The sequence below is a fragment of the Acinetobacter sp. YH12142 genome (assembly GCF_013418435.1).
Lineage (GTDB): Bacteria > Pseudomonadota > Gammaproteobacteria > Pseudomonadales > Moraxellaceae > Acinetobacter > Acinetobacter amyesii.
On sequence record NZ_VPCB01000019.1, the window covers coordinates 1 to 57671 of the forward strand.

The 57671-nt window shown below is 39.8% G+C and carries 53 protein-coding genes and 1 tRNA gene; 26 read left to right on the plus strand and 28 right to left on the minus strand.

Going from position 1 to position 57671, the window contains the following annotated elements; genetic code table 11:
* Positions 1-301 precede the first annotated feature (301 nt).
* Together FTU77_RS13385 and FTU77_RS13390 are read left to right on the plus strand one after the other, a co-directional pair.
* A complete protein-coding gene (locus FTU77_RS13385) occupies positions 302-544 on the plus strand; it encodes a hypothetical protein (RefSeq protein ID WP_078192893.1) in 243 nt (80 codons plus the stop codon).
* A 235-nt stretch (positions 545-779) separates the two neighbouring features.
* The gene (locus tag FTU77_RS13390; RefSeq protein WP_168379657.1) at positions 780-974 is read left to right on the plus strand and encodes a hypothetical protein; all 195 of its coding nucleotides are present in this window, start codon (positions 780-782) and stop codon (positions 972-974) included.
* Between the two features lie 69 nt (positions 975-1043).
* On the opposite strand, the gene FTU77_RS13395 is transcribed toward FTU77_RS13390, so the two are convergent.
* Positions 1044-1691: a LysE family transporter gene (locus FTU77_RS13395; protein ID WP_180007363.1), complete on the minus strand. Its 648-nt coding sequence runs from the start codon at positions 1689-1691 to the stop codon at positions 1044-1046.
* Between the two features lie 146 nt (positions 1692-1837).
* Positions 1838-2410, minus strand: a complete 573-nt coding sequence (locus FTU77_RS13400) for an FxsA family protein (protein WP_078192890.1) — start codon at positions 2408-2410, stop codon at positions 1838-1840.
* A gap of 131 nt (positions 2411-2541) precedes the next feature.
* Between FTU77_RS13400 and ruvC the strand changes: the two genes are divergently transcribed.
* Positions 2542-3087, plus strand: coding sequence for a crossover junction endodeoxyribonuclease RuvC (gene ruvC / locus FTU77_RS13405; protein ID WP_078189034.1), 546 nt, complete (start codon positions 2542-2544; stop codon positions 3085-3087).
* A gap of 71 nt (positions 3088-3158) precedes the next feature.
* Here the strand turns inward: ruvC and FTU77_RS13410 are convergent, their stop codons facing one another.
* Both FTU77_RS13410 and FTU77_RS13415 read right to left on the minus strand, forming a co-directional pair.
* On the minus strand, positions 3159-3434 hold the full coding sequence (locus FTU77_RS13410) for an acylphosphatase (RefSeq protein ID WP_180056024.1): 276 nt from the start codon (positions 3432-3434) through the stop codon (positions 3159-3161).
* 1 nt (position 3435) lies between these two features.
* Positions 3436-4923 carry an NAD(P)H-hydrate dehydratase gene (locus tag FTU77_RS13415; RefSeq protein ID WP_180056003.1) on the minus strand — a complete coding sequence of 496 codons (1488 nt, stop codon included), beginning with the start codon at positions 4921-4923 and terminating at the stop codon, positions 3436-3438.
* Between the two features lie 20 nt (positions 4924-4943).
* Between FTU77_RS13415 and queG the strand changes: the two genes are divergently transcribed.
* The gene (queG, locus tag FTU77_RS13420; protein WP_180056004.1) at positions 4944-6038 is read left to right on the plus strand and encodes a tRNA epoxyqueuosine(34) reductase QueG; all 1095 of its coding nucleotides are present in this window, start codon (positions 4944-4946) and stop codon (positions 6036-6038) included.
* A 277-nt stretch (positions 6039-6315) separates the two neighbouring features.
* Positions 6316-7308: a biotin synthase BioB gene (gene bioB / locus FTU77_RS13425; protein ID WP_168379635.1), complete on the plus strand. Its 993-nt coding sequence runs from the start codon at positions 6316-6318 to the stop codon at positions 7306-7308.
* 125 nt (positions 7309-7433) lie between these two features.
* Here bioB and FTU77_RS13430 read toward each other — a convergent pair whose 3' ends face one another.
* Together FTU77_RS13430 and FTU77_RS13435 are read right to left on the minus strand one after the other, a co-directional pair.
* Positions 7434-7658 (minus strand): hypothetical protein, encoded by a 225-nt coding sequence (locus FTU77_RS13430; RefSeq protein ID WP_180007368.1) that lies wholly within the window; start codon positions 7656-7658, stop codon positions 7434-7436.
* A 536-nt stretch (positions 7659-8194) separates the two neighbouring features.
* Complete coding sequence (locus FTU77_RS13435) at positions 8195-10399, minus strand: OsmC domain/YcaO domain-containing protein (protein WP_180056005.1); 2205 nt, start codon at positions 10397-10399, stop codon at positions 8195-8197.
* A gap of 368 nt (positions 10400-10767) precedes the next feature.
* On the opposite strand from FTU77_RS13435, the gene FTU77_RS13440 reads away from it, so the two are divergent.
* The 3 genes from FTU77_RS13440 to FTU77_RS13450 all read left to right on the plus strand — a co-directional run bounded on the left by FTU77_RS13440 (position 10768) and on the right by FTU77_RS13450 (position 13232).
* Positions 10768-10844 (plus strand) — tRNA-Ile (locus tag FTU77_RS13440).
* 763 nt (positions 10845-11607) lie between these two features.
* A complete protein-coding gene (locus FTU77_RS13445) occupies positions 11608-12177 on the plus strand; it encodes a 1-acyl-sn-glycerol-3-phosphate acyltransferase (protein WP_078189041.1) in 570 nt (189 codons plus the stop codon).
* A 302-nt stretch (positions 12178-12479) separates the two neighbouring features.
* A complete protein-coding gene (locus tag FTU77_RS13450) occupies positions 12480-13232 on the plus strand; it encodes a YebC/PmpR family DNA-binding transcriptional regulator (protein WP_078189042.1) in 753 nt (250 codons plus the stop codon).
* Positions 13233-13323: 91 nt separating this feature from the next.
* Here FTU77_RS13450 and FTU77_RS13455 read toward each other — a convergent pair whose 3' ends face one another.
* Complete coding sequence (locus tag FTU77_RS13455; protein WP_180050071.1) at positions 13324-13794, minus strand: Lrp/AsnC family transcriptional regulator; 471 nt, start codon at positions 13792-13794, stop codon at positions 13324-13326.
* Between the two features lie 321 nt (positions 13795-14115).
* Positions 14116-14880: a glutathione S-transferase family protein gene (locus FTU77_RS13460; protein WP_168379640.1), complete on the minus strand. Its 765-nt coding sequence runs from the start codon at positions 14878-14880 to the stop codon at positions 14116-14118.
* Between the two features lie 269 nt (positions 14881-15149).
* On the opposite strand from FTU77_RS13460, the gene ychF reads away from it, so the two are divergent.
* A complete protein-coding gene (ychF, locus tag FTU77_RS13465; protein ID WP_078189045.1) occupies positions 15150-16241 on the plus strand; it encodes a redox-regulated ATPase YchF in 1092 nt (363 codons plus the stop codon).
* Between the two features lie 273 nt (positions 16242-16514).
* On the plus strand, positions 16515-16907 hold the full coding sequence (locus tag FTU77_RS13470; protein WP_257220777.1) for a hypothetical protein: 393 nt from the start codon (positions 16515-16517) through the stop codon (positions 16905-16907).
* Between the two features lie 65 nt (positions 16908-16972).
* On the opposite strand, the gene FTU77_RS13475 is transcribed toward FTU77_RS13470, so the two are convergent.
* Positions 16973-17512, minus strand: coding sequence for a DUF962 domain-containing protein (locus tag FTU77_RS13475; RefSeq protein ID WP_180056006.1), 540 nt, complete (start codon positions 17510-17512; stop codon positions 16973-16975).
* A 100-nt stretch (positions 17513-17612) separates the two neighbouring features.
* On the opposite strand from FTU77_RS13475, the gene FTU77_RS13480 reads away from it, so the two are divergent.
* A complete protein-coding gene (locus FTU77_RS13480; RefSeq protein WP_180056007.1) occupies positions 17613-18320 on the plus strand; it encodes a Crp/Fnr family transcriptional regulator in 708 nt (235 codons plus the stop codon).
* Positions 18321-18416: 96 nt separating this feature from the next.
* Here the strand turns inward: FTU77_RS13480 and FTU77_RS13485 are convergent, their stop codons facing one another.
* The gene (locus FTU77_RS13485; RefSeq protein ID WP_180009458.1) at positions 18417-18575 is read right to left on the minus strand and encodes a hypothetical protein; all 159 of its coding nucleotides are present in this window, start codon (positions 18573-18575) and stop codon (positions 18417-18419) included.
* 433 nt (positions 18576-19008) lie between these two features.
* Positions 19009-19488 (minus strand): hypothetical protein, encoded by a 480-nt coding sequence (locus FTU77_RS13490; RefSeq protein WP_180056008.1) that lies wholly within the window; start codon positions 19486-19488, stop codon positions 19009-19011.
* Positions 19489-19591: 103 nt separating this feature from the next.
* Between FTU77_RS13490 and FTU77_RS13495 the strand changes: the two genes are divergently transcribed.
* The 5 genes from FTU77_RS13495 (at position 19592) to dapC (ending at position 26694) form a co-directional block, all read left to right on the plus strand.
* Complete coding sequence (locus FTU77_RS13495) at positions 19592-20344, plus strand: AzlC family ABC transporter permease (protein WP_078194362.1); 753 nt, start codon at positions 19592-19594, stop codon at positions 20342-20344.
* The gene (ygaH, locus tag FTU77_RS13500) at positions 20341-20688 is read left to right on the plus strand and encodes an L-valine transporter subunit YgaH (protein ID WP_078189050.1); all 348 of its coding nucleotides are present in this window, start codon (positions 20341-20343) and stop codon (positions 20686-20688) included. Before FTU77_RS13495 ends, ygaH begins: the two co-directional genes overlap by 4 nt.
* A 901-nt stretch (positions 20689-21589) precedes the next feature.
* Complete coding sequence (gene purT, locus FTU77_RS13505) at positions 21590-22804, plus strand: formate-dependent phosphoribosylglycinamide formyltransferase (protein WP_180023945.1); 1215 nt, start codon at positions 21590-21592, stop codon at positions 22802-22804.
* A 29-nt stretch (positions 22805-22833) separates the two neighbouring features.
* Entirely contained in the window at positions 22834-25500 is a 2667-nt protein-coding gene (gene glnD / locus FTU77_RS13510) for a [protein-PII] uridylyltransferase (RefSeq protein ID WP_180056009.1), read from the plus strand.
* A 24-nt stretch (positions 25501-25524) separates the two neighbouring features.
* The gene (dapC, locus tag FTU77_RS13515; protein WP_180056010.1) at positions 25525-26694 is read left to right on the plus strand and encodes a succinyldiaminopimelate transaminase; all 1170 of its coding nucleotides are present in this window, start codon (positions 25525-25527) and stop codon (positions 26692-26694) included.
* Between the two features lie 142 nt (positions 26695-26836).
* On the opposite strand, the gene FTU77_RS13520 is transcribed toward dapC, so the two are convergent.
* From FTU77_RS13520 to msrB, 4 genes are all read right to left on the minus strand, one after another.
* Positions 26837-29026, minus strand: a complete 2190-nt coding sequence (locus FTU77_RS13520) for a TonB-dependent siderophore receptor (RefSeq protein ID WP_180056011.1) — start codon at positions 29024-29026, stop codon at positions 26837-26839.
* A 320-nt stretch (positions 29027-29346) separates the two neighbouring features.
* Complete coding sequence (locus FTU77_RS13525) at positions 29347-29856, minus strand: energy transducer TonB (protein WP_180056012.1); 510 nt, start codon at positions 29854-29856, stop codon at positions 29347-29349.
* A 114-nt stretch (positions 29857-29970) separates the two neighbouring features.
* The gene (locus FTU77_RS13530) at positions 29971-30459 is read right to left on the minus strand and encodes a glutathione peroxidase (protein WP_078189057.1); all 489 of its coding nucleotides are present in this window, start codon (positions 30457-30459) and stop codon (positions 29971-29973) included.
* Complete coding sequence (gene msrB / locus FTU77_RS13535; protein WP_078189058.1) at positions 30456-30875, minus strand: peptide-methionine (R)-S-oxide reductase MsrB; 420 nt, start codon at positions 30873-30875, stop codon at positions 30456-30458. Before msrB ends, FTU77_RS13530 begins: the two co-directional genes overlap by 4 nt.
* 228 nt (positions 30876-31103) lie before the next feature.
* Between msrB and FTU77_RS13540 the strand changes: the two genes are divergently transcribed.
* Positions 31104-32534 carry a pyridoxal phosphate-dependent aminotransferase gene (locus FTU77_RS13540; protein WP_180056013.1) on the plus strand — a complete coding sequence of 477 codons (1431 nt, stop codon included), beginning with the start codon at positions 31104-31106 and terminating at the stop codon, positions 32532-32534.
* A 232-nt stretch (positions 32535-32766) separates the two neighbouring features.
* On the plus strand, positions 32767-33942 hold the full coding sequence (locus FTU77_RS13545; RefSeq protein WP_180056014.1) for a YbfB/YjiJ family MFS transporter: 1176 nt from the start codon (positions 32767-32769) through the stop codon (positions 33940-33942).
* Positions 33943-34259: 317 nt separating this feature from the next.
* On the opposite strand, the gene FTU77_RS13550 is transcribed toward FTU77_RS13545, so the two are convergent.
* The gene (locus FTU77_RS13550; protein ID WP_180056015.1) at positions 34260-34454 is read right to left on the minus strand and encodes a hypothetical protein; all 195 of its coding nucleotides are present in this window, start codon (positions 34452-34454) and stop codon (positions 34260-34262) included.
* 418 nt (positions 34455-34872) lie between these two features.
* The gene (gene icd, locus FTU77_RS13555) at positions 34873-36126 is read right to left on the minus strand and encodes an NADP-dependent isocitrate dehydrogenase (protein ID WP_180009426.1); all 1254 of its coding nucleotides are present in this window, start codon (positions 36124-36126) and stop codon (positions 34873-34875) included.
* 189 nt (positions 36127-36315) lie between these two features.
* On the opposite strand from icd, the gene FTU77_RS13560 reads away from it, so the two are divergent.
* Together FTU77_RS13560 and FTU77_RS13565 are read left to right on the plus strand one after the other, a co-directional pair.
* The gene (locus FTU77_RS13560) at positions 36316-37104 is read left to right on the plus strand and encodes an rRNA large subunit pseudouridine synthase E (protein ID WP_180056016.1); all 789 of its coding nucleotides are present in this window, start codon (positions 36316-36318) and stop codon (positions 37102-37104) included.
* Between the two features lie 141 nt (positions 37105-37245).
* Complete coding sequence (locus FTU77_RS13565; protein ID WP_180056017.1) at positions 37246-38274, plus strand: ELM1/GtrOC1 family putative glycosyltransferase; 1029 nt, start codon at positions 37246-37248, stop codon at positions 38272-38274.
* 46 nt (positions 38275-38320) lie between these two features.
* On the opposite strand, the gene FTU77_RS16050 is transcribed toward FTU77_RS13565, so the two are convergent.
* The 3 genes from FTU77_RS16050 to FTU77_RS13575 all read right to left on the minus strand — a co-directional run bounded on the left by FTU77_RS16050 (position 38321) and on the right by FTU77_RS13575 (position 41729).
* Positions 38321-39190, minus strand: a complete 870-nt coding sequence (locus FTU77_RS16050) for an LA2681 family HEPN domain-containing protein (protein ID WP_180103212.1) — start codon at positions 39188-39190, stop codon at positions 38321-38323.
* Between the two features lie 210 nt (positions 39191-39400).
* Positions 39401-39961, minus strand: a complete 561-nt coding sequence (locus FTU77_RS16055) for a hypothetical protein (RefSeq protein ID WP_257223638.1) — start codon at positions 39959-39961, stop codon at positions 39401-39403.
* Between the two features lie 64 nt (positions 39962-40025).
* A complete protein-coding gene (locus FTU77_RS13575) occupies positions 40026-41729 on the minus strand; it encodes a M61 family metallopeptidase (RefSeq protein ID WP_180056018.1) in 1704 nt (567 codons plus the stop codon).
* A 180-nt stretch (positions 41730-41909) separates the two neighbouring features.
* Between FTU77_RS13575 and FTU77_RS13580 the strand changes: the two genes are divergently transcribed.
* The 3 genes from FTU77_RS13580 to FTU77_RS13590 all read left to right on the plus strand — a co-directional run bounded on the left by FTU77_RS13580 (position 41910) and on the right by FTU77_RS13590 (position 45247).
* Positions 41910-43223: a D-alanyl-D-alanine carboxypeptidase PBP6B gene (locus FTU77_RS13580; RefSeq protein ID WP_180003997.1), complete on the plus strand. Its 1314-nt coding sequence runs from the start codon at positions 41910-41912 to the stop codon at positions 43221-43223.
* A 103-nt stretch (positions 43224-43326) separates the two neighbouring features.
* Positions 43327-44628 carry an NAD(P)/FAD-dependent oxidoreductase gene (locus tag FTU77_RS13585; RefSeq protein WP_180056019.1) on the plus strand — a complete coding sequence of 434 codons (1302 nt, stop codon included), beginning with the start codon at positions 43327-43329 and terminating at the stop codon, positions 44626-44628.
* Between the two features lie 136 nt (positions 44629-44764).
* Complete coding sequence (locus FTU77_RS13590; protein ID WP_078189067.1) at positions 44765-45247, plus strand: peptidylprolyl isomerase; 483 nt, start codon at positions 44765-44767, stop codon at positions 45245-45247.
* Positions 45248-45402: 155 nt separating this feature from the next.
* Here FTU77_RS13590 and FTU77_RS13595 read toward each other — a convergent pair whose 3' ends face one another.
* From FTU77_RS13595 to FTU77_RS13620, 6 genes are all read right to left on the minus strand, one after another.
* Positions 45403-46182 (minus strand): M48 family metallopeptidase, encoded by a 780-nt coding sequence (locus FTU77_RS13595; RefSeq protein WP_168379353.1) that lies wholly within the window; start codon positions 46180-46182, stop codon positions 45403-45405.
* A 112-nt stretch (positions 46183-46294) separates the two neighbouring features.
* Positions 46295-46603: a hypothetical protein gene (locus FTU77_RS13600; protein ID WP_078194385.1), complete on the minus strand. Its 309-nt coding sequence runs from the start codon at positions 46601-46603 to the stop codon at positions 46295-46297.
* Positions 46604-46700: 97 nt separating this feature from the next.
* Positions 46701-47504 (minus strand): M48 family metallopeptidase, encoded by an 804-nt coding sequence (locus tag FTU77_RS13605; RefSeq protein WP_078194387.1) that lies wholly within the window; start codon positions 47502-47504, stop codon positions 46701-46703.
* 192 nt (positions 47505-47696) lie between these two features.
* A complete protein-coding gene (locus FTU77_RS13610) occupies positions 47697-49016 on the minus strand; it encodes an adenylosuccinate synthase (RefSeq protein WP_180056020.1) in 1320 nt (439 codons plus the stop codon).
* Positions 49017-49082: 66 nt separating this feature from the next.
* Positions 49083-50249, minus strand: coding sequence for an ATP phosphoribosyltransferase regulatory subunit (locus tag FTU77_RS13615; RefSeq protein ID WP_180056021.1), 1167 nt, complete (start codon positions 50247-50249; stop codon positions 49083-49085).
* A 321-nt stretch (positions 50250-50570) separates the two neighbouring features.
* The gene (locus FTU77_RS13620; protein WP_078194390.1) at positions 50571-51026 is read right to left on the minus strand and encodes an Lrp/AsnC family transcriptional regulator; all 456 of its coding nucleotides are present in this window, start codon (positions 51024-51026) and stop codon (positions 50571-50573) included.
* Between the two features lie 142 nt (positions 51027-51168).
* Here FTU77_RS13620 and FTU77_RS13625 point away from each other — a divergent pair, with 142 nt between their 5' ends.
* Positions 51169-51915 carry an AzlC family ABC transporter permease gene (locus FTU77_RS13625; RefSeq protein WP_180056022.1) on the plus strand — a complete coding sequence of 249 codons (747 nt, stop codon included), beginning with the start codon at positions 51169-51171 and terminating at the stop codon, positions 51913-51915.
* A complete protein-coding gene (locus FTU77_RS13630) occupies positions 51912-52211 on the plus strand; it encodes an AzlD family protein (protein WP_180056023.1) in 300 nt (99 codons plus the stop codon). The genes FTU77_RS13625 and FTU77_RS13630 overlap by 4 nt, the downstream gene beginning before the upstream one ends.
* A gap of 163 nt (positions 52212-52374) precedes the next feature.
* On the opposite strand, the gene FTU77_RS13635 is transcribed toward FTU77_RS13630, so the two are convergent.
* Both FTU77_RS13635 and FTU77_RS13640 read right to left on the minus strand, forming a co-directional pair.
* Positions 52375-52677, minus strand: coding sequence for a hypothetical protein (locus FTU77_RS13635; protein WP_168379360.1), 303 nt, complete (start codon positions 52675-52677; stop codon positions 52375-52377).
* 200 nt (positions 52678-52877) lie between these two features.
* Complete coding sequence (locus tag FTU77_RS13640; RefSeq protein ID WP_180009414.1) at positions 52878-53906, minus strand: type I glyceraldehyde-3-phosphate dehydrogenase; 1029 nt, start codon at positions 53904-53906, stop codon at positions 52878-52880.
* A gap of 933 nt (positions 53907-54839) precedes the next feature.
* Here FTU77_RS13640 and alaS point away from each other — a divergent pair.
* Positions 54840-57533, plus strand: coding sequence for an alanine--tRNA ligase (alaS, locus tag FTU77_RS13645; RefSeq protein ID WP_180050091.1), 2694 nt, complete (start codon positions 54840-54842; stop codon positions 57531-57533).
* The last annotated feature ends 138 nt before the right edge of the window (positions 57534-57671 follow it).

Genomic DNA, 57671 nt, shown 5'->3' on the forward strand with positions numbered 1-57671 from the left:
CAAGTAACTTGGACCAGTGTTGATCATTTAGCATTGTTCGAGGCATAGCGAGTGTAAAATTGGGTTTGGCGATTTAATTTTACTATCTCGCTATTTTTTTAATCAACAAATGTCAACAGACCCTAATAAAACAAATATTTAACTCTCTGACGCTTTTCACTTACACAATAATGAGCAAAACAAACCGTTTAAAACTTGTACAGCAGCTTATTTGCACATTAAGATAAAACAATCATCACGGATTGATGGTTGACAATAACAACAAGAATGTTGGTCAAATTCGACTAAATGGAGAAACGCAATGCACTATCAATATCACTGTGCTTGTTGCAATAAAGTATTGGCTTCAAGCGATAAAGAATGTTCCGAATGTGGCTCGCATAATATCCGTAGCCCATATGGCTTTTGGATATTTTGCATACTCAGTTGTTTGGCTGTTGCCATTCTATTTAAGAGTGTTCAAGTGTATTTGCAACAGCACGATACTGAAGCGACAACCCAACTCAACATCTTTGAAGTACTCAAGCAGGATGGTAAAAATTAAGCTTTTTTACAACAGCCAAATACAGCCCTATGAACAAGCTGGCAATGTGTAAAATTTTAGCTAAGCTGAATTTAAGCACCGTTATCGGGTCGCGTTAAAGTCATTCAAAGAGATAAGTTAAAATGATGAAAGCCTGAATGATTTCAGGCTTTTTTATGCGCTAGCATCGCCCTGCTCACTTATCTTCACGAGGAAAATTCTTTAAACTATGGCGATAGCAATGAGGTTCTAGATGATGGTGCAGTTAATCAAAAAAGGCGGTTTACGTGAACGCGCCAATCGTAGCCGATCATACAAAGGCTCTGAAAATACCGAAACTACCCTCAAGCCAAACCGTTATCGTGATCATGCTGAAACCACCGATATTGCACAAGATCCATCAAATACAGCACCGTCTAAAGACCAAGATCAAACCAATCCAGAGCAATAGAACTTGGACATAAAAAAAGCCAAGTTTTAATACTTGGCTTTCGCTTTGCTGACAGCAATATGTTTGCAGCTATTGAAGATTGAACATTCTAATTGCGTCGAACCACAGCCAAATCGCAAAAATTAAAAATAACGCCCCTGAAACCACATCAATATAACTACCCGAACGTTGGTAGAGTGCTTTAATTTTAGGCAAAGACATAATCATCATAAACAAACTAAACACAATAAAGGTTTGAATCGGAATGATGACAGCAAGCTGTGCTTTTAGGTTACTACTGGCTGATGAACTCAACGCCAGTGAGAACACACTACTAAAATAAATCAATGTTTTCGGATTGGCTAAATTTGTAAATAAACCTAATAAGAAATAATTTTCAGTTTTCTGCTGACTTAAGGCCTGCCCATCTTCTAAATTGGCTGTTTGATTTAAACTTTTAAGCCCGCCACTAAACATTGCCCAACCCATTTTCGCTAAGAAAAATCCACCAACAGCCATTAAAACTTGTTGTATCCATGGAAATTGCTCAACCAGAACCGTAAAGCCCAATAAGGTTAAAACGACCCACACCACAATCCCGACAGAGATCCCCGCAATAATTTTTAAGGTATTTGCACGCGTTGTTGATGCTGCACTTTTAGCAATTAATAATACATCTGGACCGGGACTCAACTGCGCAACAAAATGAAGCGCACAGATGGTGAATAACAGTGACATGCAAGCTGATTCATTTGAATTAAAACGTGAAGATTATATCTCTTGTTCAATTTTTTTGTTGGCAACACAAGGTTTATTTTTAGGCCGTATCAAAATTTACGCAAAAAAAAAGCCGAATACACATTCGGCCTTTCATACTGAGTTAATTATTTTTTATTGACATCTTTCAGTTCAATTTGTTTCGCATCTGGCGTCACTTCACGAGCTTCACCATCAATAACGGATGAATCACGACCTGATTGCTGATTTTGCATATCTTGCATTTGACGCATCATATCTGCAAATGGGTTCTGACCTTGAGCACCGCCCATGCCTCCCATATCGCCCATCATGCCACCCATCATTTTTTCCATCATGGCTTGCTGACGCTTCATCATTGTTTTCATCATGACTGCTTTCATGGCATTTTGTACAGGTGGAATCAAAATAAGTAATGCCATAATATCTGAGATTAGACCCGGTAACAGCAATAAGAAACCAGCCAAAATTTTTGGTAAATTTCCAGTTAAAGCTGGATCATTACTCATTTGACCTGCTTGCATTTGCTGCATTTGAGGCATCAGACCTGATGAATATTTACGGATAATATTCATCCCTATAAAGAAGGCCGCCACGAACCAGAAAAAGACATACCACATGCTGCCGACGAGGTCGCCCACACCGATCCAGACAAACACTTCCAGGATCAAGCCTGCTAAAATCAGAAGAAATAATTTCATGAAAATTAAACAAATCTCAGTAAATTAATTTAAGGTGTTGCGTTCAACTGCTCAATCACTATCAAGCTTTTTTGACACGCTTATGTAACAATATGGGCATATTTTTATTTTTAAAGGGCAAATAGGCAAACATGTCATTAATTATCGGTATTGACCCTGGGTCGCGCTTAACTGGTTACGGCATCATCGAAAAGGATGGTTCTAAACTACGTTTTGTCGATGCTGGCACCATTCGTACCGAAACGACAGAAATGCCTGAACGCTTAAAACGTATTTTTGCTGGTATTGATCGCATCGTAAAGTTTCACGGGCCTACTGAAGCTGCGGTTGAACAAGTATTTATGGCTCAAAACCCTGACTCGGCCTTAAAATTAGGTCAAGCACGCGGTGCTGCCATTGCCGCTTTAACCAATTTAGATTTACAAGTCGCTGAATATACTGCACGTCAAATCAAACAATCTGTGGTCGGCTATGGGGCTGCTGATAAAGAACAAGTCCAAATGATGGTTATGCGCATTCTGAACCTAAGCATCAAACCCCAGCAGGATGCAGCCGATGCTTTGGCTGCCGCAATTTGTCATGCGCATGCGTCTGGTAGTATGAGTAAAATGGCTGTACTGAATGCCTTAGGTGGTATGGCTCGTGGCCGAAGCCGTGTAAGCACTCGACGTCGATAAATAAATCGTCAATTCATATAGCTCAGTAATTCATTCTGTTTTCAAAAGCCCATTCAATCTAGTGATCAAATTTAGCGAATCATTTTAAAACCGCTATAGTCTAATTCATGCATTGGAATTTCTTGCTGATCGATTTTAGTCACGTCTGCTCGTAAAGGCCCCACCAGACTGTGTTTCAGTATTTTATGAATGGCATCTTCAGTTCCAATAATCAGCGCTTCAACTTCGCCCGTCGCTAGATTTTTCACATAGCCATTTAAACCAAGTGCAACCGTTTGCTGTTCAAACCAACGACGATAACCAACACCCTGAACTTTACCTTGAATTCGCAATTTAACCGCATGCATTTTAGTCTTTAACTTCTGAATGATTAACCACATGATAAACCGCTTGGGCCATATCCTGCGCTTGCAAACCACGCATCCCCGGCTTCGCCAATACATCACCTGCTAAAGCATGCAGGCTTACGATTTCATGCAGATGTATTTGCTGATGGAATTGTGCTTTTAAACTTGCAATCATCCCTGCAAGCACATCTCCCATACCGCCTGTACCCATTCCTGCATTACCTGCGGTGCAAATCCAAAGCTGATCTTCAAGTATTAAGCTGCCTGCGCCTTTAAGCACCCATTGACCTTGAAATTTTTCTTTTAAATACTGAATTGCTTGTACACGATCTGCTTCAACTTCAGCAGTAGTTATACCCAGTAATTTCGCAGCTTCACCCGGATGTGGCGTTGCATAGGTTCGTGCATTCAAATTTTTAGGTGCTTCAGCTAGAAACCATAAGGCATCTGCATCCAAAACAATTTCCAAGGTTGACTGCTGAATCAATGGAAACCATGACTGAAACTGCTGTTGTGCCCAATCGTCACGACCAAGCCCCATGCCAAAGCTAATCGCATCGACTTGATCGATCAGTTGCCGAATTGCTTCTGTAGTTAATGCATTGATATCGCGTAGCATAATATTCGGTGCGCGCGCCAAAATAGCGGTGTGATGTCGTGCATCACAAACAACCGTAACCTTACCTGCACCTGCATGGAATGCAGCCTCAGCAGCCATAATCACCGCCCCACCCATTTCTGCATGGCCACCAACAACCAAAACATGGCCATAACTGCCTTTATGACCAAAGGCTTGACGCGCAGGTAAGGCTATTTTCTGCGGCGACAAATGAGCAAGTGGCTCTAGCTCTGCATCAGTCGGTATGCATGCTATCACCGAAACTTCACCTGCATATTCCTTCGCTTGACCTGTAAATAGCCCTGCTTTTAGACCCAATGCCGTAAAGGTATAATCGGCTTGAAATGCGATGGGTAAAGGCTGTCCTGTATTGGCATGTAATCCGCTTGGAATATCAATCGCAACTTTAAGTCCCGTGCATGCATTCAATCGTTGAATAATGGCTTGCCATTCGCTAGAAAGTTCACGATTGAGCCCTATACCAAATAATGCGTCGATATAAACGTCATAGTCATGCTGAAAATCAAAATGTGTATAGATCTTGAGCTTGTGATCTATCGCTTCTTGTACAGCAGAATGTAAATCTTTCGATGCTCCAATTTCAGCGGCGTAAATATCGACTTGAAAGCCTGCTTGCTGTAGGTATTGCGCTGTAAGATAGCCATCTCCTGCGTTATTGCCCTGTCCACAACATACAGCGATATTTTTTAAATTTTGCTGCTTTAACATTGGAATGAGTTGCTGAGCAATCGACCATGCGACCTGCTGCATCAGACCATAACTGCTATTGTGCTGAGCAAACCAACGCTGCTCCCAAGCTTGAATACTTTGGCTAAGATAAACAGGGCTATGGTAAACTTGCAGACGCATTGTTTTTCCTTGTTATGATTATGGCCGCTTCAACTCCTGCACAAAAAATTCCTGTCGATCAATATGATCCAGAAACCCTAAAAGCATGGATTAAAGCACAAGCCTTAAATTTAGGTTTTTCTGATTGTGTCATCGCAAAGCCAGATGCTCAAGAGGAACTCCCTCGTTTTAAAGAATATTTAGAACGTGGTTATCATGGCGATATGAAATTCCTAGAGGAAAACCTTGAAAAACGTGCCAATCCTGCACTTTTAGTCCCCGGCACACGCAGTATTATCTGTGTCCGCATGGACTATTTGGTCGAAACCCCAAAACCACGTTATGTTCCTGATGAGCCAAATGCAGCCATCATTGCACGCTATGCACGAGGTCGTGACTACCACAAAGTCATGCGTGGTCGTTTAAAAACCTTGTCGAATATCATCCGTGAAAAAATCGGAGATTTTGAATCTAGACCCTTTGCCGACTCTGCACCAGTGTTTGAAAAATCCTTAGCTGAAAATGCAGGCATGGGCTGGACAGGCAAACACACCTTACTGATCCATAAAAAATCAGGCTCATTTTTTGTATTAGGTGAGCTGTTTACATCACTCGAATTACCTTTTGATTCTCCGGCAACCAAACATTGTGGTTCATGCACAGCCTGTATTGATATCTGTCCAACTCAGGCCATCGTTGAGCCCTATATGTTAGATGCACGTAAATGCATTGCCTACTTAACCATCGAATATAAAGGCATCATTCCTGAAGAATTACGCCGTGGCATTGGCAACCGTGTGTTTGGCTGTGATGACTGTCAACTTATCTGTCCATGGAATAGCTTTGCGCATAAAACTCAAATTGAGGACTTTTATCCACGTCATGGCCTCGACCAAGTGAGTTTATTAGATCTTTGGCAATGGGATGAAGCCACTTTTTTAAGCTGTACTGAAGGCAGTCCTATCCGACGAACAGGCTATCAAAGCTTTATGCGAAATATCGCCATTGGCTTAGGCAACGCACAATACAGTTCAAATATTGTTCAATCATTAAAAAATTCTCGCGAAAAACATGACGCGATTGTGCAAGTTCATATTGATTGGGCAATTACAGAACAAAACTCAAAAATGCTTTAAGGGTTTTCATTCTCTATTTTCCAGATCCTTACAAAGTTTTCATTTAAGCTAAAACTTAGTGACGTAATCCAAGAAAATTAATTTTTTAGCTCAAAATAAACATTGCAGCGATTGTGCTGTCATTTAGCATAACTTTGTAAGTATCTTAAATATCAAAAGTTCTTTGAAAAAGTCATTTCAATGCATTTTAGCTAAATTGCAATGTTACAAAATAGTCTTGGAAGTCTGCAAATTTTACGTATGATGATCTGCATTAGGCAGAAAATATGGATCATTTATGAGCTACCGAAATGACTGGACACATCCAGAAATACAAGAGTTGTATCAACAACCATTGATGGATTTATTATTCCAAGCACAGACCATTCACCGTGAATATTTCCAAGCCAATCATATTCAAGTCAGCACCTTACTTTCGATTAAAACCGGTAAGTGCCCTGAAGACTGTAAATATTGCTCTCAGTCTGCACATTATGACTCTGGATTAGAAGCTGAAAAACGTCTGGCTGTGGAAAAAGTCATCAATGAAGCGAAAGCTGCGCTTGCCTCAGGTTCTTCGCGTTTTTGTATGGGCGCTGCATGGCGCAATCCACATGAACGGGACATGCCCTATGTGCTAGAAATGGTGCGTGAAGTCAAAGCGCTGGGACTTGAAACCTGTATGACCCTTGGCATGCTGAATCAGTCTCAAGCAGAGCGCCTACATGAGGCAGGCTTAGATTATTACAACCATAACCTCGATACCTCTCGTGAGTATTATCCCAATGTCATTAGCACGCGTAGCTATGATGACCGTTTAACGACGCTAGACTATGTTCGCCAATCTGGAATGAAAATCTGTAGCGGCGGAATTGTGGGCTTAGGTGAAAGCCGTGATGACCGTATTGCCTTCCTGATGGAGTTGGCAACGCTGCCGATTCATCCTGAATCTGTGCCGATCAATCTCCTTGTGCCTATTCAAGGTACCCCACTTGCAGAAGTTGAGAAACTTGATGTGATCGAATGGATTCGCACCATTGCAGTCGCACGGATCATTATGCCAAAAAGCTATATTCGACTCTCTGCAGGTCGTGAATCCCTGAGTGATTCAGAACAAGCTTTGGCATTTATGGCAGGTGCAAATTCACTCTTTTCTGGTGAAAAACTACTGACCACGCCAAATGCAGGCGAAGGCAAAGATCAGCTTTTATTTAGCAAACTCGGTTTAGTGGCTGAACAGCCCAAACCAAATGCTGCACAGCTTTCAACTGATGCCATGCAAATGGCTTAAAATAAGCCCCGAAGTTCGGGGCTTAGTTCAATTGAATGATCAGTGATAGGTATCAAAGTGCAATGCAAGAGATGGTGCGAACAAATGAAATGGCTAAATCACCATGAATAGGGAAAATATATCGTTTACTTAACAAAGTTATGTGCTGTTATTAAAATTCCATAGCCTGCATTTAAATAATCCCCTTCACGAATAATGTCTTGACCATTAGCATGTTGAACCACCAATTGCTGCTGAATCACATCATAATGAAAAGATTCAAAGCAATCCTGATGTTGTAATAACCATGCAATGGTATCTGCCATATTGGCATCGACGGTATAACGCTCGGCTTGAAAATCTTTACTCATATCTGCATAAAAACTGTGAATGTATTTCTATTTTAATGATTTCAATATTGACCGGCATTAAAAAAGTGAGCTTTCGCTCACTTTTTTTTCGGCTTAGACTCTGCATTACTTTGTCACACCGCACTTACGACATTCCTTGTGCGAACCGATTTCTTCCATTTGCTCGTATTCGTAAATATGCATGCAAAATAGTTTTCTGAATAATTGAAGCATGTTGTTAAAACTCCCGTTTATTTATTAATGTGCTTCTGAATATTTCGTCCTGAAATATTATGAACATGCCTAAACACGCCATAGCTAATTTATTATCATATTTTTCCAATGAGTCAAATATCTTTACTTTAAAATGACACAATTTCGGATAATCGGTTATTTTTAAGCCTTCCTTATATTCACCTGAGTTATAAGGATTTTTATTAATATCAACATCACAGATATAGATTAATTTTCAGCAAATTTCGCACAAAAAAACTCCCCATTAGGAGAGTTTTTTCAAATAGATGATCACATGAGTAACGTTATTCACAAGCCCAGATTTAAACGTTCTGACTGGCAAACTTCGCACGTGCAGCATGCAATTTTTTATAGCTATCAATCAGACGTAAATGACGATCTAAACCTTCAAGTTGCATATTGGTTTCAGTTAAACCGTAGAAGCGAAGACTGCCATCCATTGAACCAATCACTGCATCCATACGTTCGTCACCAAACATACGACGGAAATTATGTTCATAGTCATTGAGATCTAAGTCATCGTCCAATTCAACTTCTAAAACCACATTCATGCATTGATAGAATAAACCACGTTCAACTGTATTAGTGTTGTACTGAAGGAAGGTTTCGACCAACTCTTTTGCTTCTTCAAATTCTTGTAGCGCAATATAGATCAGTAGTTTGAGCTCAAGAACCGTTAATTGGCCCCATACGGTATTGTCATCAAACTCAATCCCGATGAGCGTCACAATATCCGTGTAATCATCCACCTCAAGCTCTTCTAAGCGCTCAACCAGTGACACTAACTCGTCTTCATCTAGGCGATGAATATTTAAAATATCTTCACGGAAGTCCAAAGCTTTGTTGGTGTTATCCCAAACCAAGTCTTCAACCAAATACACTTCAGAATAATCCGGAACCAAAATACGACATGCCGTAGCACCTAGATGCTGGTAGACCGCCATATACACTTCTTTGCCCATGTCTTCTAGAATCGCAAACATCGCTGCAGCTTCTTCCGCATTGGCATTTTCACCTTCAGATGTGAAATCCCACTCTACAAAATCATAGTCTGATTGTGCGCTAAAGAATTTCCAAGATACCAAACCACTTGAGTCAATAAAGTGTTCTACAAAGTTATTTGGCTCAGTGACTGCATTCGAGCTAAACGTTGGTTTTGGTAGATCGTTTAGACCTTCAAAGCTTCGGCCTTGTAGAAGCTCGGTTAAGCTACGCTCTAAAGCTACTTCGAGTTTAGGGTGCGCACCAAAAGATGCAAAAACCCCACCAGTACGTGGGTTCATTAAGGTTACGCACATCACAGGGTACTGACCACCAAGTGAAGCATCTTTTACCAATACAGGAAAACCTTGTTCTTCTAAGCCTTGAATACCCGCAACAATACTTGGATATTTGGCTAAAACCTCTTCTGGTACATCTGGTAGAGCCAATTCACCTTCTAAAATCTCACGTTTGACCGCACGCTCAAAGATTTCCGATAAACATTGCACTTGAGCCTCAGCCAAGGTATTCCCTGCACTCATCCCGTTTGACAAGTATAAATTTTCAATCAAGTTTGATGGGAAATACACTGTTTCACCGTCGGACTGACGGACAAATGGAAGAGAGCAAATACCGCGTGCTATATTTCCTGAATTGGTGTCATATAGATGTGTACCTAATAACTCATCTTCTGGGTTATAAATTTCACGAGTATAGTCATCTAAGATTTCAGTAGGTAACTCGCCTTCTGGGCCGGGTTGGAACCATTTTTCATCTGGGTAATGCACAAAGTCAGCATTGGCAATCTCTTCACCCCAGAACTGGTCGTTATAGAAGAAGTTGCAATTGAGACGTTCAATAAATTCACCCAAAGCCGAAGCTAAGGCACTTTCTTTGGTTGAACCTTTACCATTGGTAAAACACATTGGCGATTGTGCATCACGAATATGTAGAGACCAAACATTCGGCACGATGTTACGCCATGATGCAATTTCAATCTTCATGCCTAAACCAGCCAAAATACCTGACATATTGGCAATGGTTTCTTCTAATGGCAGATCTTTACCCGGAATAAACGTGGTACTGTCTGACGCTAAATTTGGCATAAGTAAAGCTTGTGCATCTGCATCAATGCTTTCTACTTCTTCAATGACAAATTCAGGACCAGTCTGAATCACTTTTTTAACCGTACAGCGGTCAATTGAACGCAAAATACCTTGACGGTCCTTTTCAGAAATATCCGCAGGCAGTTCAACTTGAATTTTGAAAATTTGCTTATAGCGGTTTTCAGGATCAACAATATTATTTTGTGATAAGCGAATATTATCTGTCGGAATGTCTCGCGCCGCACAATACACTTTTACAAAATACGCTGCACATAATGCTGATGACGCTAAAAAGTAGTCGAATGGTCCGGGAGCAGAACCATCACCTTTATAGCGAATAGGTTGGTCGGCAATTACCGTGAAGTCATCAAATTTGGCTTCTTGTCGAAGGTTATCGAGATAATTAACCTTAATTTCCATGTGGGCACCTAAATATTCTTATGTGTCAGTGCAACACATAAAAATGAAAACATAAGCCGAATAATTGTAGGACATTGACTTAAAAATGTGAGGCCAGTACCAATCTAAGCGCTTTTGGGCACGGTACTGACAAGAATGAGCATTATTATAAGGTTATTTTGACTGTTTGATAACTTTTGTCGTGATTTACATCACGATAGGATTCGACACTTTGTGCATTTTGGTCGAATCCAAGCTCAACTGCTGCAACTACAGCCAATTTGTTGTGTTAGTGTGCAGCCGTGAAGAAAAAGGCTTGTCTTTTAAAAAAATCTTCGCTAGTATGCTTTGCGTCTGAACTTGTTGATAAATAACACATTCAGAATATAGGGCCTATAGCTCAGTTGGTTAGAGCAGCGGACTCATAATCCGTTGGTCCACAGTTCAAGTCTGTGTGGGCCCACCATATAAAACAACCCCTTACGTGCATTAATCGTGAGGGTTTTTTTAATGTTAAAAGCTAAGTAAAGTTTGTATAAGCTTTTAAAAGATATGGCAGATAACATATAGATACGTACAAAACTTCAAGTCAGCTTGAGTAAGCCACAATTGGTTAATACGAGAAGTAGGTTATAAAAAAATACATTTAAGAAAAATTTAAAGGCTTAAGTTCTAGATACCCTTAAATAAAGTCACGATTTGTTATACTTAAAAGATATTATTTTATTCATTATAAGCAAATGTTTTTTGATTCATGACTTTTAGAAATACTATATATTTCACACTTTAAAAGCACAAATATTAAGACTCAACCTGCTCAGGCTTTCTTAAGTCCAAATAAAACTCAACAATTGACCAAATAACAATCAAAGCAAACATAGCAACAGCGAATAACACAGCAGTTAAATAAATCATGCTTGAGTTCTCCGTTAGAAAACGAGTTAAGACCAACAGGTTAAAAGTTTTAACCTACGACAAAAGTCTAATAAGAATTTCTGACGGTGCCTAGCCATATTTAGCAAATTTTTAAGAGTATTTTTATCTATGATGATAGCTTTGCTATATAAAATTTAGCCGATTTATTGCTAAAAAGTATCAGTCTTCAATCCCCCTTCTTATTCCGATTTGTAATATATGCACAATTCAGATCAAAGCTCACTTAAATCCTCTTGACTCATGATCCAAACAAGCAGAAATTACACCTTTTTTAAATCACCGTATCACCGACTATGTTGAAAAAATTTATTGGCGAATCCGCATTTAAATTGGCGGGCTGGAAATACCACGTAGAACCTGATGTTTTAGAAAATAAACAAGTGATCGTCGGCTTTGAACACACCTCAATGATGGATGCTGTTCTTTCACTGGCCCTTTGCCAAATTTACGACATTAAAATTCACACGCTGATTAAAAAAGAACTCTTTAAAGGTCCATTTAAACCTGTTCTTGAAGCGATTGGCGGTATTCCTGTAGACCGTAAAGCCAATAAAGACATCGTGACTCAAATGGTTGAGCATTTTGAAGCCAATGAAAAATTTAATTTAGTCATTGCTCCAGAAGCGACACGAGCAGAACGTGGTGAAGCACGAAAACCGATTCGCACAGGCTTTTGGTATATCGCTAAAGCTGCAGGTGTGCCAATTGTATTAATGTATGCCAACTCAAAAACCAAACAAGGCGGTATTTTCGGTAAGATTTACCCAACTGACCTCGATCACGATTTAGCTTTAATTAAGCAGCTCTATAAAGATAAAGTAGGTTTAGACATCGTGATCCCAGAACCTAAAAATAAAGACTAAGTGCCATTCACGTTTTTTTAAGATATACGTACTTAAAGATATAAATGTATCGTGCTCCATGCATTGTACATTTATATCTTCCTTTTATAACAAGATCACCTCGCTCCTTTCAGCCCAATTCTCATCATAAGAAAAATTACAGTACGAGCGTTTAGACATTTCGCATTATTTTCTCAAATTTGGATATTTTTTTTTCAACTACTCAATTCCTGAAATCCAGTACTTTCACACAAAAAAGCCATTATGGTAGAATTTGCTCAATTTGATAGGCATAAGGCCAATCTACAAGGAGCATATTTCGCATGGCGGGTCATTCCAAGTGGGCTAATACTAAGCATCGTAAAGCAAAACAAGATGCGAGCCGCGCTAAAGTATTCACAAAATTTATCCGTGAAATCGTGACAGCTGCACGTTTAGGCGGCGGTGATGTAGCGTCTAACCCACGTTTACGTGCTGTTGTTGAAAAAGCATTAGTTGCAAACATGACACGTGACACCATTAACCGTGCAATCCAACGTGGTGTAGGCGGTGAAGAAAATGCTGATCTAAAAGAAGTCACTTACGAAGGTTATGGCGTTGGTGGTGTTGCTGTCATCATTGAAACAATGACTGACAACTTGAACCGTACTGTTCCTGACGTTCGTCACTGTTTCTCTAAAACTGATGGTAATTTAGGTACTGCAGGTTCAGTGGCTTATATGTTTACCAAACGTGGTGAGATTACTTTTGAAGATGTTTCTTTAGAAGATCAAATTATGGACATCGCTTTAGAAGCGGGTGCTGAAGACATCGAAGTGGACGAAGAAGAAATTCTAGTTATCACTACACCTGAAACTTTCGGTGAAGTTCAGGATGCGCTTGCAGCAGCAGGTTTAAAATCTGATAACGCCGAAGTGGTGATGAACCCTTCAACTAAAGCGTTAATTTCAGATATCGAACAAGCGAAAAAAATCATCAAAATGATTGATATGTTTGAAGATCTTGACGACGTTCAAAACGTGTATACCAACGTTGAATTCACCGATGAAGTGATGGCTGAGTTAGAAGCTCTATAATTTCTTCATTATGAAATAAAAAACGCACCCATCGGTGCGTTTTTTATTGCTAAGCTTTCAAGGGATAATGAGTTTGAATTAAGTGCAGCACTCAAACCTTATTTAACAATCCATTACAGTTAAAGACATTATATTGTTTAATCACGAAGCTCGAGTGTAATGCGACCACATGTTCAATTTTTCCAATACGCTTGAGTAAAATTTCACTGTAATTTTCCATATCTCGTGCCACCACTTCAACCAAGAAATCAGCTGACTGCCCTGTCACTAAAAATGCATTAATCACTTCAGGAATACTTTCTAATTCTTCTAAAAATTTTGCAAAAGTATCCGTATCATGTTTACTGAGTGACACCTGTAAAATTACATGTAGACTAAACCCTAATTTCTGATAATTAATTTCACGCTTTAAACCGCTCATAATATTGTGATCAATCAATTGTTTGATCCGCCGATGAACGGAACTGACCGATAAATTCACCCGCTCTGATAGTTCATTTAAATTGACATCTTCATGGGTCAAAATTTCTAAAATTTGTTTATCAAAACGGTCTAGTTCCATCGGTCTACTCCAGCCATTTTTGAAAACAGTGCTGATGATCCCGATTCATCAAACACCTGTTGTCATTTTCAATGTTATTTTAAATTTTAAAATCAGCATTTATGTGCAAGTTTTCTCATGTATAGCATGATTTATTAAAAATAATAAAGCTCAGATGCATCATATAAATAATAATTTGCATAAATATCTTGATTAAATGAATGTTTTTTCATCACGTTTTGATTTTTTATATTACCAAGTAAGTATTAAGTGGCTTAAAAAAAGCGCGCCATTAGGCGCGCTTTTTTTAAGCAGTATGACGCAAAGTTTCATATAAAGGGCTTATACACCACGCCAATCTACCCGTGCATTCCGTTCTGTTTGGTATATGCGTTGTACATATTGACCTAAAGGCAAATCGCTCAAATAGGCTTTATAAGCTTTGAACTCTTCTGACAAGGTTTCGCCATGCTCTTTTTCCCACGGCGTTCCGACAACCTCTAATAACGGCGCTAACATTGAACACACCGCAATATCGGCTAAACCTAATCGGTCGCCCACAAAATAACGCCCACCTTGTTCAATCAGACGTTGATTTAAATCAACCACAATTTCATCCAGTCGCTCACGTGAAGCCGCAACCTTATCTGTATCTAATTGATAACCCTTAGAAACCAGTGCCTTTATAATCGGTTTTGAATATTTTTCAAACTGACGTAAATAGCCTTTTTCACCAATTAAAATATCAAGTGATTCTTCACTTTCATTTAATACATGTGCCAACCCCCAACGGCGCACATGTTGCCCTAACTCAATGGAGAGTTCATTAATTTCTAAAGCGTCTTCACGCAGTTTGACATCTGGACGGATCAGACTATGTTCGGGATAGGTCGCATCCAAGTAAAAGGCGATTTGAGTTGAATCTGCAACCCAATGATCTTGATCACGTAAAATCGGTAATTTGTTTTGCCCTGTTTTAAGCTGTGCAAATGCACGATGTACACCCGGCATTAAATTATGAGCCACATAATCCAACTCTTTATGATCGAGTAACCAGCGCGCCTTTTCACAAAAATGTGAGAGTGGAAACTGGTAGAGAGTTCGCATAAATGCTCCAAGTTTTTGTTGTAACTGTAGTTTATAAAACCCAGTAATTTTATAGGGATACTTTAGTCACTGTGTTATTGAAACACAATGTCATTTTTGCACCTATTCTGCATCTGTAGTGCAACTCAAGCATTATTCAGACGTGAATTCATCTCTATCTCTGCGCGATTCAATAAGATATACATTCTCCTGCCCATATCACCTGACTTTATTATGGCTTTCATGTAAAATCATCCACAATTTTTTTATAATACTTTGTGAGTTATTTCATGGGTTTTAACTGTGGTATTGTCGGCCTGCCGAACGTTGGTAAATCAACGCTTTTCAACGCATTAACCAAAGCTGCGATTGCTGCTGAAAACTTCCCATTCTGTACAATTGAGCCAAATACTGGGATTGTACCTGTACCTGACCCACGTATGGATAAACTTGCTGAAATTGTAAACCCACAACGTGTTGTCCCAACCACGATGGAATTTGTGGATATCGCAGGTCTCGTTGCTGGTGCATCTAAAGGTGAAGGCCTTGGTAACCAATTCTTAGCCAACATTCGTGAAACGGATGCTATTGCACATGTTGTACGTTGTTTTGAAGACGAGAATGTCATTCACGTAAATGGCAAAATTGATCCACTTGACGATATCGCAACAATCAACACTGAACTTGCACTTGCTGACTTAGAAGCTGTTTCTAAAGCAATTACACGTCTAGCAAAATCTGCAAAAGGTGGCGATAAAGAAGCGATTGCGACCAAAGCTGTTTTAGACAAAATCTTACCTTTACTGGATGAAGGTAAACCTGCGCGTGCAGCTGACCTTGATGAAGATGAACGTAAATTGGTGCGTGGTTATGGCTTCTTAACCCTTAAACCAACCATGTATATTGCCAACGTTGCAGAAGATGGTTTCGAAAATAACCCTCATTTAGAAGCAGTACAAAAATTAGCCGCTGAAGAAAATGCGATTGTGGTTCCACTTTGCAACCAAATCGAAGCAGAAATTTCATTACTTGAAGACGAAGACCGTGCGGAATTCCTTGAAGCTTTAGGCATGGAAGAACCTGGTCTAAACGTAGTTATTCGTGCAGGTTATGGCTTACTCGGCCTTCAAACATACTTCACAGCGGGTGTACAAGAAGTTCGTGCTTGGACAGTGAAAATTGGTGCAACTGCACCTCAAGCTGCTGGTGTGATTCACACTGACTTCGAAAAAGGCTTTATTCGTGCTGAATGTGTTGCCTACAACGACTTCGTTCAATATAACGGTGAAGCTGGCGCTAAAGAAGCTGGTAAATGGCGTTTAGAAGGTAAAACATACATCGTTCAAGATGGCGATGTTTTACACTTCCGTTTTAACGTATAAAACAGCACCCATAAGAAGCCAGCAATTTGCTGGCTTCTTTAATTTTAGGCAAAAGCTCAAGCCAAAAAATAAGCATATTTAAAAACTTAAAACCTACTTAAAAACAAAATTATATCGACACGAATACATGATTTGGTTGCCGAGTCACCACAGTGCAACGACTTAAATCTCTACCGTTCTGCTATAAATTTACTCATAGGCACTAATGCCTATTTTCATAGAACAATAGCAATGAAAAAAATCAGCACAATTCTAACAGCAGGTATCTTTACAATGCTTAGTGCAACTGCGTTTGCATGTCCACAAGGCACCACACTTACAGGTGGTACAGGTGCAAACCATAAAGGTGGTACTTGTGTTTCCATTGCAAAAGATGCAAAACATCAGGAACGTACTGCTACACATGCAGCACAAGTTGCGCAGCATGATGCAAAAGTCGCTCGACACGATGCAAAACAAGCCAGCCAATTGGCTCAGAGCAAAGTGAAACATAATCAAAAATTAGCAAAACATGATGCAGCTCAAGCACAGCATCTTGCAACACAAGCAAAATCAGAAGCTAAAACTTCAACCCATGCTGCCAAAGCTGCAAATACTGACGCAAAAGCAAAAATCGCTGCACAAAAGGTCGCAGCGGAACAACATAAAGCAGCTGTTAAATCCTAAACAGTTGAGAATTAACACATAGCACAAAAAAAGCCGGAATTATCCGGCTTTTTTATTCAAATCATTTATGGGTGAGCAGTTTGTAATGCTTTTGCATCCATCTCTGCGCGCTGTCTTCTTGCTTCTGTCAGCATGCTTTGTTCAAGCTCTTTACGAAAGCCGAGTAGAAACACAAACTCAGCTAGAACAAATAAAGGTCCTATTGCCAAGCCAATGACATCATCCATAAACGCAGGCTTTTTCTTTTCATAATAATGACCGATAAATTGGATGATCCAACCCACCACAAAGATCCCCACACTCCAGATCAACCATGACATGAGGCTCATCTTTGCGATCATCAAGGCTAAGGGATACGTAACCGCAAACACCAAAAGCATAATCAAACCGAAAATTTTATCTAAACTCAGGTAATAAATTACACTGGCAATAATCAACAACAATGCAAGGGTCAGTTCAAAACCTGAAATCATTAGCCCTACTCGTGCTGTTAGGCACATAATCGAAAACACAATAAGCGGAATACCCACAAAATGCGTCAGCACATTTTTTCGATCTAAATGATATGCTGCATACTGGCTTAGCAGTCTTTCAAGTTTGCTCATTAACTTACTCCTTGTTCATTTACTCATTTCACTATATAAAAAATGCATCAATAAAGTTGTCAGCTAATAGACAAGTTGGACCAAAAAATAAGGATATGCTGTGCTGGACGCTCAATATGTGCATCAACTCAATAAAAATGTATGGTATTCAGGCTTAAATCTTTCCTTCCAAGACTTTATCTGCCGTCATGCCTTAACCTTAGCTTTCGAAAAAGACGCACGTGTTTTTTTATCAGGACAGCGTTTTAATGGTATGTATGCGGTCTTAGAAGGCGCAGTTCGCTTAGGCTATATTGATATTCATGGCAAAGAAGCGATTGCCGCCATTGCTGAGCCGATTATGTGGTTTGGCGAAATATCCTTGGTTGACCAATTACCACGTTCTCACGATGCCATCTGTACCAAAAAGTCCACCTTATTACACTTACCGGCTCAAGCAATTCAGCAATTATTACAACAACACCCTGAGTTTTGGTTTCATATTGCCCAGCTCACCAGTCAAAAACTTCGCTATGCCTTTATGGAACTCATAGCCTTACAAACGCAAAGTTTAAGTCAACGTCTCGCACAGCGTCTGCTGTTTATTTTAAATGGATATGGAAATCATTTGGAAATTGAGCAACACACCATACATATCTCGCAGGAACAACTCGCGCAACTGATGAATTGCTCAAGACAATCAGTCAATCAGGAGCTTCAGCAATTGGAAAAAATGCAGGTCCTTCGTGTTGCGTTTAAACAAATTGAAATTTTAGATCTAGCGGAGTTACATCAGATTGCTCATGCACTTCCTGTGCATGATGTCTGACATTTGTGATTTAAATAAGTGCATTTAATTGCACCAGAATGATTCTTTATAGTTATTTTGCTTTTATTTGTAGCACTTCGCTTTATTGAGTTTTGATCAAGACAATAATTTGCAAACATTTACACTGTCAAAACCATTTGTACATGCTGCAACTTCTTGAGTTGATGCTTCTGATTTGTCTTCAGTCGCTGCTTGTGCATTGAGCGCTGTAGTCAAAACAGCCAAAACCGATAACATCATTAATGTTTTTTTCATCTTAATCACCTATTCAACGCCTTTAATTTAATTTACATACTTCATCTTATACGCAGTTATTTTTACACAATTTATCAAATAATGATAATTTTAATTTTTTATCACATTATTCATACTTTGTATTATTAATATTTTAAAGATATTAATTAAAGAGAAAGTCAGACGACTAGCGTTCTATAATGGGGAGTTTTTAACAATAAATTTTTCTCAAAAGATATTTTTACAATTCATTATCAATACTTTATCTATTTAAATTCAAAAAATAACATGCAAATTTAAAACTAAGCTCAACACAAAGACAGCAGTCTGATTTAATTTTTATAAGAAATAGCGATGCTTTTAGGAGGATTTTCCAATCCTCACTTATAGATTTATTCTTGTTTTTTGATATTTTCCAAAAAAAAAGCAGTGAAACTTCACTGCTTTGATCAAGTTAAACGCCTATTTTTTTCGGATCGGTATTTCCGAGTTCAGGGTTTTCAATCGCACCTTTGCATTGATTTTTATCACGCTCATAATCTGCTTGCTTCTGTGCAACAGTCGAACTCTGATCAATACTTTCACGTGCCCAAATTTCCAGACTTGTCAAAGCCTTACGACACAGTGCATATTTCCCTTCAGTCACAGAATCGGTCATTTTGACATTGATCCGCCATTCCGTACTCAATTTACGTGCTGGAACACGGACTTTCTCTTCCATCTGATCGACTTGCTTTGCATAAACAATCGGATCGGCTTCATTGATAAACGCCCAAGCTTTGGCAGCATACTCCGTTGCATCATTGGTTAATTTGGGTGCTGCTTTAATTTCGACTTGAGCTTGTTCAGCTCCATCATTACCACAGGCCTGCAACAACACCGTGCTGCTCAATAATGAAACAATCAGTATCCCACGCATCTTTAACCTCTGCATATCCGGCTCATTTCAGCAAACATATTCGGCAATATGCTAGTGAATTCGCGTACAATACTCAATCATCATTTGACCTGTTGTTCAACTCTTTCAAAGGTGTGTCGTGTCTGAGCACAAACTTCCTACAGTTCAGCCTGCGGGTTTTTGGCAAGGTGCTAAAGATAGTCAAGCCATTATCTTTACCTATCTTCCTGTTTCTTTTGCATTTGGGGTTTCTGCGACTCAATTTGGTTTCACTGCGTGGGAAGCCTTATTTTTATCTTGCTCTATGTATGCAGGTGCCAGTCAGTTTCTCGTCGTTGCTTTACTGGGAAGTGGAACATCCATTTGGATGACTGCACTCACTGTGATTGCTCTCGATATACGCCATTTGCTCTACGGTCCTGCTTTACAAAACCTGATTCAAGACCGACTCAATTTAAAGAAAACGGCAGTTTGGGCTTGGGGTTTAACCGACGAAGTTTTTGCATCAGGTATGATTAAACTGTCGCAACGTCGTCAAGAATGGTCAGAATCTTGGATGTTAGGACTCAGCTTATTTAGTTGGCTGTCATGGGCAACAGGCTCATTTTTAGGCGGTTTATTTGCCGATCAAGTCAGCAACCTTCCACAATTTTTACAAGCCGCACTCGACTTCCTGCTGCCTGCATTGTTTTTAAGCTTTTTACTTGCCGCATTTGAGAAAAAACATACATTTGTGGTCACGGTTACAATTATTGTTTCTGCGATTGCCTGCTACTTTATCGACTTGTCTGCTGCGATTTTTATCGGTATTTCTTCTGGTATTTTTGCCGGTTTATTCAAACATTATGTCTTAAAAAAACCTGATCCTGAACATATGGGTGAAGCATCATGAATCTAGAAATTATCTTGGTCGGGATTTTGGTCGGGATTGCGAATTTTGCATCACGGTTTGGGCCATTCTTTGTAATTCAGAAATTTCAGCAAGGTTCACAGCAGCGTGGTTCTTTATGGCTCAAAATCGCTTTGGGCTCGATTGGTATTGCCGCAATTAGTTCAATGTTGGTGGTTGCAACCTTACCGCCGCTGCTTGAAACTCCAAATAAAAGCTTTGCCATGTTAGTTGGATTTGCTGTGCTTGCAGGCTTGTATTTCAAGTTTAAAAAAATTGTCCCTGCTACACTGACTGCGGCACTGACTTACGGCTTAGTCTATACCTATATACCTTTTCATCTCTAAAGCTGAGTCAGCGACAATCCAAATAAAAACCTCAAGCACAAGCTTCTTCAGCCTGTGCCTTTTAATTAGCAATATTTATGAGATAGTCAACGCATAACATAAAAATCTAGCGAAACCCCATAGATGGCAAAGTACCATTGTATTCAAGGCAAAATTTATATTCATTCTAGACAACCATCTGAATTAAGCTGGGGACTGCAAAAACCCATCGAAAGTACATATTTTCAATGCTTCATTCAAAGCCAGCTGTTCAGTGGTAATTTCTGCGCTGTACATTACCAACCTGCAGATCAGATCCGCGCCATTTATATAGAGAAAAATCAGCAAAAGACGATTGTGGGCTTATATAACTACACACAGCAGATTCTGCACTTACATCCACGCCGCCTGATGTTTTCACACATATCGATGCCCCGCCTGTTCAGCAATTTTCTGCAGCTGGCGGGTTTTTTATTGATTTTTCTATTGTGCATTTTTAGCCTCAGTTCATGGCTCAATTCATCATTTCACATTCTATCGGTAGTTGCAGACGCACTCTATTTCACTGCCATTTTAATTGGCTTAATATTGATTTTATGCATATGTGTCGCACCACTGCTCGGATTGCTGTACTAGCCCAATTTCCGCCAAACATCTATACAGCTTTGTGCGCTTCAATGTGCAAATTTGGATATTGAGCCATTACCTGCATCTGTAAAAAATGTAGGCATATTTAAAGTGAATTTAACTAAAAACAACTAATTACCACTTTTTAAAGATTTTAACAGATAAATAATTACACGAACGCTCCCCCATAAAGATATAAAAAAAATTGTTGGACAATATCATTTATTTATGTGAACACTCTCTTATCTCTCGAACAAGTTCTGCTATGCTTAAATTCCCATAAAATCAAGCATGGATGATTTACATGAGCGTCACTATTGGTACTCCACTTCAGTCTTCAGCGTATAAAGTCTTACTGTTAGGTTCTGGTGAACTCGGTAAAGAAGTTGTGATTTCATTGCAACGTTTGGGTGTAGAAGTTCATGCTGCCGATCGTTATGACCATGCTCCTGCCATGCAAGTTGCACATTTTTCTCATACTTTAAATATGGCAGATCCTGAGGCACTTAAAGCCTTAATTTCTCAAGTTAAGCCTCATTTGATTGTCCCTGAAATTGAAGCCATTGCGACTCAAGTTTTGGTCGAGATTGAAGAACAAAATATCGCAACAGTAATTCCATCAGCAAAAGCTGTAAACCTGACGATGAACCGTGAAGGGATTCGCCGTCTAGCTGCCGAAGAGCTTGGACTCCCAACTTCAGCCTACCGATTTGCCAATACCCTTGAAGCGTTCCGTGCTGCATGCGATGACATTGGCTATCCAAATTTTGTTAAGCCTGTCATGTCGTCTTCGGGTAAAGGACAGTCACGTGTAAAAAGCTTTGATGAAGTCGATGCTGCTTGGGAATATGCACAAACAGGTGGACGTGTAAATCAAGGCACCGTGATCGTGGAATCACAAATTGACTTTGACTTTGAAATCACCCTGCTGACTGTTCGTGCTAAAAATGCAGAAACAGGTGAAATTGAAACATCATTTTGCGACCCGATTGGCCACCGCCAAGACGCTGGTGACTATGTAGAAAGTTGGCAGCCACAAATCATGACTGCTCTTGCTTTAGAGGAAGCCAAGCGTATTGCCAATAAAGTAACCATTGCATTAGGTGGATGTGGCATTTTTGGGGTGGAACTGTTTGTCAAAGGCGATAAAGTATGGTTTAGTGAGGTATCACCTCGTCCACACGATACAGGCCTTGTCACTCTTGCATCGCAATTCCAAAGCGAATTCGAACTGCATGCACGTGCCATTCTTGGTCTGCCTGTGAATACTGCTCGACACAGTACTGCTGCAAGCGCAGTCATCTATGCAGGCGTGGATGATACCAATTTATCATTTACTGGCTTAAATCTTGCTTTGGCTAATCCAGACACCGATTTACGCCTCTTTGGTAAACCAGAAGGCTTTAAACGTCGCCGTATGGGTGTAGCAACAGCACGCGCTGAAACCACAGATCACGCGCGTGAACTTGCTCAACATGCTGCACAACAAGTCAGTGTTCAACAAAACTAAGTTTGTAACACCTTAACGGACCACTGTTCATGATCAATACGCTTCCTCTGCTGAATTACATTAAAAGTAACCACGACATTCAGGCGATTAACCAATGGCGCTCAGATGTTGAAAATCAGCTACAGGAATGCTTTGAAAATGGACAGTCGATTCGTGATGTGATTTTGGCGCGATCAAACCTGATCGATGAAGCCTTAAAGTTCTTATGGACACATGCTGAACTCGACCAAACTGATCTCGGTTTATTTGCTGTCGGTGGCTATGGTCGCCGCGAAATGCTGCCTTACTCCGACGTCGATATCATGATTTTGTCTGAAGATGAAATCAGCCCAGAACAAGAAAAACTCATATCCAGCTTTATTTCCACACTTTGGGATGTCGGTAATTTCAAGCCGGGCATCAGTGTACGTACTATTAACGATTGTGTTGCTCAAGCTACCAATGATTTAACCGTGGCAACAGCGCTGATCGAAGCACGTTTGATTGTGGGCAATGAACACCTAGCCAAATGGCCACGCCGTATCGTGTCGCAGACATGGACGGATAAAACCTTCTATGATGCAAAAATGCAAGAGCAAGCCAAACGCTATGCTCAACATAACAATACTGAAAGCAACTTAGAACCCGATATTAAAAATGCTCCCGGTGGTATCCGTGATATCAACCAAATCGGTTGGATTGCTAAGCGTCATTTCCGTGTCAATCGCATCTATGACCTAGTACATTTAGGTTTTATTTCAGAGTTTGAACTGGGTGTTCTTGAAGAAACAGAAAGCTTTCTTTGGGAAATTCGTCATCATTTACATCGCTTAACCAAGCGTGACGAAAACCGCTTACTGTTTGATTATCAACGTGACATTGCCGCTAAATTTGGCTATCAGCGTGAAGAAGGCAAATCACCGAATTATCCAATCGAACAGTTCATGAAACGTTACTACCGTAGCGCTCAGCAAGTGACGACGTTAAATGAAATGCTCTTGGCTTATTTCAATGAGTCTGTCATCACGCCACGCTTGCCTGAGTATGAACGTAAGATTGAAGAGATCAATGCCAATTTCAAATTAGTTGATGGCAAATTGGCGGTGCAGCATCATAAAATTTTCTCTGAAAATCCAAGTGCTATTTTAGAAATTTTCTACCTCTTGGCGAATCGTCCAGAAATTGAAGGCATTCGTGCCCGAACTTTACGTTTATTGTCACTTGCGGCAAAACGTATTGATCAAAACTTCCGTGACAATCCTGCACATCAAGCCTTATTTATGGCAATCATTCGCTCACCCTACCGTTTATATGACACCATGGTGGCGATGAAACGGTATGGTGTGCTCGGCAACTATATTCCTGCCTTTGGGCAAATCATGGGACTCATGCAATACGACTTGTTCCATATTTATACTGTCGATGCCCATACCCTATTATTATTACGTAATTTAAACCGTTTTAAAGAGCCTGAATTTGCCAAGGACTTCCCTGTCGTTAGCTCCGTATTCCAACGACTGGCGCGCCGTGACATTGTATATTTAGCGGCAATTTTCCATGATATCGCCAAAGGTCGAGGTGGTGACCATAGTGAACTTGGTGCAGCGGATGCAATTGATTTCTGCCGTACCCATGGGTTTACTGAACGTGAATGCAACCTTGTCGCATGGTTGATTCAAAACCATCTATTGATGTCTGTCACTTCTCAGAAAAAAGACATTTCCGATCCAGATGTGGTGAAAGAATTTGCTGAGAAAATGGGCGATATGGAGCATCTCGACTATCTCTACACCTTGACGGTTGCAGATATTAACGCAACCAATCCGACGCTTTGGAATACATGGCGTGCATCACTTATGCGTCAACTATATACACAAGCGCGTGATGTGATTCGTTCAGGTTTGGGTCGTCCAGTAGACTATCCAATGCTGATTGAAGATACCAAATTTGCGGCCAGTGAACTGTTAGTCAACGATTTTGCGCTCTACGATGTAGAAACCGTTTGGCAAGAACTCGGTGATGAATATTTCCTGAAAGAATCTGCCGATGAAATCGCATGGCATACGCGCGCCATTTTAAAACATGGCAATAATGCAGAACCATTGGTGATGATGCGAGCACATCGCAAATTTGCACAAGATGCGGTACAGATCTTTATTTACACTCAAGATCAACCTAACTTGTTTGCGACCACAGTGGCTATTTTGGACAGAATGAATCTAGATGTTCAGGATGCTCGAATTATCACTGCATCCACTGCATTTAGTTTGGACACTTATGTTGTACTTGACCGTTTTGGCACCTTATTAACAGATCCTGAACGTGAGCAAACTGTTATTGAAGCGCTCAAAAAAGCCTTAAGCCAATCTGATAAGTATCCAGGCCTGATGCAACGTCGTATCCCACGTCAACTGCGTCATTTTGATATTGAAAATACCGTGAGTATTTCTTTCAATGAAGCACTTCAACAAAATATGGTTGAAATTGCGACACTTGACCATCCGGGCTTACTTGCTAAAGTTGGTGGTTTATTTATGATGCAAGGTCTAGATATTCACTCTGCGAAAATTGCAACGCTCGGTGAACGTGCTGAAGATATTTTCTATGTCACTAAAAAAGATGGCTCACCTATGAGTGATTCAGAAGCGGAAACGTTTGCTGCACAGTTAAAGTCAGCACTCGATGAAGCATCGAATCAGGTTTGTAGTCATCATTAACTTAAATTGATCGGTATCCATTCCATGAACTCCAGTTTGTCATTATTGCACCCTTATCCATTTGAAAAGCTAAATAAGCTATTTCAGGATGTGAAACCCGCAGAGTTGCCTTTGATTCCCCTATCGATTGGTGAGCCAAAGCATCCTGCACCGGAGTTTGTGAAACAGGCTATTATTGATAATTTTCAACACTTATCAACTTACCCAAATAGCAAGGGTTTACCTGAGCTTCGCACAAGTATTGCAAATTGGTTAACCCGTCGCTTTAAACTCAATAGCATCAGTGCAGACACCAACGTCCTGCCTGTATCAGGTACACGTGAAGCGATCTTCTCGTTTGTACAAGCTTTGGTTAAACGTGAAGATGCCCCTTATGTGGTGATGCCAAATCCGTTTTACCAAATCTATGAAGGCGCAACTTTACTTGCGGGTGCAGAGCCTTACTTCATCAACTGTACAGAAGAAAATAACTACCTTGGCGACTTTGACGCTGTACCAGCTGAAGTTTGGGAAAAAACCGCTTTACTGTTTGTCTGCACACCGGGTAATCCTACAGGTGCGGTACTTTCTAAAGAACAGTTTAAAAAACTGATTGCTCTGTCTGACCAATATAATTTTGTGATTGCATCTGATGAATGCTACTCAGAGCTTTGGTCTGATGAAGCGCCTGTTGGTCTGCTTGAAGTTTGTGCTGAAATAGGCCGTGATGACTATAAAAACTGCGTGGTATTCCACTCACTGTCTAAGCGCTCTAACTTACCGGGTATGCGTTCTGGCTTTGTTGCAGGTGATGCTGCGCTTTTAAAACCTTATTTACAATACCGTACTTATCATGGAGCTGCGATGCCTGTTCAACACCAGTTGGCTTCAATTGCAGCTTGGGATGACGAAGCACACGTCGAAGAAAACCGCGTACAGTACCGTGCAAAATTTGAATTATTCCAACGCGAACTGGGTCACCTACTACCATTACAAAAACCTGATGCTGGGTTTTACTACTGGTTAAAAGTCGATAATGATGAAAGCTTTGCCAAAATGCTCTTGGAAAAAGCACACGTTAAAGTGCTTCCAGGCCGTTACTTATCGCGTGATACAGCACAAGGTAATCCGGGTGAAAACCATGTCCGTTTAGCCCTTGTTGCCGATATTGCCCAATGTGAAGAAGTGATTCGTCGCTTAAAAACAGTACTTTAATTGATTTAAAGCGTTTTGCTTAAAACAAAAAATGCCCCAAATTTGGGGCATTTTTATTTGAGTCATTTCTTAACAATCATTCAGCGCTAATCATCTAGCAATAATTACTTAGAAACAAGCATTGAGAAATCACTGAAAACCATTAGAAATCAAATGTAGCACTCAATTTAAATGTTCGAGGTTCGCTGAGTGACAAATACGTATAATCGTTCACCGAGGCTGAAGCCCAATAGTTTTTATCTAAAACATTGGTCACACTAAAATTCAAACTGGTGGGTATATTCTTGATTTGCGTTTTATAGTTTGCACCCAAATCTATACGTGTCCAATCTTTAAGTTTCAATGTGTTGGCATTGTTTGCATAAGTTGAACCCGTATATACAACACGCCCATTTACACTGACATCTTGCTCAATCGGTAGTTTCCAATCCGCTTCGACATTGGCTTGGAACTCCGGCACACCGATCACACGATGTCCATCAAATAAACCTTGGTATGTGTCTTTTTGTTCGGTATCAATCCAAGTTACGCCGCCCAATATTTTGATTGAATCTGTTAATTGACCATAGGCATTAAATTCAAGCCCTTGGTGAATATTCGTCGCCTGACTGATTTGTGCAGCCCCTGAGCTATTCACTGAGGCTTTTTGGCGATCTGTATAGAAATAATTCAATGTTCCGCCAATCAAGCCATTTTCATATTTCACGCCCAGTTCTTTTTGTTTCGAGACAAATGGATCGGCAATAAAGTTATTACCTTCACTATCCAAAATCGCTTCGCCTTGAACCAAAGCTTCGATGTAATTGGCATACATAGACCATTCAGGCGTTAATTTATAACTCACGCCTAATGCCGGAGTAAGCTGATTTTTATTAATATTGTATTTATAGGTTCCGTAAGAATATACGTCTTGATCAACTTCCTGATAACGCGCACCAAGCATGAGGGTCAAACGATCATCTAACATCGAAATATTGTCGCCCAAGGCAAAACTTTTCAAGGTACTGACACCTGCTTTTGGATAAGTCCCTTCTACCCCCAACCATTTGTCAATGTTTGAATCTTCGGTGTAAATTGGATCATAAAAATTATCATTCAAACTGGTGGCATAACCATAGCTATAGCGTTTATCTGCACGATATAAAGAACCAGAAGCGACCACTTGATGTTTTAAAACACCTGTTTCAAATTTAGTTTTGACACCCAGTTCTGCTGAGTGATTACGATCTTTACGTGGAATCATCGATGCAGAAAGTTTTGCCGTTCCTGCTGCAGTATCACTTAATTGTTGACTTGAGTAAACACCGGCTTCTTCTGATTTGCGAAAACCATATGCTGCATAGGCTGTCGTTGCATCGGTTAAGTCATATTCAGCGCGTACACTTCCGAATAAATCTTCTTCGTTTGAATAAGTCCATGCTTGACCATGATAATTAGCATACTGAGCAGCACTCGGAAGCTGTGTAACCGCATTGGTTAAACGTAAACTTGGTCGATTTTCTGAAAGGCGGTTATTGTTATATCCCAAATCACCAGATAGGCGGAGACGCTCTCCTTTGTAGTCCGCAGCAATCAAAGCCAATCCAAGTGTTTTCTTTTCTTGATCAATCTCGGTTCCGCCATCATGGTAAGCGGTATTGACCCGCACCCCAAATTGATCATCTGTCCCAAAGCGACGTGATACATCCGATGCCACATAGGCACCATTGAAGTTTGTCCCCACCGTCACACGTGTTAAGGGATCATTACTGGCTCGTTTCGGAAGCAAGTTAATTGAACCACCAATTCCTGTTCCTCCCGGGATTGCACCATTTAAAAATGCCGAAGCACCTTTGAAGACTTCTATCCGCTCAAACAGTTCTGTTGGAATATATTGGCGCGGCAATATGCCATACAAGCCGTTATATGCCGTATCATCTGATGCCAGTGCAAAACCACGAATAAAATAGGCTTCTTGAAAGTTCCCATAACCTTTGGCGGTACGCACACCAGCATCTGCTTGTAGCACATCCCCAACGCTTTTCGCTTGGCGGTCTTGAATATATTGCTGGGTATAACTGGTGATATTAAATGGTGTTTCTAAATTTTTCTGATTACCGAAAATGCCCACTTTACCACCTGTCGCGACTTGCCCCCCTGCATAAGGCTTCATCAAGCCATTTGCAGAAGCATCCGCACTCACGACCACATTAATGGCTTCTAGCGTTTGAACTTCAGTACTATCGATATTGGCAGCGGGATGTTCCGTTTCAGCGACTTCATTCGCATAAACATATGTGAACCCTTGTGTAGCACACGCCATCATCACACAGAGCTGCTTCATTTTTAACATTGGGAGAGTAATCCTAGAAAATACGCACACATAATAAATAATAATGATTAGCATTTATTCTTTCATTTCATCTTTTACGATGCTTTTTATTTATTACTTTTTATTTTTTAATTGTAATTTTTTATTAAGCTCAACTTAACGAATTACACTCACCTGATTGCCGAAGAGCGATTTCATTCATCAAATACACAAGGATTAAGTAATTTAATTGCCACTCATGAAACTAATCTCCAAACTTCATCTATCAGATGGAAACCCGAAAATTACAGATCATTCGGGGAGCTTAGAACGATAATTAACATGTGCCTTCTGCTATAGGCTTATTGAGGTGGATCAATAGCAAATTCATGCTCAACGGTATAACTGAGATTTTTATCAACCATCGGAATAGGTTCAAGTCGCGCAACCAATAGGGATTTTTGTACTTTTTGATCAAAGCTTTTAGAGCCTGAACTTGCGATGAGTTTTGAACTACCAATGTAGCCTGTTGCAGCAATCACGGTGAGCTGTAGTTTGACAGGATGCTTATACGCTTTCTTCTCAGACGTAGACAGCACATATTGCGGTGCATTTACCCAAGAGACTTCATAGATTTTCGGTTTTACATGTGGATCAATTACATCAGCAACACGTGTAGGTTGATATTCTTCAACAGGTGTTTTTAATAATTTCAATAATGTGTTGACCCGAGCATCTGTCGTGCGGTCTAGATTGCTGGCATCAACAGACGTTTTTGCAGATTCAGAAGCGTTCAAATTGCTATCTGCCCACGCTGTACTCAAACAAACGGGTAAAAAAACCGTTAAAACACAAATTCGACGTTTAACCATCTGCTTAAACAATGTTATGACCTTCAAATAAAGAGCCGTCAGTATAAAACATCCAAAAAAAATAAAGACGCTTTCGCGCCTTTATATCAACCTCAGTTCCGCCAATAATTCACTTTATTTTGACTGAGCCAAAGCTTTTTCAATGTCTTCATTCAATGTTTCAGGCTTGGTCGTGGGTGCATAGCGGTTCAAGACCTGACCATTTTTCCCAATTAAAAACTTCGTAAAATTCCACTTAATGCCATTTCCCAATACACCTTTCGAGTTATTGGTTAAGTAACGGAAAATCACATGTGCTTCAGGGCCTTTTACATTCACTTTGGCAAACATCGGGAAAGATACGCCATAGTTTTTTTGACAAAACGCGCCAATTTGATCATTCGAACCCGGATCTTGTCCGCCAAATTGGTTGCATGGAAAGCCTAAAACTTCCAAACCTTGATCTTTATATTGTTCGTAAATTTTTTCCAAACCTGCAAATTGAGGAGTAAACCCACATTTGCTGGCGGTATTTACAATTAATAAAACCTTACCTTCATAATCTGCAAAGGATTTATTACTTCCGTCCAGTAATTCTGCTTCAAACTGGTGAATGGTGGTCATGGATAAGTTTCCTCATCATTTTTTTCTTTTGTTTCTAATTCTAAGGATGCCGAATTAATACAATAACGTAATCCAGTCGGCTGTGGGCCATCAGCAAAAACATGCCCTAAATGTGCGTCACAATGATGACAAACAATTTCTGTTCTGACCATACCGTGTGTCGTATCTACATTTTCTTCTACCGCAGCAGGTTCAATTGGCTTATAAAAGCTCGGCCAACCACAACCGCTATCGTATTTTGTTTCAGAAGAAAAAAGCGGTTCTCCGCAACAACGACATACATACGTGCCAGCTTGTTTCGTATTCCAATATTTTCCAGTGAAAGCTTGCTCCGTGCCTTTCTGACGCGTTATGCGAAACTCTTCTGGCGACAATTCTCTTTGCCATTCTCTTTCTGTTTTATTGAGTTTTCCCATGATGACGTCCCTTTATATCGTGGTATTTAAAATAGGATAATCCTATATTTACGTCATTCATTCTTAAATTTCTAGTCTTTATTCAACAATTTACAAAATCTATATAATGACCAAAAAAGCAAAAGGTAAGCAAATATAAAATCATGGTAAGCAAAATACCAAATTAAATGCTTTTTTGTGAGCAACTTTAGTGATAATCTTAGCCCTACTCTTGCTCAGGATTAAAAAATGTCGCAGAAAAAGAGCGTAATTTTTAAAAATCTGCTGCCCGTGATCAAACAATATCAACAGGCAGGGTTTACGCATGAAAAAATAGTTGTTTTACTCAGAGACGAACATCATCTCGATTTAGTAACGACCGAGACATTTAAAAGCTATTTATACCGTTATGCAAAAGTGACCTCCACTCTTTCCGAGAATATAAAAATGCCGAATACGTTTAACACCCCACGCGAAATTAAGAAATCGTCTAAGCTCGAGCATGTTTGCTACGACATTCGCGGACCAGTGTTACGAGCGGCCAATGAGATGGAAGAGGCAGGCCATAAAATTATTAAATTAAATATTGGTAACCCTGCTCCTTTTGGTTTTGAAGCGCCTCAAGAAATTATTAATGACGTGGCACTAAACCTGCCAAATGCAATTGGTTATACCGACTCAAAAGGCATCTTCCCTGCGCGTAAAGCGATTTGTCAGTATTATCAACAAAAAGGTATCTTAAACATGCACGTCAATGACGTGTATGTTGGTAATGGCGTATCTGAACTGATCGTGATGGCAATGCAAGGCTTGCTCGACGATGGCGACGAAATGCTGGTGCCTATGCCAGATTATCCGCTGTGGACAGCAGCAGTTAACCTTTCTGGCGGTACAGCTATTCACTATAAATGTGATGAAGAAAATTTCTGGTATCCAGATATTGCCGACATGGAAAGTAAAATCACCCCAAATACCCGCGGTATCGTGGTGATTAACCCGAACAACCCAACAGGTGCGGTTTACCCGCGTCATGTGCTTGAGCAAATTGTGGCTCTTGCAAAGAAATACGATTTAATTTTGTTTGCTGATGAAATTTACGACAAGATCGTTTATGACGGTATTGAGCATGTCTCTGTTGCTTCATTGGCAGGTGATCAGCTGTGTATTTCTTTCAATGGCTTATCTAAAGCATATCGAATTGCCGGTTACCGTTCAGGCTGGATGGCAATTACAGGCGATAAATCACGTGCGCTAGACTACATTGAAGGTTTAGACATGTTGGCTTCGATGCGTCTATGTGCCAACCACCAAGCGCAATATGCGATTCAAACAGCTTTAGGCGGTTATCAATCAATTAATGATCTCATCCGTCCGGGCGGTCGTTTATATGAACAACGTAACATTGCTTGGGAAATGTTGAATGATATTCCGGGTGTATCTTGTGTGAAACCAGAGGGTGCTATGTACTGCTTCCCTAAACTGGACCCTGAAATTTACCCAATTCAAGACGATGAGAAATTCATGTTGGATTTCCTTCGTGCTGAAAAAGTACTTTTGGTTCAAGGTACGGGCTTTAACTGGCCAACACCTGATCATTTCCGTGTGGTGTTCTTACCTGCTGAAAATGAACTACGTGAAGCACTCACTCGTTTAGGTCGTTTCTTGGCGAAAATGCGTTAATTCATAAGTGCTTTAAAAATAAAAAAACCGTACGTGCTGTACGGTTTTTTTATTACTGTATGCTTAAATTTGACTTCTTACTGTACTCACACCACAGCTATCTTTTTGAATCGTTAAGTTTTTAATAATTTATTTTGAGCTTAGACCTTAGTCAAAACTTTAAGATCTGTTGATTTTTCTACAGCATATTCATGTTATTTTTTAACCAATCATAAAAATACATGAGTACAGGATGTTCTCAAACAAAATTAAACTGAGCCTATTTCTCTGTCTAAGCATGTGCCTAGGCATCGGGATCTTACGTTTTTCCTATACCGCACTCCTCCCTTCAACCCGTGAAGCCTTTGGTTGGAGCCCAAGTTTTGCCAGCATCTTAGGCAGCGCCAATTTGCTCGGCTACTTAATCGGCGCATTTTGGGCCATGAAATTACCCCAAAATAAAAGTATGGTGAGCTACATCCAACTTGCAGCTATTGCAGGAACACTCAGTTTACTCAGTTGTGCATTTTCAGGTTTTTCAGAACTTTGGTATAGCACTTGGCGCGTTATTTCAGGGATCAGCGGCGGCTTACTAATGATCCTCTCCCCAAGTGTTGTGGCCCAATGTTCACAGCTTCAAGACCGCTTTAAAATCAACTTTATTGGTTTTAGCGGCATTGGCTTGGGGGTCCTAATGGCAACGCTATTTTTGCCTTACATCCAACAAATGTCGACAAAGTGGGCTTGGTTGATTTTATTTTCTTTTTCAAGCCTGATTTGTATTTTACTCAGCGTACTTTTGAAGAGTTTTAAAACACAGCTCACATCATTCACCACGATTTCAGCTGCAGAACATAAAGTTGATGGAATTTTCTATTGTCTCTTAATCGTGTATAGCACCAGTGCTTTTGCTTACGTGCCCCATTCATTATTTTGGATTGACTATTTAACTCACACCCTACACCTAAGCCCGATCGGGATCAATTTCAATTGGATTTTATATGGTCTGGGGAGTGCTTTAGGGGCATTTGCTGCTTACTGCCTAGCACAAAAACTGGGAAATATCAGCGCTCTTAAAATTTTATATAGCTGCTATGTCTTGGCGATTTTTATAGCAATTATTAATATCCATCCACTTTTTACTTTTTTGTCTTCTTTTGCGACAGGCTTGCTCAATCCAGCAGTGGTTTTTCTCACCTCTTATACCATTTTGCAAATCTATGGTAGCGCCTATAAAAAGCTATGGAGTATTGCAACCCTGTGCTTTGCATCTATTCAATTGATCGGTGGTTTAAGCTTTAGTTTTTTACAGCGAATCGGTGTTGATTATTCACAGCAATTTATTTTGGCCGCATGCGTACTTTGCATTGGAACACTACAACTCTTTTGGTTTACTCGCACAGCAAAATTGAGCAAAAATACCGTCTAGGTCGATCACAAGACATTCAACTGCATCATCATTCACACATACAAAAGTCATGCATACAAAGAAAAGACCTATATAAATAGGTCTTTTCATTTTAATAAAGAGTGAATGGGCTAAGCTTTTTTCAGCTTTTTCTTTAATTTTTTCAGAGCAGAATTATGCTTTGAAATTTTGTTCAACCTCGCTTTAATTTCCTTTTTAAGTGATTTGGTTTTCTTAGACAAATTCATCTCCTTCTCGTCTACGTATAAATCTTAAATTTAGTTCAATGAGTAAATCGTTCGGACAAATGAACTTTGACTCACAAAGTCTTTAGTCGATTAATGATGTTGTTGACGCTGATTTCGTTGATGCGGCTGTTGTTTCTGTTTCTTTTGGTCTTGTTGCTGTTGCTGTTGCTGTTGCTGTTGCTGTTGCTGTTGCTGTTGCTGTTGCTGTTGCTGTTGCTGTTGCTGATCATTTTGCTGCTGTTGTTGATCAGATTGTTGGTTTTGTTGATGCTGTTTACGAGACATTTCATTTCTCCTTATCATCATAAGTATCACAATGTACTGTTACTAGATGTACATCTACTAAAGGACAACAACCAATGTACCGCTAATTTTCATGGAACCAACCCGATAAATGTTTCGAATTACGTCATTGTAAAATTTATGGAGAATAATTAATTTGAAATCAATCCCCCTCTATTTTCTGCATTACCTAAGTTCACTCGAATAGTGCGGTTTTAAACTTTTAGTAACATGACAAGCATGCCAGACCATCTGATTGATTGCGTGAAGTCACCTTTTGATTGCTGTTTTTTGAATGGTATTGAGAAGCTATGATTCTGTGTTTTTAATGTTTAGTCCTAAAAAAGGACTGAATGATTCAATCCTTTTTACCTAGCCTTTTATGCATCTAGCTTTTTTACACCTAGATTAGCAAATAAAGTTAGTCCATATGCTCAATGATGGCTTGTCCAAACTCCGAACAACGCAAGAGTTTTGCACCTTGCATGAGTCGTTCAAAATCATAGGTCACTGTTTTGGCTTCAATCGCCCCCGCAATACCTTTAATAATTAGATCTGCCGCTTCAGTCCAGCCCATATTTCGCAGCATCATTTCTGCAGACAGAATAATAGACCCAGGGTTTACTTTGTCTTGACCCGCATATTTAGGTGCAGTGCCATGTGTCGCTTCATAAACTTGTACCGCGCCACCAATATTGGCACCCGGTGCAATACCAATACCGCCAACTTCAGCCGCCAAGGCATCCGAAATATAGTCACCGTTTAAATTCAGGGTAGCAATAACTGAATAATCGGTCGGACGCATGAGAATTTGTTGTAAAAAAGCGTCTGCGATCGCATCTTTAATCACGATCTCTTTACCCGTTTTCGGATTTTTTATTTTGACCCAAGGACCGCCATCCAAGAATTCACCACCAAAGCGCTCAACTGCGACTTCATAGCCCCACTCTTTAAACGCTCCTTCGGTATATTTCATGATATTACCTTTGTGCACCAAAGTGACATTCGGCTTATCGTTATCAATGGCGAATTGAATGGCCTTACGCACCAAACGCTGAGAACCCTCTTTAGATACAGGCTTAATCCCGATACCGCAATTTTCCTCAAAGCGAATCTTGGTGACGCCCATTTCCTCTTTAAGAAATTTGATCATTTTCTTGGCTTCAGGCGAATCTGCTTTCCATTCGATCCCTGCGTAAATATCTTCTGAGTTCTCTCGGAAGATCACCATGTCTGTACGTTCAGGATGCTGAACAGGTGAAGGAACACCCTTAAACCAACGTACTGGGCGCACACAGACGTAGAGATCTAATTCTTGACGTAGTGCAACATTTAGCGAACGAATGCCACCACCGACAGGCGTCGTTAACGGCCCTTTAATTGAAACTACAAATTCGCGTAAAGCCTCAAAGGTTTCTTCGGGCATATAGGTACCATAAATTTTATTGGCTTTTTCACCACAATAAACTTCCATCCATTCTATGGCACGTTTTCCACCATAAGCTTTTTGTACTGCGGCATTCACCACAGTTTTCATCACGGGCGTGATATCAACACCAATACCATCGCCTTCAATAAATGGAATAATTGGATTATTGGGAACATTGAATGATAAGTCTGAATTTACTGTAATTTTTGTCCCATCCACTGGAACGACGATCTTCTGATAACCCATTTTTATGATCCTCCCTGAGAAGCGAGTGAAAAAATAATTGCTGTTTGATAAGACTTTTAATTGCGCTTCACGCATAATACTCTAAAGCAAATCTACCTTTTTTGAGATTTAGATGGGAAATAGCTGCATTTCCCTATTGAATAAATCTTAACCAATTTGAATTATTGTATTTAATAGAAGTTATTTCCTATGAAAATCGTCATCTTAAACAAGCCATATGACGTGCTCTCCCAATTCCGTAAAGACGAAGCGCATATGACCATATCTGACTTCGTGGACGATCCTAGTCTACGTATTGCAGGACGTTTAGATATGGACTCTGAAGGTTTGGTATTTTTAACCGATCATGGTGGTTTAAATCAGTACATTACCAACCCTGAAAATAAAAAGTTTAAAACCTACTTAGTGCAAGTCGATGGTGACATCACAGAAGAAGCACTCGAGCAATTACGTAACGGCATTGAACTGAAAGATGGTATGACTTTGCCAGCCAAAGCCATTAAAGTGCAACAGCCAGAATGGTTATGGGATCGTGATCCTCCTGTACGTTTCCGTGCAAACATTCCAACCTCTTGGGTTGAAATCCAAATTTGCGAAGGCCGTAACCGCCAAGTTCGTCGTATGACTTCAGCAGTAGGTTTCCCGACTTTACGTTTAATTCGTACACGTATTGGTGCCATCGATTTAGTTCAATTGGGTTTAGAACCAGGTGAAACCAAAGAAATTGAACCTTTACTTTACCCCGACTTTCAAAACGTACCTGCAGAAGAACCTTACCGTTCGCGCTCTTATGTGAAAAAACCAGGCGGTACAGGTGGTAAGCCAATGGTTCGTAAGAATAAAGATGGCTCAGTGAAAAAGTCAGGTACAAAACGTATCTGGCAAATGGATGAGAGCGAAAAACCAAAACGCCGTACCAATGGCACAACTCGTCCGAATACTAAAGCCCCTCGTGGCCGCGGTCGTAACGGACGTTGATAAAAAGCTTCAAAAATGGCCTACAATCTACGTAGGCCTTTACATTTTTTTATAAACCTAACAATTATTTAAGATTATTTTCATATTTCGACACTATAATAAGTTATAACAATATAAACGTTGATTATTTGAACTTCAAAAATGAGCAGCACATCTACACACAATAGAAGCAAAGTATTAATTATTCATGACAACCGAATTGGACATTTAAATCCTGCTCTCGCTGTTAGTGAAATGATTGAGAAGCGCTTTTATCTACAATCTGAGCAGTTTGCAATTCCTACTTTACCTAAGCGTACAGTGAGCGTTTTTAAGAAACTGTCTCATTTCCCGAATTTATTTCGCACACTCGGGCGCTTATACTTTAAATTCTTGCAAAGAAATTTAGAGCATACCGACGTTATCGTCTGTTCAGGTATGCCTAATTTAATTTATGCCGCTTATTTATCTCAACGTTTCAATATCCCACTTATTTATGCAGGCGGTACACGTAAATTTAATTGGCGACTTATTGATTGGACTATTACGACGATTCCAGAAGATCATTCTGGTAGACAAATCAATATTCCTACAGGTGCTGTACCTTCTAAAATTATTCGCTTAGCGCATATTCCGTCGAATCATGAAGCATGCCTGTTAATTGGTGGACCGACAAAAGAGTACCCTTTTACCCATCAAGACTTTGAAGAGATGATTCAGCAATTTGTTCAATTCGCAGATCACCATCAAATTCAGGCGTCAGTCGTATGTTCTCGTAGAACACCTGCGTTATCAGAACATGTGATTCAAATGTTAAAAGATAAAAATATTGAGCTTGTGAATACTTGTTCTAAAACTTCTATTTGCGATGTGTTAAAGCGAAGTGAATATATTTTTGTGACTGAAGATAGTGCAACGATGTTATCCGAATCAATCCAAACCGGTCGCATTGTGATTTCAGTTTGTCGTGAAGATTCTGAAAAAGATAAAATTATTCAAAATTATTTAGATCTCGAATTAATACAACGTAAAACTATTGGGCAGATTACTGAAGCTGCATATATCAAGCCAAAATTAAATGCTCAACATATTGAACAAATCGTGACTCAACAACTTGCAGAAGATTTGAGGGCAAAATCTCAAGAACTGAGTTTTTATAAATGTCATGCAAAAAAAGCTGTTATCTATTAATTAAAGATTTTATACGGTAGAAATTAAAAGCTCACAGATGTGGGCTTTATTTTAATGGTATTTCTCTCTGTAAAATTAGCCCCTCAGGTTGAGGTTTCATTTTTTCCTCAAACTGCACTGCAAAAGATAAATACATCAAAGAATTTCTAACTAATCGAACAAGATCCATTAATGAGCTTTCAAATTCTGATAAAGGTATTTCTAAAATATAATTTGCTTTCATTTCTTTTTCTTTTATTTTTTCTAAGATTTCCAGATATTCAAAAGACTCTACTTCACCTTGTTCTATTAAAATATTCTGCTGATCTTTTAAGTTCTGATATGCAAATTCTGACGTCATATCAAATTTGGTATTTAATTCATATCCAAAATCATCAATAACTCTAAAAGACCTATGCTCTAGACAGTTACGAATTTTTGATAATCTAGGCTTTTCAATTTTTTCTCTAGAATTTAATTCGCTCACTTTATCATGACCATTCAGCTGATCAGATTCAATTTCTTTTAAAATATAGAACAAAGCATGTAAAAAGTAGTTCTTTGAATCCTTCAGTTTATCACGTGGCTTAAATTTTCTATTTTCATTCCATCCAAAAACTTTTGAAAAAGTAATTTGACGATCATTCATTTCTAAATCTAAATACTTAGCTAAAAAGTATGAAATTTTGTCAAAAATTGAATATAAAATTCTAAAAGCCGATTTCATTTGTGATGTTTTTAAATTATCAATTGCATGTAAAGTATCATACACATGTGGATAGGTTTTATTATAAAAATGTTGAGTATCCGTTTTTATTTCAGAAGCTTGAAAAATTAAAAATCTAGCATAAGTATATTCATTTCTAAGCTCATCAAAATTTGAATGATATACGAGACTTTCTTTAAGGCTCAAAGACGAATTAATTTTATAGGTCATATCAGGAAGCCCCAAAATGTCCTGAAGTACAATTTCATCCTCAAATAAATCGTTTAAGTCATTTAAAAATAATTTGTTTTCTGCACTCCAAACTAGATACCTAAGCTCAGCCTTAGTTTTTGTCTTTTGTTTATATTCTTTTACATAATCAAAATCAGTATCTTGGAAGTGCTCTTGATACCAACAAGTAAAATGATATAAATCACCTGTCTACTTTAACGGAATTTTCTGTTCCTCTTCTAAAGCATCAAAACTCATATATGCCTGCTTTATCAACTGATTTGCAAAATAGTAATGAATATTTACATGTGATTGGTCATACAGTTGACTTGACCTAAAAATTACACCTTGTGCTTTAGCAACTAACGCTACAGGGTTATTATCCATTTTTATTGCTTGATCCCAATAATATTGAGCACAAAAACTGCGCCCTATTGAAGATAAAAAATTCCCAAAATTTGTTAAAACAAATGATAATAATCCATGATTATCATTTGTTTTTTTAAGGATATATAATGACTTCTCATACAAATTAACCGTAGTTATTAAGTTTTTCGAAAACCAATGCTCATCCTGATATTTATAAATTTCTGAACTACAATTCGCTAAAATATAGTAAAAATAGCCTTTACAGCCATCATCAGTAAAAGTGAACTCGTTATCAAAATGAAAATTAAACCACTTTATTAATTCAGCTTTTCGACTTGTATCCAATAATAAATCATCAACCAACCCTGCTAATGAATTTAATTGTTGCAGCCCCAATTCCATAATTCTTCTAATAAAAAACCCATACTAAGTATGGGTTTTACATGAAATTTAAATGTTTTTCAAATTAAGCCTTCAACCACTTCTCAGCTTTAGCCTGATCTTCAACTTTAAGTTGAACTTCCGTCAATTCTGAACCTGCCGCTTTCACTTCAAAGCTCATCAGTTCATCGTGGCGGAATGCTAGTACGGTATAAGTTCCGTCTTGCTTGGCATATTTTTCTGCCAATTTAACCGTCGCTTTTAAACCATCAATTGCAATAATCACATCATTTGCAGACAAGCCAGCTTTTGCCGCTGCACCATCACGACGAGCAGACTGAACCAACACACCTTCAGGCTTATCCGCCAGTTTTAAACCAAATGGCAAGGATTTGTCATTTTTTAGCGTATAGCTTAAGCCAAACTCTGGGAACAACTGATCTAGCGGCAATTCATCTGTAGTATTAATCAAGTGATTGATTTGTTCTAACCAATCATAACCTGTTAATTCATTACATAAATTGAAAATTGTCCGTTCATTGACTTGAATGCCATTTTGCGCATTTTCATATAGCTTACGCATTAAGGCATCAAGACTCGAACCACGTAGACGTAAACCAAGGTCTAAACACAGCGCCACGAGGCAGCCTTTGTTGTAATAACTTGTACCTGCGTTATTTGAGTTTTCATCCTGACGGTAGAATTTCACCCATGCATCAAAGCTTGATTCAGCCACAGTTTGAATCTCACGACCCGGATTTTGCAAATAGCGATCAATTTGTGCTTTTAAAAGCTTGATATAAGAATCCTGATTAATCACACCACTACGCAGCAAAATCAAATCATCATAATACGATGTAAAACCTTCAAAAATCCAAAGCAAAGAGGTATAGCCTTCTTTGTTCAGGTCATAATTCACAAAGCTTTCTGGACGGATAAATTTTACCAACCATGAGTGGAAATATTCATGGCTGCATAAACCTAAGAAACGTTGATAATCTGCCGATGGCTCTACAGGTTCATTGGCTTTTGGCAAATCATCACGCGGGCTAATTAAACTCGTACTGTTCGGATGCTCTAAACCACCATAGCTATTGGCCGTTGCCATGGTCATAAAGGTATAGTCTTTAAATGGCGCCGAACCAAACATTGAAATTTCAGTCGAACAAATTTTTTCGATGTCTTGCTGCATACGCTGCGCGTTCATAGCATGTTTGCCCGACACCACAAACTCATGCGGAATGCCGTTGGCTTCAAAACTAAAACGGGTTTGTTCCGCCAGTTCAAACGGTGCATCAATTAACTGGGCATAGTTATCTGCATATAAGGTATAACGACCTTTCACTAAACTTTTTGACTTCAATCCAGTCGCAAGTTGGAAATGTTTTAACTCTGGTGGCAAGAAAACTTCAACCTCAATGGCTGTATCTTCTTGGTCAACTAAACCTAAACATGCGCAAGCTGGATTGACATATAAACGGCTTTGATCAACATAAGCACCACGGACCGACAAATCGAAGGCATATACATCATATTCAACCGTGATCAACTCATGATCTGTATTGAATAAGCGCCATTTATTTTTTTCAAATTTCTCAATTTGTAACAACCGCCCATCTTCATCATATGCTCGAACAGCTTCGATGTGCTTAGAGAATTCACGGATTAAGTAACTTCCGGGAATCCAAGTAGGCAGAGAAAGTACCTGTGTAGGATTTGCCAAGAAACGTGCAGTGACATGGACTAGATGCTGACGATAATCGTCAAATTCGATTTGATAATGCAACATAATGGGCGATATAAAATTAGTAAAAGATAACTTATCAATTAGATTAACATTTTTTACAACTGAATGCGGAACTGTCGCAATTGTCTACAATTATGACTAGTCAGCAGAAAAAAAAAGGCATAGCATGCCTAAAAATTTTTTCGTTTTACCACCAACGGAATGGTTGGTTAAGGAACCTCATTGAAACACGTGATCTACCTCATCGCGCTGCTTAGTTTTCTATGCTCCACGATAGCAAATGCTGCCCTTTTAAATATTGTCCCTGAAACTGTTGAAGCTGAAGCTTGGACCATTTTAGACCCTCAGTCGGGTCAGGTGATTGCAGAACATAATAGCCATGTTCAGCGTGCCCCTGCTTCACTTACCAAAATGATGGTGGCTTATATTGCTTTAAAGGAAATTAAAGCAGGTCATTTAAAGAAAAATGAAATCCTAACCGCAACCCCAGTTGTACAAGTGGTTCAATGGGATGAATCACAAATGTATCTCAAAGCAGGCGAACAAATTTCAGTTGATCAGCTTTTGGCAGGTCTTGTGGTCATGTCTGCCAATGATGCCGCAGTAACCTTAGCTGAACGCATTTCTGGTGATATTCCAAAATTTATTGAACGCATGAACAAAGAAGCCAAAGCTTTGGGCATGAATGACACTAATTTTCAAAATCCAGCCGGCATTACCATGCCAGATCATTACTCTTCGGCGGCTGACCTTGCACGTTTAGGGCAAGCGCTAGTGACCGAAACACCTGACTATTTATATTATTCAAAACAACAAAGTTTTAGTTATAACCAACGCTTCCACCGTGCAACCAATATCTTATTAAAACAAGATCCCACCGTTGATGGCTTAAAAACAGGTTTTACCAAAGCTGCAGGTTATAACTTAGCCTTAACAGCCAACCGTTTGATCGCGAATCCTGACGCGCCAGAACGTCGTTTGATTGTTGTGGTATTAGGGGCGAAAAGTGGCTTAAAACGTGCTGAAGTGGCTCACAGCCTCATGAACTTGGCTTATACCTATACCCGTAATGAAGTTGCAATCAAAGATAAGCAATTAATTGCAGAATTACCTGTGGTTAAATCAACCTTGAAAATGTTTAAGGTAGAAACTCAACAACCTAAGCTGATTACAACTTCACTTTATGATCAAGCTTATGCCATCGATTTAAAAGCTTTTGACCCAACACAGCAACGTATTCTTTTAAATACAGGCAATGGTCAAATTCAAGCCATTGAACCACTTCACGAAACACAGACTAAACTGAGTGTTGAAGTAAATGAAAAAGAACTCACTGCGCCATTGGCTGAAGTGATGAAATTAGCTACCGTTACGGTTTATCAAAATAATCAGCTGATCAATACCTTTGATATCGAAGATGACGTGCAAATTGAAGAAGCCAATATTTTTGAGCGTTTCATGATGTGGATCAAAGGTCTTTTTAGCATCTTTAATACTGATTCAGCAGAAGTTAAAACCTACCCTTTAGGTCAATGATGTGATTATGTAACTTGTAAGACAATTCGTTATTCGTGCAAAAAAGAAGATGGCATACTCGTGCCATCTTCTTTTTTTCAACAATAATAAAATAGGTAATTCAATGAATAACGCTGATGACTCCAAGTTACACCATATTGTCATTGTCGGTGGTGGTGCCGGTGGTTTAGAACTGGTCACCCAACTCGGTGATTTACTCGGTAAAAAAAAGAAAGCGCGCATTACCCTCGTAGATATGAAACTCATGCATGTTTGGAAGCCCCTTTTACATGAAATTGCCGCAGGGACGATGTCAGTCAGCGAAGAAGAAATCAACTACTATGCGCATGCTGCGAAGCATCATTATGAATTTGTCTTGGCTAAGTTTGAAAATGTTCAGCCTGCTGAAAAAACAATTCAGCTAAGCAAAGTCCAACAAGGTAAATATGAATCTACTCAAGAACAACTGCAACTGAGTTATGACACCCTTGTTCTTGCTTTAGGCTCAGTTTCCAACGATTTCAGCACGCCGGGCGTGTATGAACATTGCCATTATTTGGACAGTCTGCAACAAGCTGAAATCTTCCAACAAGATCTCTTACAGTTATATTTGGATGCCCAAAATAGCAATACAGCACGTGAGTTGAAAATTGCCATTATTGGCGCAGGTGCAACGGGTGTTGAACTCTCCGCAGAATTGGTCGAAGCCAAACATAATTTTTATAAATATGGTTTAAATAAAATTCATCCGCAAAGCGTACAGATCAATTTAATTGAAGGTGCTGATCGGATTCTACCTGCACTCCCTGAAAAAATGGCCGAGCATGCACAGCAGCAATTAAAACGCATGAAAATTGAAGTCTTAACCTCTAAACGTGTGGAAAAAGTCGATGCTGAACATGTTTATTTTAATGATGGCAGTAAAATTAAAGCTGAACTGAAAGTTTGGGCGGCAGGTATTAAAACACCAGAAGTGATTTCGAAGCTTGAAGGTTTTGAAAAAGACCGTATGGGGCGTTTAAGTGTGTATGCAACACTACAAACCAAAGCCTACCCTGACATTTTCGCTTTTGGTGATTGTGCTCATTGTCAACCGCGCGCAGATGAGCCTGTCCTCGGCCCACGCGCTCAAGTGGCCAGCCAACAAGCGTCATTTCTTGTGGATTGCTTAAAGGCGCGTATCCGTGGTCAGCAACTCCCTATGTTCGTTTTTTCAGACAAAGGCTCTCTAGTCTCATTAAGTAAGCATAAAGCAGTAGGTGAACTTTTAGGTCAGGTCAATGTTCAAGGCTTTGTTGCCAAATCAATGTATGTTTCATTGTATCGAATGCATCAAGCCACAATTTACGGCTACGCACATGCAGGACTATTAACGGCTAAAGATTTTGTTACACGAAAAATCGCGCCTAAAATTAAATTGCATTGAAATTTACAGATCTGCCCCGATTAATGAAAAAAGCATCATAAACATTTAAAAATTGCATTTTTTTGATAAATTTAGTCTACAAAAATGCAATTTCACTTTATGATGTAACCCTTAAAAAATTGAATGGATCAATAACATGACTGCTATTGCAAATAACTCTGTGGTTTCTTTCCACTACACATTGACTAATGCAGAGGGTGAAACTCTCGACCAATCTCAAGGTGAGCCACTAGCATATTTGCACGGCGCTGGTAACATCATTCCAGGTCTTGAAAAAGCACTTTTAGGCAAAACTGTTGGTGAAAAATTCACTGTAACTGTTCCTGCTGCTGAAGGTTATGGCGAATACAACCCTGACCTAGTTCAAGAAGTTCCTGCTCAAATGTTCCAAGGCGTGGACAACATCCAACCTGGTATGCAATTCCAAGCTCAAACTGATGACGGCGTTCAAATCGTGACAGTTAAAGCGGTTGAAGGCGACAACGTTCTTGTTGATGCAAACTTCCCACTTGCTGGTCAAGATTTAACTTTCGAAGTTGAAATCGTTGAAATCCGTGAAGCTTCTGCTGAAGAACTTGAACACGGTCACGTACACGGTGCAGGCGGTCACCACCACTAAGATCCTCTGATCTCAAGTGCAAAAAGGCAAAGTTTTTACTTTGCCTTTTTTATTGCGCTTAAAATGGGTATGCCATATAAAACCTTTTCAAACTATTAAATACAAAAAAGCAGGCCACGGCCTGCTTTTTAAAACGGATAATTAATTCTTATGAATTAACGACGTTGGTTATAAACCTGCTGCGCTGCTGGTAGATTTTTACGCATCGCTTCAATACGTTGTGAGTTTGATGGATGCGTAGACAGGAATGATGAACCTCCCGCACCTTCAAGCTTGTTCATTTTTTCCCAAAGTGTAATCGCCGCTTGTGGGTTATAACCTGCACGTGCCATTAACATTAAACCACCTTGGTCAGCACGGCTTTCTAGAGAACGTGAATACGGTAACCCTATACCGATTTGACTACCTAACTGCGCAGCAGCAGTGCCCAATTGACCGACATTATTGCCTGCGGCACTTAAACCAATATTCAGCGCAAGATCCGTTAAAGCTTGAGCACCCAATTTACTTTTTGCATGTTCTTCAAGAGCATGGACCATTTCATGTCCCATAACCGCTGCAATTTCTGCATCAGTTAAATTTAGTTTATTGACGATACCTGTATAAAATACAACTTTACCGCCTGGAGCTACAAAGGCATTGACTTGATCAGATTTCATGACCGCCAATTGCCATTGGAACGCTTGACCCGTTTGGTTCATTTGGTCTGCATAAGGACGTAGTTTTTGGAATACAGTATTAATGCGCTTATATGTACTCGAAGAGGTATCGAGCTGATTTTTAGAACGCGCATCTGTCACCATTTTGTTATAACTTTGTGTTGCTTGCGCGTTCAATGTAGCAGTATCCGCTCCTGCCATATCTGCCACTGTCGCACAGCCCGAAATCGTCATTACACCGGCCATACACAGGCTCGTTAGAATTATTTTTTTCATTAAGGATACTCCAGACCATTAAAATATAAGTGAATTTATGGATATTATATTCTTATGGTTTGGAGCTTAAAACGAAGTTATAGCGACTTATAATAGTATTTATGTAATTTTTTTAAGCTGAAAATTGAAGAACCAACCAATAGATTAAACAAACCACATTCAAGCCTAAATAAACATGCATTAATGGCTTGATTTTTTCTTCTAACTGCACATTTTTTCGCTTAAAAAATAGGACAGCATTTTGTATCAAAACTATAGGTACAAGAATACATGCAATAATCACCGACAAACCAATTAGGGCTTGATAAATCAATTGAGGATCTTGAGTTTGGGCACGAATAATCATCATGGCAATGGTAGGTGCTCCCCCCATCGCAAATAATAAAGAATAAAAAATGGTCGTCGAAATATTCTTTTGCATCCTGCACTTCTCTTCCTAATTTAAATTGCATTTTAGCAACTCAACACAAAGTGTGTAGCGAACTAAAATGCAACTTTAGTCTTGAAAACAGCCGATATTAACGACGTACACTCGAAGGTGTCGCATTTTTATAATATTGCTGCGCTTCCGGCATCATTTTTTGCATAGCAGCAATACGGTCATTATTGCTTGGGTGTGTAGACATAAATTTGCTCAGTGCGTCGTTGCCACTGTTATCATTCGCATTCATTTTTTTCCACAATGAAATCGCCGCTTCTGGATTGTATCCAGCCTTTGCCATCATCACTAGGCCACCTTTATCCGCGCGACTTTCCAAATTACGTGAATACGGCAAGCCCACACCAAATTGACTACCCAAATCAAGCAAGGTTGCACCATAGCCGCCTGCAGCATTGCCTACATATTGTGAACCGATACTCACCGCAAGATTGGTTAGTGCTGAAGCGCCAATTTTATTTTTTGCATGTTCTTCTAAGGCATGAACCATTTCGTGACCCATGATTGCAGCGACTTCATCATCCGTAAGTTTGAGTGTTTCGACGATTCCTGTATAGAAAACAACTTTGCCACCGGGTGCGACATAGGCATTGATTTCTTTAGACTTGATCACGGCAACTTTCCAATCAAAAGCCTGACCCGTTTGATTCATCTGATCTGCAAATGGTTTCATTTTCCAGAAAACACGGTTTACTTTTTGATAAGTCGCAGACTTGGTATCGAGCACTTGTTTGGTCTGTGCGTCTTTCAGCATTGCGTTATAAGACTGTGTTGCCTGTAAGTTCAAAGATGCAGAATCAGCACCTGCAAGATCAGCAATCGTGGTACAACCTGATAAAGAAGCTGCTACGGCAAAGCATGCCAAAGATTTTTTATAATTCATCATGATCTCTAGTTATTTATAAAGAGTGTCAAATATATACAAAAAATTGACTGACTCAATATTTTTATGCTTATTTTTTCAAAATCTTTATTTTTCCATCATTTAAATTTAATCAACTTTTTTGAAGTTGTATTCTTCGTTATATAAAAAAGCCCCGCTTTCGCGAGGCTTTTACATCTTAATTCAACAACATTATGCGTCGAATGGATGACGTAATACGATTGTTTCATCTCGGTCTGGACCAGTTGAAATGATGTCGATTGGACATTCAATCAATTGCTCTAAACGTTTCACGTAGTTAATTGCATTTTGTGGCAATTGATCTAGTGATTTCGCACCGAAAGTAGACTCAGACCAACCTGGCATAGTTTCGTAGATCGGTTTTAAAGTTTCAAATGCAAGCGCATCAGAAGAACCTACACAACCAGAATCAGCTGCTTCGTAACCTACACAGATTTTCACTTCTTCTAAACCATCTAGAACGTCTAGTTTAGTTAAGCAAATACCAGAAAGTGAGTTTACTTCTACTGAACGACGTAGAATTTCAGCATCGAACCAACCACAACGACGTTGACGGCCAGTAGACGCACCAAATTCAGAACCCACTGTACCTAAGTGTTTACCGATTGTATCACCAACATCGTTAGCAGCATCATAAACAAGTTCAGTTGGGAACGGACCAGCACCTACACGAGTTGTGTACGCTTTAGTGATACCCAATACATAGTCAAGGTGTAATGGACCAAGACCTGAACCAGAGCTTACGCCACCAGCAGTTGTGTTTGAAGAAGTAACATACGGGTATGTACCGTGATCAACGTCAAGAAGTGAACCTTGCGCGCCTTCAAACATGATTTTCTTACCTGCTTTACGGTAAGCATGAAGTTCGCCAGTCACGTCCATCACCATAGGTTCGATGACTTTACGCCATTCGTCACATAGAGCGATTACATCTTCAACTTTAACGGCTTCAACACCGAAGAATTGAGTCAATTGGAAGTTATGGTATTCAAGAAGCTCTTCTAGTTGAGCTTTAAGATGAGCACCACCACGAACCAAGTCAGCAACACGGATTGCACGACGAGCCACTTTGTCTTCGTATGCAGGACCGATACCACGACCTGTTGTACCAATTTTCGCATTGCCACGTTTTTTCTCACGTGCTTGGTCAAGGGCGATATGGTGTGGAAGGATCAACGGACAGTTTGGAGAAATACGTAGACGTTCACGTACAGGCACGCCTTCTTTTTCTAAAACTTCCATTTCGTGGATTAAAGCTTCAGGTGATAAAACAACACCATTACCAATTAAGCACAATACGTTGTCACGTAAAATACCAGATGGAATGAGGTGTAAAACAGTTTTCTTACCACCAACCACAAGTGTATGACCTGCGTTGTGTCCGCCTTGATAGCGAACTACCGCAGCCGCTTGATCTGTGAGCAGGTCGACGATCTTACCTTTACCTTCGTCGCCCCATTGGGTACCAAGTACCACAACATTCTTGCCCATAATAGCCTCATTGCATCATGCTGTTAAAATTGGAAAAAACGTGTGTGCCCGCAGGCACATCCGCGATTAAATTTGTTTGATTGTCCACTCGCCATTTGCATTCACCAGTTGGTGCGTTGCATACGGAGCCGAGCTTAAATCATCATTACCTAACAATTGAACCACACTGAACCCTTCGGTACGTGCTGCTTCAATTGCCTTTAATAAATCTGCTTCGATGCCTTTTGGAGCAACCAAAACTTGATTTTTCTGAACTTGACCAGCAGTTAATGCATATAAGTCACAAGAGAAACCTGTTGCTGGACGCGCACGGCCGAAGTGTTCACCAATACCGTCATAACGGCCACCTTGAGCCAATGGCGCAGCACGGTTTGGTGCATATACGGCATACATTAAACCAGTGTGATAGTGATATGAACGAAGTTCAACCACATCTATACCAATGTGTAAGTCTGGCCAACGGGCTTGGATTGCCGCTTGAGTCGATTTCACTGCATCAAAAGCCAGTTTAAATGCTTCATTTGCCAATACATCAGCCGTTAAATTGGCTTGCAATGCATCTAAATCACTTGCAAAACGACCTAAGGTATAAAAATCTTGACCGAATGGAAGCTTTTGTGTGAATTCAGCAAGTTCAGGTAGAGCTTTACGTTGATACAAGTCAGATAACTGACGTTCAACTGCTTTGCTCAAGCCAGCTTGTTTCACCATGCTGCGGAATAAACCGACATGCCCTAAATCAAGATGGATACCATCTGCATGACCTGCTTTAGCAAGCAAGTTGATCATGACATCAATCAGTTCAACGTCAGCATCAATGCTGTCTGAACCAAATAATTCTGCACCTAACTGTAAAGGTGCACGTGTGGTATTAAAACCCTGTGGTTTAGTATGTAGTACTGTACCAGCGTAGCAATAACGAGCTACACCTTCGACAGGATGTACATGCGCATCAATACGAGCCACTTGTGGTGTCATATCGGCACGCACACCAAGCAAACGACCTGAAAGTTGATCGATCACTTTAAAAGTGGCTAAGTCTAAATCTTGATTCGATTCTGAAAGAGAAGATAGAGATTCGATGTATTCAATGAATGGCGTGTACACCAACTGATAACCTCGAGATGCGAGGAAATCTAATGCTTCACGACGCAAAGATTCAATCACTTGCGCCTGTTCTGGCAGTACATCAGCTACACCATCAGGTAATAACCATGTCTCTGAAATGGGCATGTTGTAAACCTAAATTCTTGTCAGCGCGGAACAAATCCGCATAAAAAAATCGGGAGCACACCCGATTTCTCCTAGTTTAGCACGATAGTTTTACGCTTGCACACGACTTTTTCATAAAAGATGCTTCAGCATTCATTACTTCATCTACAGCTTTAACTTTTACAACTAAATCCATGTTTATGCTTATATTTTAAAATCCTGTGAACGTTATTTTTTTAACCATTTGATAAAAAATAATAAGCGTCCTACTTTCTATAGATGAAGTTTTAAACAAAGTTATAAATATGATCAGGCTCAATAACTTAATTTAAGACACGAACATCAATCCAATGGAAGCGCTGTAGTTTGTTTAACGGCCTGTAACGGTATCTCTGTTTTTACATTTTGCACACTGGCAATCTGCGTTAAATGATGAATCTGAAACTTTCGATAGGCTTCTAAATCTGCCACGACGATACGTAAGAAAAAGTCACAATCCCCTGCCATGAGTTGACATTCAACCACCTCAGGCATCGTTTGAATCGCTGCGACAAAATCATTCACGGTTTTTGCATCTTGACCTTTTAGCCAAATCCGCGCAAATACCGTTAAACTTAAATTCAATTTTGACTGATTCAGTAAAGCCACATATTTCTCAATATAGCCTTCATCTTCTAGTTGCCTAACCCGTCTCAAACACGGCGAAGGTGATAAACCAACAAGTTGGGCCAATTCATTATTTTGTAGTTTTCCATTTTGCTGTAATGCTTGTAAAATGCGTTTATCTATCTGATCCATCAATAAAGGCACTAAATTTCACAATAAGCTTTATTTTAGCAATTTCATTGCACAATAAAAGCGATCTTTCATAAAATAGCTGCCAAATGCTGCTCAGATATCCATAAAATATTGCTTTCGATCTCGCTTCATGGAAAACGTCATGATGATGTTTAGACAAAGTACACTCAATCACACCCATTCAGAGCATTCTATTGAGTTTAAACGAGGTCTAAAAACGTCTATTCCAATGCTGCTGGGCATTATTCCTTTTGCATTAGTTTTGGGTGCTCAGGCAACACATAAAGGCTTTTCTAGTTTAGAAGTTCCGCTTTTGACTGGCCTTAACTTTGCCGGTGGTTCTGAATTTGCCATTTTGGAAGTTTGGACCAATCCCCCTAATATTCTCATGCTGATGTTTATTACGTTTTTAGTGAATAGTCGGCACCTATTAATGGGGGCGAGCCTTGTCCCGTATTTACGACATCTACCGAATCGTAAGGTTTATACCGCTTTATTTTTTATGTGCGATGAAAGTTGGGCTGTGGGTTTGGCTGATGCGCAAAAAAAATCTAATGTTTTGGGAATTCAGCGCGCCTTTAGTTTGATGTTCTATGCAGGCTTATGCTGTGCTCTATATTTGATGTGGGTTGGCTTTACCACGCTAGGGGCAATAATTGGACCGATACTTGGCGATATTAGTCGACTTGGTTTTGACATGGCCTTCCCTGCTGTATTTCTTGTTTTACTGCGTGGTATGTGGAAAGGCTTTAAAGCGGCGCGCCCATGGCTGGTCAGTTTGATTGCCGCATCTCTGGCGTATTTTTATCTCCCAGCGGGCTGGTATGTTCCGATTGGCGCAGTTACGGGTATTGCTTCTGCATTTTTCCTGATTGGAGATGATGCATGATCCACACTAGCACATTGATCGCAATCCTATTTATAGCCTTAACCACTTACCTGACCCGTATCTTGGGTTATGTGTTACTGAAAAACCGTAGCCTCACCAACAAACAACGTCAAATTATGGAAGTTGTTCCCGGCTGTGTGTTGATCTCAGTGATCGCGCCTTATTTTGTCAAAGATAATCCTGCTGATTTGATCGTGATGGCCATTACCCTATTTGCAGCATCACGTTTTTCATTATTGCCTACCGTTGTGATTAGCATGCTTTCAGCAGCAGTATTAAGACAAATTTTGATTTAACTAAGTAATACGCGATCATGTTTTGAATAACGAAAGAACTACGATTTAAACCCAATGATGATGAATAGTAGGAATCATCTTATTGGATAAAAAAATACCCATACCTTGAGATTACATGCTTCATGCAGATATCGAGCTATGGGCAGTCTTCTTTATCTTTCGATTAGCTTTGATCGGTTTTGACCACTTTTGCCAAAATGTTCACCAATTCTGCATTTTGCAATTCAACTTGCTGTAATTTGTGAGTGGTTTGATCTAATACTTCTTGCTGGATATGCATTTTCTTTGCAAGGTCTTGCATAATTTCCAAGGTCTTTTTCAGGTTGGCTTCTAGATGCACCACTTTTTCTTCAAGTGGCAAGGTTTCATGCGCGGTAGATTGCGATACGTCACGATTAAACTGTAGCCAAATTAAAAATATAACCGCCAGCGCCAATAATAAAATAAATCCCCAAAGTAACATCAACATCATGCTCAATACTCTTTATATATTTCTTTGACTTTCATCTTAAACAATAAATCGGCTGTGCTTGAATATTTTTTAAAGTTTTTCAATATTTTCGAGATACATCAACGACATTACGCATGATTTTTCATCTAATTTTAGAAAATAAAAAAACACCTACAAGCTAGTAGATGTTTTCTATATTGGATAAGTTTGAATTTTTATAAAGAGTGAAAACTTTCACATAAATCGAGCAAGCGGTTCGCATAGCCCCATTCATTGTCATACCATGCGAAAACTTTTGCTTGCTTTCCTACCACCATGGTTTGATTCAAATCGACAATCAATGAATAAGGTGAATGATTAAAATCACTTGAGACCAAGGGCTCATCGGTTACTGACATAATTTCATGATAATCAAAACGTGCAGCTTTGCTTAACACTGCATTTAACTCATGCTTGGTGATGACTGATTGAGACACAAAACTTAAATCGATTGCAGCAACATTGATAGTCGGCACACGAATCGAATAGCCATCGATTCGATCTTCCATTTTCGGCATGACCCGTTTCAACGCACCCAGAGCTGAAGAGGTCGTTGGAATAATATTTTGACCTGAAGCTCGCGCACGACGTAAGTCACGATGTGCATGATCCAATACAGACTGATCCGCAGTCACAGCATGAATTTCTGTCATGAGTGCTGTGTCTATACCAAAGGCATCATCAATAATTTTGACTAAAGGCACCAAAGCCTGCGTGGTACACGACACACTCGAAATAATTTGATCCGTCGCTTTGACTTCATGATGATTAACACCATACACAATCGCAGCATCAACACTGTCAAACGGCGCAGCACCAATAATCACACGTTTGGCACCTGCACCAATATGCTGTGTGGCTGCCTCTCGCGATCTAAATAAACCTGTACATTCGAGTACCACATCGACATTCAGGTGTTGCCAAGGCAAAAGACTCGGCTGTGCTTCATTTAAAACTTGCACTTTGAGATGTGCTTGGGCACAAGAGATCTCTAGAAAAATAGCGCCATCTTGTTCAAGAATGTCGACTTGGCCTGCAAAACGACCATGCGTGGTGTCGTATTTAAACAAATGCACCATGGTTTCCACATCAGCGACATCATTTATGGCAACAATTTCATAGTGAAATTCCTTTGGATTTTCAAACCAAGCGCGTAATACATTGCGTCCGATTCGACCAAATCCATTAATTGCCACTCGCTGCATGACCAATCCTTCGTTTTAAAACAAAAATAAAGCATCTATATGTTAATGGATTTCAACATGAAAACGTTATCATTTATTCGTTTAATGCTTATTGGGCTTTATTTTTATAAAGCGTTAGCGCCAACATAGATCTAAATATTAGCTTCACTGAAAATGTACGGCACCAAGATCAAGTTCAATCACTCTTAATAAAATGGATGCAAACATTCAATTTTCCCAATGAACTGAAAAATATAAAAGCAATGCACCTTCATGTAGAGCATTCATCAACATGTTAAATTTGAACTTTTAAAGCTTTTCAAGACATATAAATAACTGATGTTATGCACGAAAAAGTAATTAAGCATTTTTAAAATGCTTTTTAAGTTTATTCGACGGAGTCTTACATTTTTGAATTGATAAAGGGATTAGCCTTCGGCTGGAGGTACTGTTACGAAACATTGTTTCTCATTCGGCAAAATGAGAAGCGCGCTTTGCAAGGAAACCAACTTGCCGTGCAATGCACCTCACCGACAAAACTCTTTCACTAGCGTCAAATTATTGAAAATATCGCAAAAACATTTTTGATTAAAAGTAGCCCTATCTCAAACACTTGCGGATGACGTTACCGCGTATCGTTCTTTTATTTGAATCAAATTTCGCTTCTGATGTTACTGCGCAACATCAGTAAATAAAACGCAGCAACAGTGCGCTCACTAGATTATTCAATGAATACTTTCAGCGTTCCAAAGGTTTAAAAATCTAAAAATATAGGTGCCAAATTTAAAACATATAAAAAGTCATAGAGATAGCCGAAAATCATTGGTCACTACACCTTTTTCCGTTATAATTTAGCGTTTTTAAATTTTATGTCAGCATCTCAAGCCAGCTTTAAAATTTTGTAAGACTTGCTTGATAGGCTATTACCAAATCGAAATTAGGAGAGACTTGGTTGTGAGTACTCGTTTTATGACATCAGCTGAAATTCGCGAAGCTTTTTTAAGCTACTTTGAATCGCAAGGGCATACACGTGTCGCGTCGAGTTCTCTGGTACCTGCCAACGACCCAACACTATTGTTCACAAATGCTGGTATGAACCAGTTTAAAGACTGCTTCCTCGGTCTTGAAAAACGTGACTACGTTCGTGCAACTTCTTCACAAAAATGTGTCCGTGCAGGCGGTAAACACAACGACTTAGACAACGTTGGCTATACTGCGCGTCACCACACGTTCTTTGAAATGTTGGGTAACTTCTCATTTGGTGACTACTTCAAACGTGATGCCATCACATTTGCTTGGGATTTCTTAACCAACGAAAAATGGTTAGGTCTGCCAAAAGATAAACTTTATGCCACTGTTTACCATACAGATGACGAAGCATTTGATATCTGGAACAAAGAAATTGGTCTAGACGCTTCACGCATTATCCGTATCGGTGACAACAAAGGCGAAAAATACGCTTCAGATAACTTCTGGGCAATGGGCGATACAGGTCCTTGTGGTCCATGTTCTGAAATCTTCTTTGACCATGGTGACCACATTTGGGGCGGCTTACCGGGCACTCCTGAAGAAGATGGCGATCGTTTCATCGAAATTTGGAACAACGTATTCATGCAGTTCAACCGTACTGCTGATGGTGTTCTGCATGCCCTTCCTGCACCTTCTGTAGATACAGGTATGGGCCTTGAGCGTATTTCTGCAGTTTTACAGCATGTAAACTCAAACTACGAAATTGACCTATTCCAAAACCTACTTAAAGCTGCTGCTGAAATCATTGGTTTAGATACCACTGAACTTGAAGCAAAAGCACAAGCAGAAAACAAACCAGTTGAATACCCTGCTTCACTTAAAGTTGTGGCTGACCATGCACGTTCTTGCTGCTTCTTGATTGCAGACGGTGTTAACCCGTCTAACGAAGGCCGTGGCTATGTACTTCGCCGTATTATCCGTCGTGCAGTACGTCATGGTAACAAATTGGGTGCAACAGGTTCATTCTTCCATAAAATGTTGCAGCCGCTGATCGACGTGATGGGCGCTGCTTATCCTGAGCTTGCTGCACAGCAAGCACGTATCGAAGCACAGCTTTTGAAAGAAGAAGAACAATTCGCAAAAACTTTAGAGCAAGGTTTGAAATTGCTTGAAGGCGAATTGGCTCAACTTAAAGGTTCAGTGATTCCAGGCGAAACTGTATTTAAACTTTACGATACTTACGGCTTCCCGACTGACTTAACAGCAGACATTGCACGTGAACGTGATTTAACGATTGATGAAGCTGGTTTCGAAGTCGAAATGGCGGCTCAACGTCAACGTGCGCGTGATGCTGGTAAATTTGCTGTCGACTACAACTCAATTGTCAAAGTTGAAGGCGAGACTCAATTTGACGGCTATGACGCAACTCAAGGCCAAGGTCAAATTGTTGCAATCTACAAAGACGGCGAACAAGTTGATGAAGTTTTTGAAGGTGACGAAGCACTAATCGTTCTAAACCAAACTCCGTTCTATGCAGAAAGTGGCGGTCAAGTTGGCGATACAGGTATCTTCAAAAACGAAACTGGTATTTTTGAAGTTCAAGACACCAAAAAATCAGGCGGCGCATTTGTACACCAAGGCATCGTGACCATGGGTAACTTAAAAGCGGCTCAAGCGGTTGAAGCGATTGTTAAAGCAGATATCCGTGCAGCAACATCGCGCAACCACTCTGCGACTCACCTGTTGCATGCAGCGCTGCGCCAAGTTTTGGGTACGCACGTACAGCAAAAAGGCTCATTGGTTGCCAGCGAACTTTTACGTTTTGACTTTGCCAATGATCAGCCTGTTTCATTTGAACAGCTTCAAGAAATTGAACGCATTGTCAATGCCGAAGTGATTGCCAATACGGCTGTTTCAACTGAACTTTTAGACATCGATGCTGCTAAAGAAAAAGGCGCGATGATGTTGTTCGGTGAGAAATACGGTGACGAAGTACGTGTACTTTCAATGGGTACAACCAAAGATGAGAAAAACTTCTCTATCGAACTTTGTGGTGGTATTCACGTAAAACGCACAGGTGACATCGGCCTATTCAAGATTACATCTGAAGGTGGTGTTGCTGCAGGCGTACGTCGTATTGAAGCCGTTACGGGTACTAAGGCTGTTGAAGCTGCGCAAAAAGCAGATCGTGACATTCATGCAATTAACGACTTGCTGAAAGCGCAAAAAGATCAAACTTTAGAAAAAGTTGAAGCTTTGTCTCACACAGCATCTAGCTTGCAAAAACAAATTGAACAATTGAACCAAAAACTCGCGAGCTTCCAAGCAGCTGAGTTATTGAGTCAAGTTCAAGAGATTGCTGGCCGCAAAACATTAATCACTACCGTTCAAGGTGTAGATGCTAAATCACTTCGCAACTTGCACGATGGTGTGAAATCTAAGTTAGACAATGCTGTGATCGTGATCGCAGCGGTTGATGCCGACAAAGTGAGCCTCATTGCTTCGGTTGCTAAAGAATACACTGCTGCTGTAAAAGCAGGTGACATCATCAAACATCTTGGTCAAGAACTTGGCGGTAAAGGTGGTGGTAAACCTGATATGGCTCAAGGTGGTGCGCCTTATAGCGACAAACTTGAAGCGGTAATGACTGACCTCGTTGCATGGTTAGCTGCAAAATAAGACCAAAAGTCCTATAGCTCAAAGTGACTCACCTCCTTTGAGCAAATCAACAGGTTTAAGCAGTGTGTTTTTTAATGCTGGATCCTGCTTAAACACTGTTGATGCGTGAAAGCGCAAACTCAATCATCATGTTGAAAC

Excerpts from the sequence above, each read along its gene's own strand:
- FTU77_RS13550 (WP_180056015.1), bottom strand. The coding sequence starts at position 34,454 with ATGTCTCGTAAACAGCATCAACAAAACCAACAATCTGATCAACAACAG.
- FTU77_RS13415 (WP_180056003.1), bottom strand. The coding sequence starts at position 4,923 with ATGCGTCTGCAAGTTTACCATAGCCCTGTTTATCTTAGCCAAAGTATT.
- FTU77_RS13600 (WP_078194385.1), bottom strand. The coding sequence starts at position 46,603 with ATGCAAAAGAATATTTCGACGACCATTTTTTATTCTTTATTATTTGCG.
- dapC (WP_180056010.1), top strand. The coding sequence starts at position 25,525 with ATGAACTCCAGTTTGTCATTATTGCACCCTTATCCATTTGAAAAGCTA.
- FTU77_RS13565 (WP_180056017.1), top strand. The coding sequence starts at position 37,246 with ATGAGCAGCACATCTACACACAATAGAAGCAAAGTATTAATTATTCAT.
- FTU77_RS16050 (WP_180103212.1), bottom strand. The coding sequence starts at position 39,190 with ATGACCTATAAAATTAATTCGTCTTTGAGCCTTAAAGAAAGTCTCGTA.
- FTU77_RS13490 (WP_180056008.1), bottom strand. The coding sequence starts at position 19,488 with ATGCAGAGGTTAAAGATGCGTGGGATACTGATTGTTTCATTATTGAGC.
- icd (WP_180009426.1), bottom strand. The coding sequence starts at position 36,126 with ATGGGTTATCAGAAGATCGTCGTTCCAGTGGATGGGACAAAAATTACA.
- FTU77_RS13460 (WP_168379640.1), bottom strand. The coding sequence starts at position 14,880 with ATGCGAACTCTCTACCAGTTTCCACTCTCACATTTTTGTGAAAAGGCG.
- FTU77_RS13540 (WP_180056013.1), top strand. The coding sequence starts at position 31,104 with ATGTCGCAGAAAAAGAGCGTAATTTTTAAAAATCTGCTGCCCGTGATC.
- FTU77_RS13605 (WP_078194387.1), bottom strand. The coding sequence starts at position 47,504 with ATGAATTATAAAAAATCTTTGGCATGCTTTGCCGTAGCAGCTTCTTTA.
- FTU77_RS13470 (WP_257220777.1), top strand. The coding sequence starts at position 16,515 with ATGCTTAGTGCAACTGCGTTTGCATGTCCACAAGGCACCACACTTACA.
- FTU77_RS13620 (WP_078194390.1), bottom strand. The coding sequence starts at position 51,026 with ATGGATCAGATAGATAAACGCATTTTACAAGCATTACAGCAAAATGGA.
- FTU77_RS13590 (WP_078189067.1), top strand. The coding sequence starts at position 44,765 with ATGACTGCTATTGCAAATAACTCTGTGGTTTCTTTCCACTACACATTG.
- purT (WP_180023945.1), top strand. The coding sequence starts at position 21,590 with ATGATTTACATGAGCGTCACTATTGGTACTCCACTTCAGTCTTCAGCG.
- FTU77_RS16055 (WP_257223638.1), bottom strand. The coding sequence starts at position 39,961 with ATGGAATTGGGGCTGCAACAATTAAATTCATTAGCAGGGTTGGTTGAT.
- FTU77_RS13545 (WP_180056014.1), top strand. The coding sequence starts at position 32,767 with ATGTTCTCAAACAAAATTAAACTGAGCCTATTTCTCTGTCTAAGCATG.
- FTU77_RS13400 (WP_078192890.1), bottom strand. The coding sequence starts at position 2,410 with ATGAAATTATTTCTTCTGATTTTAGCAGGCTTGATCCTGGAAGTGTTT.
- glnD (WP_180056009.1), top strand. The coding sequence starts at position 22,834 with ATGATCAATACGCTTCCTCTGCTGAATTACATTAAAAGTAACCACGAC.
- FTU77_RS13530 (WP_078189057.1), bottom strand. The coding sequence starts at position 30,459 with ATGACCACCATTCACCAGTTTGAAGCAGAATTACTGGACGGAAGTAAT.
- FTU77_RS13520 (WP_180056011.1), bottom strand. The coding sequence starts at position 29,026 with ATGTTAAAAATGAAGCAGCTCTGTGTGATGATGGCGTGTGCTACACAA.
- FTU77_RS13595 (WP_168379353.1), bottom strand. The coding sequence starts at position 46,182 with ATGAAAAAAATAATTCTAACGAGCCTGTGTATGGCCGGTGTAATGACG.
- FTU77_RS13560 (WP_180056016.1), top strand. The coding sequence starts at position 36,316 with ATGAAAATCGTCATCTTAAACAAGCCATATGACGTGCTCTCCCAATTC.
- FTU77_RS13585 (WP_180056019.1), top strand. The coding sequence starts at position 43,327 with ATGAATAACGCTGATGACTCCAAGTTACACCATATTGTCATTGTCGGT.
- FTU77_RS13455 (WP_180050071.1), bottom strand. The coding sequence starts at position 13,794 with ATGGAACTAGACCGTTTTGATAAACAAATTTTAGAAATTTTGACCCAT.
- bioB (WP_168379635.1), top strand. The coding sequence starts at position 6,316 with ATGAGCTACCGAAATGACTGGACACATCCAGAAATACAAGAGTTGTAT.
- FTU77_RS13385 (WP_078192893.1), top strand. The coding sequence starts at position 302 with ATGCACTATCAATATCACTGTGCTTGTTGCAATAAAGTATTGGCTTCA.
- FTU77_RS13430 (WP_180007368.1), bottom strand. The coding sequence starts at position 7,658 with ATGAGTAAAGATTTTCAAGCCGAGCGTTATACCGTCGATGCCAATATG.
- FTU77_RS13625 (WP_180056022.1), top strand. The coding sequence starts at position 51,169 with ATGATGATGTTTAGACAAAGTACACTCAATCACACCCATTCAGAGCAT.
- FTU77_RS13575 (WP_180056018.1), bottom strand. The coding sequence starts at position 41,729 with ATGTTGCATTATCAAATCGAATTTGACGATTATCGTCAGCATCTAGTC.
- ruvC (WP_078189034.1), top strand. The coding sequence starts at position 2,542 with ATGTCATTAATTATCGGTATTGACCCTGGGTCGCGCTTAACTGGTTAC.
- ychF (WP_078189045.1), top strand. The coding sequence starts at position 15,150 with ATGGGTTTTAACTGTGGTATTGTCGGCCTGCCGAACGTTGGTAAATCA.
- FTU77_RS13610 (WP_180056020.1), bottom strand. The coding sequence starts at position 49,016 with ATGGGCAAGAATGTTGTGGTACTTGGTACCCAATGGGGCGACGAAGGT.
- FTU77_RS13395 (WP_180007363.1), bottom strand. The coding sequence starts at position 1,691 with ATGTCACTGTTATTCACCATCTGTGCGCTTCATTTTGTTGCGCAGTTG.
- FTU77_RS13435 (WP_180056005.1), bottom strand. The coding sequence starts at position 10,399 with ATGGAAATTAAGGTTAATTATCTCGATAACCTTCGACAAGAAGCCAAA.
- FTU77_RS13640 (WP_180009414.1), bottom strand. The coding sequence starts at position 53,906 with ATGCAGCGAGTGGCAATTAATGGATTTGGTCGAATCGGACGCAATGTA.
- queG (WP_180056004.1), top strand. The coding sequence starts at position 4,944 with ATGGCCGCTTCAACTCCTGCACAAAAAATTCCTGTCGATCAATATGAT.
- FTU77_RS13445 (WP_078189041.1), top strand. The coding sequence starts at position 11,608 with ATGTTGAAAAAATTTATTGGCGAATCCGCATTTAAATTGGCGGGCTGG.
- FTU77_RS13525 (WP_180056012.1), bottom strand. The coding sequence starts at position 29,856 with ATGGTTAAACGTCGAATTTGTGTTTTAACGGTTTTTTTACCCGTTTGT.
- FTU77_RS13615 (WP_180056021.1), bottom strand. The coding sequence starts at position 50,249 with ATGCCCATTTCAGAGACATGGTTATTACCTGATGGTGTAGCTGATGTA.
- FTU77_RS13475 (WP_180056006.1), bottom strand. The coding sequence starts at position 17,512 with ATGAGCAAACTTGAAAGACTGCTAAGCCAGTATGCAGCATATCATTTA.
- FTU77_RS13410 (WP_180056024.1), bottom strand. The coding sequence starts at position 3,434 with ATGCATGCGGTTAAATTGCGAATTCAAGGTAAAGTTCAGGGTGTTGGT.
- FTU77_RS13450 (WP_078189042.1), top strand. The coding sequence starts at position 12,480 with ATGGCGGGTCATTCCAAGTGGGCTAATACTAAGCATCGTAAAGCAAAA.
- msrB (WP_078189058.1), bottom strand. The coding sequence starts at position 30,875 with ATGGGAAAACTCAATAAAACAGAAAGAGAATGGCAAAGAGAATTGTCG.
- ygaH (WP_078189050.1), top strand. The coding sequence starts at position 20,341 with ATGAATCTAGAAATTATCTTGGTCGGGATTTTGGTCGGGATTGCGAAT.
- FTU77_RS13630 (WP_180056023.1), top strand. The coding sequence starts at position 51,912 with ATGATCCACACTAGCACATTGATCGCAATCCTATTTATAGCCTTAACC.
- FTU77_RS13485 (WP_180009458.1), bottom strand. The coding sequence starts at position 18,575 with ATGAAAAAAACATTAATGATGTTATCGGTTTTGGCTGTTTTGACTACA.
- FTU77_RS13390 (WP_168379657.1), top strand. The coding sequence starts at position 780 with ATGGTGCAGTTAATCAAAAAAGGCGGTTTACGTGAACGCGCCAATCGT.